This window comes from Methanonatronarchaeum thermophilum (assembly GCF_002153915.1).
Lineage (GTDB): Archaea > Halobacteriota > Methanonatronarchaeia > Methanonatronarchaeales > Methanonatronarchaeaceae > Methanonatronarchaeum > Methanonatronarchaeum thermophilum.
Window position 1 is genome coordinate 171,136 of sequence record NZ_MRZU01000003.1, and the last position, 57,671, is coordinate 228,806.

The following is a 57,671-nucleotide window of genomic DNA, read 5'->3' on the forward strand; positions in this document are numbered from 1 at the left end:
GAACATATCTCTAATACCTTTCTATGAATCAATCTTTTTATTACATCAACATAGTAAATCATTTCGTGATGTTAAAAAAAACCGTTTGAAAAAACCAACTAATAATATATACACTCCACAGACATTTGTTATCTGTAGTATAAAACCCATATAAAAAAAGTTTAATAAAAAAGTTTAATCTACCATCTATCTAAAACAAGCAATACTTTATATATCTCTTTGCATATAGGGTTATCTAAACTACGTATAATGTTATTGGAGGGATTGGAAATTAGTCTTGAAGTTGTGGATAAAATATTGATCTACCTTAATGATCACCTTAATGATCAAGAATGGCATGAATACAAAGACCTAGCAAACAATCTAGATCTTGGTAACGAAAACATCGATAAAGTTATTGAAAAAATGGTGGAGATGGGTCTAGTTGAACTCGACGAAGAAACTCAAAAAATAAAAGCAACCGACCTAGGATCCACATCAGTAAAAACAAACAAAACAAAAAAATAAATATCAACTAACAACGATGAAGAAAAAACCAGATAGTTCACACTAAACCCAGAAAAAACATTCTCCATCCCCTCCAACCAAAAAATAAAATGTCTTTAATTCCTACGGCCTATATACCTACGCAAACCTATAAAATAAGATTTAAACCCTATTTTATTTAATTTCTTTAAATTCTAGTATTCATTGTTTTCAAGTGTTTTTTTGATTTGTCTAAGGTTTTTTAATGTTTCTTTACCTTTATCTGTTACGTTATATCCGTAATCGGATTCGGTGATAAATCCATTTTCATTTAGGAAACCAAAATGGTTGTTGAAAGGTTTCCAGCTCATGTGTACATCATGCATAATGCTTGTTTTCTTCATAGACCCATTTTCACTCAATGAATCTAGTATATCTAGGTATATCTCCCATTCACTTCTTTTTTTCATTTTAAATCCAACCTATTAAATTCATTTTCTATCTATCAGTCAAACAACACCACCATAGCCACAACAAACTCAAAACTTATTATCAACCTCCAAACAAACATAATATTTTATTTTTTTCATTAAATCAAAAATCTACATAACACTGTTCATATTGTTATTCACATTGTAACTATTTAGACATTACTATCAAAAACAAAAAAACCTAAAAAAAGATAAGCAGACCAGAAACACAAACAAAACACAACCAACAGGTAAACAAACATAACACACTCCAAAAAGATTTATTTAGATAACAGTAAAAATCAAACAACAGCGCCCTGGTGGCTTAGCCTGGCAAAGCGCGTCCTTGGTATCAAAGACAAAAAGGACGAGATCCCGGGTTCGAATCTCGGCCAGGGCTTATTCAAACTGGTTCTAAGCCCCAAACCTATAGGCGATAGATTTATATACAACCTCGAAACACCGGAAACCAAGAGATTGCAACCAAAAACACCAGAAAACACCCGAAACAAAACAGTTTCACACCACCCCCTACACCAACAATAAATACAAACCTCCGATAAAAACAGACAGCCTTAAAAACATCCCTCTTTTTCTAACAAAAAAAGCACCGAGGTTTGAAATGCCAACCAAGAATTTTAAAAGAGAAATAAAAAGAGAACTCCACAACATAGAGACACACAAAAACCTAACACCACACAACAAAGAACTAATACTCGAATTCTACAGAGACCTCCGAATACTCGACTACTCCGACGCCCGAATCATGAAACTACTCAACACCACCAAAATAATCGGAGAAATAATGGATACGAATTTCGATGAAGCAACCAAAGACGACATCAAAGACCTCGTAGCAGAAATAAACTCCAGAAACTACACAGAATCAACCAAAAGAACATACAAAGTAATAATCAGACGGTTCTACAAATGGCTCAACAACGAAGAAGAATACCCAGACACAGTCAACTGGATCCAACTAAAATACAACAAAACCAAAAAACTACCAGAAAAAATACTCACAGAACAAGACATACACAAACTACTACAAAAAGCAACACACCCCAGAACAAAAGCCCTAATAAGCATACTATGGGAAACAGGAGCAAGAATAGGCGAACTAATCGACCTAACCATCGGACACATAGAAGAACACCCATACGGCAAAAAAATAACAATAGACGGAAAAACAGGCCAAAGAAGACTCCCCCTAATACAAACAGTACCACACCTAAGAAACTGGATAAACATACACCCAAACCCACAAAAAAACCAACCACTATGGGCAAAACTAGGTCAAAAACAACATGGCCAAAAATGCAGCTACAGAGCCCTAACAAAAACCCTACAACAAACCAAAGAAAAAACAGACATAGACAAACCAGTAAACCCACACCACTTCCGACACAGCCGAGCCACATACCTAGCAAACAAATTCACAGACGCCCAGATGTGCGAGTGGTTCGGATGGGTACAAGGCTCAGACATGCCAGCCAGATACATACACCTATCTGGAAGAGACATCGACGGAGCATACGCACGAATACACGGAATAAAACACACAGAAAACACAGAAACATCCAAACTATCACCACAAAAATGCCCCACCTGCACAAACACAAACCCACACAACACCAAACTCTGCAACTACTGCGGAAAAGCACTAAACCACGAAGCACTAAAAAAACTCGAAACAGCAGAAAAACAACAAAACCAAAACCCAACAAACAAAAACGAACTATACCAAATGATACAAAACTACGAACAAAACGGAGAAATCCACCCACAACTAATACAACAACTAACAAAAAAATAGAGAGGACAACTAGTCCTCTCCTCCATCTCCAGGAAGATAAATAACACCATCCTTCTCAAAACCACCCTCACCATAAACCCACTCACGAAAAGACAGAACTACATCACGACCAAACTCCATCGAACCAAAATACATCTCCAACACCTCCTTCTCAATCTCACCCCCAAACTTTCTCATACTCTTTTTGCACACCTTCAGCCACTACATCTAAATATATCTGTGTGGTTGAAAGTGATCTTTGTGTTTTTTAGGTTGTTTTTTATTGGTTTTCAATCAAAAGTGTTTTTAAATCTATCACATATATGGGGTCTACCATCCCAGATAAGGTCATTAAATGAGTAGTTCCAGGCATTTGCTCCATTTCATTTCCTAAAACCGATTCATTAATTTTATTTAAAGATAATCCTTCTCCTTCAATTTTGGATTCGTCTTTTTCTGTTATTTCCCAGCATACTAAACAATCGATATGATTAAAAAGTTTCTTTTTACTTGCGAAATCATCGACTATATTTCTTAAATTAGATTTAAATTCAATGACGATTGGCCTACCTTTCCATTTAGCATATAAATCGTATGTACTATTATATCCAGCAGAAAGAGGTTCTATGCCTTCTATTGTTCCATTACCAATTATTTCAAAAAATATTCCAGCAACACTTGCTTCTTGGTTTCTAGGTGATTTTTTCCAGCTAACGTTTTTAAATTCTATATCCACTTTACTTTCAATCTCTGAGAATATATCTTCTCTAATAAAATCTGGTCCTGTAGGAATTGGTCCAGAACTATATTTGGGTACAAAGTCAATAAATTCGTTAAAAACATCTTTAGCATGTTTTTTAATCATATGTACTTGACCTCCAAATAATGATTTTCGGCCTATATCAAAAGATAAGTTTGAATCCTCGAAAATCATAAATACGTTACTCCAATATCCAGCCCAACCTGTATCTGGTTGATTAGTTCTTATGCCTGTTGGCATACCTCTTACCGAAGAGAAAATTCCATTATTAAATAATACATAATTGAATTGATTTCTCCAATCCTCGTTATCTAGTTTTTTTTCAGTAGCAAGGCCATAGTTTATATTTAATTTATTCCAAGTTTTTCTTTCAGGAACGAAAACAGCTTTGTATCTAATTTTTCTATTATCGCTCTTTTCAAATTCACCACTGTGTTCTATAATTTTTTGAGATATTTTTTGCCTTTTCTCGGAATCAGTCCTATCTTCTGTGTCTCTCCATCTATGAAATTCTTCTATACTAATTGTATCATCTTTTAAACCTTCATTAGGCATCCAATATTTGAAAGGAATTTCTTCTTCATGTGTTTGATTATCTTTATCTTTAAAAATTACTTTAATATCAATAGCTTGGTCTTCTATATCAAAAAGAGATTTTGTGCTCCCTAAAGCTGTTTTAGTACGTAAAACATGTTTTAATTGTTTAAAATTAAGGTTAAATAGTGGAAATTTTTCATCCTCAATTTCTCTTATTACAACTTCTGTACCTTTAAAATCATCATCGATTTTTTTGTAATCTAGTGGTAAAGGTAATTCGTCGGTCCGATTTTTCCAAATAGCAGCGTCTTTTACAATCCCTTTACTAGCCCCCTTTTCTGTTCCAGATTTTATTTCGAAATAATTTCCAGAAAACATAACAAATGTTAAACCAACACCCTTCTCTCCCACGGTTAGTGAGCTAGAATCCTTATCAGTTGCAAATGGTTTAAGCAGATCGGGGAGCCTATCAGGATCTATACCAATTCCATTATCCTCTATTTTTATTTCCTTTTCAATAGAATCAATTTCTAAAATTATTTTTCCTTTTTCGTTATCGGCTTCTCTTATCGCATCTACAGAATTTTGGCAGAGTTCCGCTAGGACATCCCAATCATGGTTGTAACTATCATCTATATCCCGGATACTTTTACGTATTTGATTGACACTGGGCTTTAAGAAACTTTCTTGAGTTTCCGACATGAAAGTGAATTTCTATCTATTAAACTTAAATTTAACGGCTGAATAAAAAGTTGGGTTTTGTTAAGATTTATTAGAAATCCTCTTTTTGGTTATTTAAGTGGCAAGGTTTTTTCTATAAATTCAATTATAATCTAAAGAAAGAATCTAAATTATTTTTAATTTGAGGCAAGCGGGAATCTATAATTCAAAATGTAGCGCTATAAAATATAGGAGAAAATATTATTAAATAATATTTAAATATTAAAAAAGAATTATTGAGTTAGTGAATTGAATTAAAATAAAATAAGATAGATAGTTATTTAATATAGAGAAATGTTTAAATTATATTAATCTAATTCAGTTTTTGAATTTAGGCTTTTGATATATATGTTTAAGTCTAGTGATAAGTTAAAATGGCGTTTTCCCGAAATTGGTTCTCTTGATATATCTGAATATCCTCGAGAATCTGAGTTTTTTAAGAATACAGAGAAAACTGAAGCGCTTGTACGTGAATCAATACAGAACTCGATTGATGCAAAGAGAAAAGATACCGATACGGTTGAAGTAACATTTACATTAGCAACTACAGATAAAAATAAAGTTTCTCCTTATATTGATGAGTTAGATAGGCATTTAAAGAGCTGTAAAGATATAAATGTAGATTTAAAAGTTTTTAAGGAATCTAAATTTAGATTTCTTAATATTGAGGACTTTGGAACAACTGGACTTTCTGGTGAGTTTTCACTGGATAGACCTCACTCCGGTTCCAGCGAATTCTATAATTTCTGGAGACGAAAGGGATATTCTGAAAAGAAGGGCCAAAAAGGTGGTAGATGGGGATTAGGAAAAACAACATTTTACATGGCATCTGACATTAGGACCTTCTGGGGATTGACAAAAAGAAAAGAAGATAATCTTTCTATTCTAATGGGGAGTTCTGTACTCCAGCCTCATCAGGTAGATGGGACTAGATATCAGTATAATGGTTCTTTTCTAAATAAAAAAGACCAACCTATAACAGACCCAAAAGCCCTTTCTCGATTTAATGAAACATTTAATCTTATCAGGGACTCTGAACCAGGACTTTCTCTTGTAATCCCACTATTTGACGATGAAATTGACGTAGATAGTATAATAAAGTCGGTGATCATACACTACTTCTTCCCTATACTCAGAACAGATTTAAAAGTAAAAGTGTTTGATGAGAGGTATAGTATTGAAGAAGAGATTAATTCTAAAACTATACATAAAAATGTTAAAAATGTAGATTGGTCTAGCTCTACTTGGGATGGGAAAGATATCGACAAAATAATAGATTTTGCAGAAAAAGCAGCCAGAGCCTATGAAGAAAATCCTGATGAAAAGGAGTTTAAACCACAGTGGGGAAATTCTCTAAATAATGAGGAGGACCAGGATTTCCAGTATATTAAAAATACCTCAAATAGTAGTATAAGTGAAGAAGACTTCGTTGATGATATTGAAGATCTAAGGGATTCATTTAAAGAATCAAAGTTACTTTCATTTAGAGTTCCTGTGGAAATACCACTACCAGATTATAACAAAAAATCATATTTTGATGTTTTCTTAAAAAAATATCCTAAAAAAGTTAATGTTGGGGAGTTCTATATCAGATCTGGAATTATTTTACCTGAAGAGAAAAAAAGACTTGGAAAAAGACCTGTAGCAGGAATGCTCGTTGCAGATGACGAATTGATTTCAACTTTCCTTGGAGATGCAGAAGAGCCTGCCCATACTAAATGGAACGAGAGAACAGAAGGATTCCGAGAGAGATACAATAAACCAATAGGCACAATTAGATTTATTAGAAATTCTATGAGAGATATTGCTGAAGTATTAAGAAAGTCTTCATCAGAAACATTTGAAAGCCTATTAAATGATGTTTTCTACCTTACTGCAAGAGAAAACGAAGAAGAAAAATCAGAAGAAAAAGTTGATACAGTTCCTGAAATAGAACCTGATATTGATAAACAGTCAGAAATAGTTTCTAAAGAAAAACATACAAAACCAATGACCACAAACCCAACTAAAATACCATCTATACCTCCTTCAGAAAAACTATTCAATATTTCTCAAATAGAAAATGGTTTTTACATTACTTACACAGGAGATAATGAATATCTACCAGTTGAAGCGGAAATCAAGGCTGCATATGATGTTGATCGTGGTAATCCATTTAACAGATACAGTAAATTTGATTTTAAATTCTCTAACGATGAAATAGAAATTAAAATTTCTGATGGTGAAAAGGTAAACTTTGAAAATAACTCGATACACTTTAAAGCTATTAAGAAGGGTTTTAAATTGGAAATAACTGGTTTTGATCCAAATAGAGACCTCATAATTGATCTACAGGAGGTCTAATCTTGAAGCGAAGACTGAATTTTACAGGAAGAAGAAAAATTGATAAAAAAAATGTTTCAATCTCTGTCGAACCAGTTGACAATGACTCCCCAAAATTCAATGCTAACCTAGATTTTAGTGAAATGAATTTTCCTGAGGGTTCAAAAGTATATATAGATGCTAAACACAAGACTGAGTGGAAGAGATTTGATTTTGGTGAAACAGGAGATTTAGGGGCGAGGGAAAAAACAATTTTGGATGATATAGCCCTTCTAGAAGGACTTAAATTCCGGGTATTGGTAGTTGACAATGAAAAAAGAATAATAGGTTTAGCAAGAGCTATATCTCCAAAAATCAAAGATGAGAATAGAAATAATTTATTACCAGTAAAAATTAGTGAAATGGATTTGTTATGGGATCTAGATTATCCCGGCAGTAGGCCTGAACTGCATATTAATGAGGATATCAAGGGCTCCGTTGAGATGGTAGAATCTGATTCAGCCTTTAGACTATCAGTTTTCCCTGAAGTATTGAGGAGAATTCTATACCGTATAGTTTTTTGGGAAGATGAGGTTGATGATCCTAAAGAAACCAGTGAATGGCATAAAGAATGGCTTGAATTCGCAGCTCAATTTAATGATGATATGGAACTTCCTAATACTTTTAATCCTGAAAACGTTTCTTTTGATTCCGAAAAGATAGATAGATGGATCGATATAGTGGTTGATGAATTTGCAATTAATATGAGACGTGAGTGGAATGATATTGAAGAAAAAGACTTTGGAAGCGGATCAAAGATACAGAGGGAGTTAACCCAGTATGATTGAAGTTAAGGAATTTACAAACAAAGGTATAAAGGAGTTTGAAAGCTTTATATCCAGTTTAAGAGAAAAAAATCCCAGAGAGCGTAAAAAAATTATTGAGAATGCACAAAAGCCCACATATTTAAAACAAGAACCATACTCAAAAAAATCGAAATTAAATATAGAGATCGATGAATATAAAGAATTTGAGTCTAAACTAGACATCGCTATCTACTTATCAAATAAGTTTGAAGAAGCTGGATTTAAACGACATAAAATAATTCCCGGTCGAGAACTCTTTACTTGGATTGCCTATCTATGGCTAGATCAACTTTGCAAACCAAAAAATGGCGATTACAAAATTTATTCAACAGAAAAATACATATGTCGAAAAACATCCAGAAAATATTACAGACATTTCATAGCCGGACCCTACTATATATACAGTCTACACGGCAAAGAAAAATCAAAGCTCCTCTTAGATTCAAAGCCATATATCCATAAAGAAAACTTTGAGCAGCTGGCCGGTAGACAAGACATAATATCAAACCCCGAAATAATTTCAGTAGCTCACAAACTATATAGAGACACAGAAAACGATAAAGATAAAAAAGGAGTTGCAAGCAAAGACATACCAGGCAACATAAGAAGATTCGGTATGGTGCTTGACCAGTTAAACCTCACATACGATATAAGATCCATGGATACAGAAGAAATCATAGAAATATTACCCAAAGAATTCAATAGATGGATCCCTGAATCTAAAGGAAAAAATAAGGATAGATAGATACTAATTTCAATCTACAATTAAACCCTCTTATCCCTTGAACATAAGAAGAAACCATATAATCTAATCATAGTTCAAACCGAAATAAAAAAAATTATTAATTACAGATATTAATTAAACCCAATAAATTCATTCATTATATAAATTTTTTAAAAAGAGAAATATTTTTTTATTTTTTAGAATTTCATATGGATGGTAACCAGCTTTTTTTAAGCTTATCTTGATTTTTTGAACTCTTATCTTGATTAATATTGAAGCGTTTTAGTTTATTGTGCTTTTATTTTTGTTGTGTGTGCATGTTTCTTTAAGTGGGCATTTTTTACATTCAGGGTTAATGGGTTTACATATCTTAGCTGCTAGATCTATGTTTGCAAGGTTGGTAGCCCGTGATAGACCTGGTTTCTGGGGTGTTAATGCGTCGGTTAGCTGGTATAGTTTTTTGTTTTTGTGTGGTTGTTCTGGTAATGGATAATTAAGTGTTCTTTTTGTTATTCTTGCTGTGTTGGTATCTATTAATGATTTTGGTTTTTGGTGTGCAAATATCTGGACTGCTCTTGCTGTGTATTCTCCTATCCTCCAAGGTTTTTTTAGGTCTTTGATGTTTTCTGGTACTTTGCCATTATGTTTTTCTGTTATTATTTTTGCAGTGCTTTTCAGGGTTCTGGTTCTGTGATTTTTTAGGCCGAGTCTCTCGATTTGTTTTTTTATTTCATCTGGTTTGGCTTTGTGTAATGTATGTGGTTCTGGATATTTTTTTATGAAATCTGGATATATTTTTTTGACCTGATCGGCTTTTGTTCTCTGGAGAAGAATTTCTGCGATGTATACTTTCCATGGATTTGTTGTGTTTCTCCATGGATATTTTCTCCCGTTTTTCTGTAGCCATTGAAGGAGGTCTGGTAGTTTGTTCAGGAGGCCGTATATCTTTTGTTTTGAATTTGGTATTTTTTGGTTTTCTAGTATTTTTATGGCTTTTTTTGGTTTTGTATTTTTTATTATTTCTTTCTGGGTTGTTTTTGTTTGTCCAAAGGGTAAATTTGGTTTTTTTGTCATTTTTTAAGGAAATCTACTATTTTTTCGCCTTCTTTTGTGGTTGTGTATAATTTGCCTTTTCTTTTGTCTGGTGTGAGGCATTTTGTTAGGTTTTTTTCTTTTAGGTCTGTTATTGTGTTGCTTACGTGGCTGAGGTAATAGTCTGTTTCTTCAGCTATGTCTTTTGGTGTTTTGGGTTTCTTTGACATTGCTTTTAGTATGTTTTGTCTGTATTTGCTTGCTTTTATCCAGGATAGTTTGTCATAGTCCATTTGTTGAAGTAATTATGTATTTTTGTGTATTTAATTACATTACAATTTAAGTACATGATAGCAACATATATTAGTGATCAATAGATTATTAAAAGTATCCCAATTAATAAAAGGCGAGATCATGGAATCAGAAAAACCAACAGCAATCGACCTTTTCTGTGGAGCCGGCGGGTTGTCAGAAGGATTAGTAGACGCAGGATTCGAAATAAAATGGGCTATAGATAACGAGGAAAAAGTCAAACCAACCTTCGAAGCAAATCATAAAACCAATATGGTAGTTGGAGATATAAGAAAAATAGATCCTCCAGACCTCGATTTACCAGAGCATGGTCTCGAATTAGTTGCTGGAGGCCCTCCATGCCCAACATTTTCCCTAGTCGGGAGAAGCAAAATAAACTCACTTGAGGGGCAGAATAACATAGATGACGAGCGTCATCACCTGTATCAAGATTTTCTGAGATATGTAAGCCATTTTGAGCCAAAGGCTTTTATTATGGAGAATGTCGAAGGAATGATGTCTGCTGAAAACAAAGATGGAGATCCAGTTGTCGAGATAATTAAGAGCCAGATGGAGGAACTTGGATACAAAGTAAATGTTCAGGTACTTGATGCAGCAAACTTTGGGGTACCACAGCACAGAAACCGTATATTCTTTATCGGAAACCGACTTGGCCGTGAAAACCCAGATATGAAAAAATGGAGAACCCATCGACCTCCAAAAAACGAAAAAGAGAAGAAAATCAAATTTAAAAGAAACTACAAAGAGAAAACGAACGAAAACCAGATGACTCTGAATGAATCCGCAGGAATTAGAACTGAAGAACAATTACCAGTATTCAAGAAAAATAAAACCCCAAAAAAACCCTGGACCACAGTTGCTGACGCAATATTTGATCTACCCCCAGTATCACCAGACGGAGAGATCCCACCAACAAAAGCAGAAAAATATGAAATCGGACCCGTATCAGAATACCAATATTGGGTCAGAAACATTCCTGAAGACACGGATTGGAGCGATATGCCTTTATGGAACCATGAATGCCGTGGACACAACATGAGAGACCTAACCCTCTATAAATTACTTGGAGAAGGTGTTTCATGGATAATTGGAGATATACCCGAAGAACATCAGCCATACAGAACAGACATATTCCCCGATAAACTAAAAAAACAGAATCCCCGTAAACCCTCTTCAACTATAGTTGCACATCTCTACAAAGACGGCCATATGTTTATACATCCGAGAGAAGCCCGATCAATAACCGTTAGAGAAGCTGCACGACTACAGTCATTCAAAGACACATTTAAATTCCCAGTGGCACGGACACATGCTTTCAAACAGGTTGGAAACGCAGTGCCACCTCTACTAGCACAGGCAATAGGAACCGCAATAAAAAAAGAGGTGCTAAAAAAATAAAAACCGAATTTTTATTTATATTTAATTAATCAGGAGGCTCTCTATCTAGCTTCATCCCAGTATAACTTGCGATATCTTCAAGAAATCTATCAGCTGGATACAAAACCTCTTCTAATTCAACTTGATCGCCATATAACTCCCATACATAAGAATCTCTTGGTACATAGATTCTTCCACCATCATCACCTATCTGTTTAATTTTCTCTTTTGATAAATCTGCCATCATCAATGCAACAAACCATATTTGATCCACTCCAATCTCAGATTGGCGGGAAAGACTCTGCCTAAACCTTTCTCTAAGAGACCTTTTGCATGAAAAACCAATACTACCCTCAGGACCCTCAATTTTATTATCTATCTCAAGATCCCCCATATGCTCAGTCTTCCCAGTTGATTCAAGCCCAAACCTTTCTAAAAGGTGCTGTAAACCTGTTTCCAAAACGTTACCAGCAGTTGAAGAACGACTTTGACCAGCACGACGCTCATACTCTTGAGAAATAGCTGTTACAATTCTAATAACCTCATCTTCTTCAAAATCATATTTTTTTCCCAATTTTCCTCTTAAATTAATTATATATTTAACAAGAGCTTCTCGCTGCTCAGAAAGTTGAGTCTCTTCCCCACCAACATCTACATTATAGAGCGCATCATAAGCAAGGGAAGGATCTAGACTTTCACAGGAACCTACATCCAGAGTTTCATCTATTATACTAACAACTTCATCACTGCAAAACTTCTTAACATCATTTTGCAAAGCAGTTGTATTTATAACTGCATTAATTGCTAAAATAAAATCTCGGACATCACTTTTATTATTGATTCTTCTAAGCAGCCTTTCAACAAGATCTTCGGTCTGACGATATCTTTTAGATATATCTCCGCCATAACGACTGGGAACTGGATCCATTAATCCATCTTCAATCACAGAGCACATATCTTCTATCTTTGCTTCATCTCGCAATAGACCTTTAAGGCCATCAGAAATGCGTCTTAATTGAGCTTCTTCATGTCTAGCGTAATTTCCATATCTAGATGCTACCAAGTGCCGGAGAAACCAGTAAACATTATCTTGAGAACCAGCAACAAACTTAAAATCTGAATTGCCTTTCATAATTTATTCTATAAAAAATCCAAGATAAAGAATAAACATTACATTATACCTACATCTTAAACACACCAAAAAAATTAAGATCCGAGCTTAAAAATAAAATACCATAGACAAGGTTAATTTCAATCATTCGGCTTTAAATACTTAATATTTGATTGAAGCCTTCATGGCAACATTAAATTATCTATTAAATTGTTTATAAAAGATTGTATTTATCTTCTCTGGCTTCACATCCCCATCGAAGTGAGCAGCTTCCGCATATATCTTCAGGCGGTGCTTCATCAGGATTTATTTTAAGCCATTGTCGCTCCTCCCGTTCGGATTCAATTTCCTCAACAGTTGATTCAAATTTATCTATAAATCCACTCACATCTTCAGGATCTATATCTATTATGTATTTTGAATTCTCACTGTCTTCTTCTCCCAAGAAGCAGATTACACCTCTGTCTGGGTATTCTCCGTTCTTTTTTCTGTAAAGTTCTGCATATGTTTTAATTTGTGCATCGTAATCAGAATATCTAGACGCATCATCTTCAGGTCTTTTGCTCGCTTTATAATCCCAAATTTCAACACTATCTCCATCTATTAGGACATCGACTACACCTTTCATTATAAAGTTATCTTTTGTAGCCTGAAGACGGTGCTCAGTGTCTTTAACCTTAGGATATAAATCTTCTCCTTCTCTCCTGTTAAACCGCTTTATATTTTCAAGCGCTCGCTCAGCAGCTTCCCCTCCTAACTGATAAATATTTTGAGCTCTCATGGCGCTAATAACATCATTGAAATAGTTTTCTATGTCCTTATCTGAAGGGATTTCACCACCTTCAACACCCTCTATATCTCCTTGATAATGTCTATGCGCTCGATCAAGGGTGTCGTGAACCAACCTACCATAAGACCACAGAGCTTCGTAGGAAGGAATGAAGCCGATTTCATTGAAAAACCCATATTGCTTTTTACAAAGCCTGTAGCTCAAAACATCCCCTGTAATACTATATCTGTTTCTAAGTTTTATGTTTGAGTAATCACAAATAACTCCCTGTTTTTCCTTAATAAACTTAGAGGGATCAGATATTCTTCTACAGTCATCAAAAAAATCTATATCAAGTTCTTTTCCCTCACTATCGTATCCAAGAGAATGAAAAGAAGGATCTTCCTCTTTACCAATCAAAATTAAATCTTTTTCAGCCCTTGAAAATGCCACATAAAATTGACGAGTTAGGTCTCTGACTGCCCTATCATGATTAGATCCAACTGGGTTAATATTAGAATAATCTCTAAATAAATCCTCTATCCAGTAAGTGCTACTTTCCTCTTTAGGCTCCCAATCGAGATTATCTACAAATACAACGGGAAATTCTAGGCCCTTTGCTTGGTGCACAGTCATAATCTGAACACTACCCTCAGGAATTTGATCATGTAAATCCTCAGGATCATCTAAATCATTCTCATGCATATACCCACAGAAACCCCAGTAAAAGTCATCGAGAAATTTTTTGGAAACTGAGTCTAACCAGCTTGATTTTTTAAGAAGTCTCTGGCCGCTCACCCTAGAAAAATTTTCCAAAAGAGATGTGAACTTTGCAAGGCGATCAGCCCTATCAGGATATTCAGATGTTTCAATCCATCGTGAAAACGGCTCAAAAGACATAATCTGATATACAAGTTCAAGAATAGAAACATCTAGCTTTTCACCCTTATCAAGACTCAATATCTTATCCTGCTTTATTTCAACGAATTCTCTAAGTCTTTCAGCTTCATACTCTTGAGATATATCATCAAATCCATCATACCAATTAGAAATACTATCTTTTAGATTACCCTTAAGTTTATAAACTCGCTTAGGATCGATACAACGAATAATTGTCCCAAGCAAAAAACTGATCTCTTCACGTTCAAGATATATTTTATTCCTAGGATTATGAACACTGATACCTCTTGCCCTAAGCTGCCTCACATATGGACCTGCATTAATATTTTGTGATTCTTTGGTAGTGTTGAAAAGAAGAGCAATCTGGCTGTAATCCTCTATATACCCAGTTTCCTTCATTAATTTGACTAATTCAGCAACAATCTCTCCGGTTTGATGATGATTTTCTTCAAGAATAGCTCTAACTCCTGTAGGATCCCCTGTTTCTGTAACATTTGCTTTCATTGGTTCTTTACCCTCTGCCCTTGCTCCTTCTTCATCCATAGCAGGAAACTCAATTATATATCGGTTAAACCAAGAAACTATATCTTCAATAGAACGATAATTTTCCTTTAGTTGTATCTTCTCAACTGATTCCTCAAAACGTTTCTTAGCTCTTTCTGGAAAATTAATCAAACATTCTACAGTCCCTCCACGGAATCTGTAAAGAGACTGATCATCATCTCCAACAATTGTTATATTAGGTTTCCTCATCTGTTCACACATTTTGAAATACAGTTCCTCTTGAAGGGGGTTGGTGTCCTGATATTCATCAACAAGAACATATTCTAGCCCATTTTCCCCCGCATTACCTTTCAAAAACTTCTTTCCAGTGTTATGGTCAAGAAACTCTATAAAGTCTTCCAGAACTCTTGCAAAGTCACACCGACTATTTTCTCTGAGTGTTTTTCGATATTTTTCCAATCCCTCCGCAATTATTTTTTCATACAGATTATCAGAAGCTTTCATTTTTCCTGTGTCCACTCTGTATTGTGAAGCTCGATTCAGGATCGTTGAAGCGATATAAGTTGACTCCCATCTGTTTGGAGGGTATTTCCCCCTGTATAAACTCTCAAAAAAACTCCACATGTTATCGATTTCATTTCCACTTTCGATGGTCTCCCACTCTTCCGGATCAATATCAGATCTAGTATGGATTAAATCTACTAAATCGGAGTTATTATACATAAAAAGTTCCTGACCAAATTCATCAAGAAGCTCCCTATCAACATAAGCCGGATATCTGAAGTCATTCATGACTTCATCGCAGATAGAGTGAAGAGTGCCAACATATATATCGTTTACGTCCAACTCACTATCATCTACATTAAAAGCAGAAAACCTGTCAACTATTCTCTCCTCGAGGCTTTGGGCGGCCTTCTCTGTAAAGGTCGTAATTAAGATTGATTCAGGATGAACTCCATCTACAAGAATCAGCTTCAGGACTCTAGAAACCAGAACCTCTGTCTTACCGCTGCCTGGGCCGGCAGTTATCCATAAAGGACCAGTACCATGTTTTATTGCTTTCCTCTGCTCTTCATTAAAATTCCAACTTTCATCTTCTAGTCTTTCTCGGTTAATAGTTGTAAGCTTATTAATGAACTTATTAATTGATAAAATACCTTTTTTTTCCATATTAAACATCTCATTTAGTTTAATTAAAACAGAGAAAGTATTAAGGTTAATCAAATAGTTTTTAACTATTTTTTTTAAATTCCAATCAATATTATTTTTTCTGATTTAGTTAGTTTACTTTTTATTTTTTTAGATATACAATATTTAGATATACAATACAGTTATACTGTCTATGAAAAAATTCAAAACAAGTGGATACTGAAAAACCTAAATCCTTCAACAGATTAATATTAAAATTTTACCTAAAGTTTCTAACTAACATTTTTAATTTTTTAATTTAAATATACCGCAAAATATATAAAAAAAATTTTTTAAACTCTTATATAGGGTTTTCTATGGACTTTGGTATTTCAATTCCAATAAGAGAGATAATTAAGTCGGTTATTAGATTGTCAACTAGTTTGGAGCAATTTAGACAGAAAGATTTGGATGAAGTAATTGATAAATCTATTAAGAAATTTAATTATGAAGATGTTTTTGAAGATCTTGAAACTCAATTTATAGGTAAAACAGGGGAAACAACAGATGCAGATGAAATAATTAGATACTTGTACATAGAGACAGAGGCTTCAGACCTTGAAGTTGAAGAAGATTGTAAATCATTTTTTAAAGATAAAGGTAAAAACCCAGATGATGTCGACAAGAAATTCTACGAAATGGAAGAAAGAATAAAACCATTAATAGATATTTTAGAAAAAATCCCTAACTCTACAATTACAAGCCAGGAAATGAAAGACCAATTAGAAGAAACAGACATAGAAAGCAACTATAAAAGAACATTATTCCAGATAACCTGGTCACTAGAAAAAGAGAAAACAGATATAATAGACCTAATAGAATACATACTCGATGTAAAAATAACAAATGAAGAAGGTAACTTAAAAAAGAATACATCACAAATCATTGGAAACCTAGATGAACAGATTTACAAAAACATAAGAGGTAAATTCCCACTAATAAAAAGTTTGATTATATACATGAAACCATCCTCCAGGGAACAAGAACTAGCCAAAGAAAAAGCAAAAATTAAAGAAAAATATCACTCAAAAAGTAAAGAAATAATAAAACAACTTGAAGACTTAAGAGCCTCCATATACAAAATAAACTACCTAATGATAGTGATATTACTAATAAGAACTAAAAAAACCAAAATAATAGAAAAAGAAACAGAAAAAGAAATATTAAACGATATACAACAAAAATTAAATAAAACACAAAAAACTCAATAAAATCTTTACAGTAGCTTGATTACCACTTAGAGGATAATATGCTATTTTTGAAATAAATCTATTTATATTCTTATTTTTAGATGTAATTATAGGTTTTATGTATTCTTGAAAAGAGATTAATTATTTTTATAGGTATACAGAAGCCTAAACAACCCTGTTTTTGATTCTCAGATTCCTTATCCTTAGTAGAAGTCCTCAAATAAACAACAACCGTCATCAAACTCTCTCCTCAACTAACTCCAATTCAACCTTCCTCTTATTACGATCAACATAAATCGCCAACTGATAATCATCAACCAAAGAATCAGGGTCAAGCCCTAACATCAAAGCAACATATCTGGGCAACGGCACCCGTGGATATGTCCTTCCATTAACTTCGACCCGATAAATCTTATACGGATTATTCGGCAACGGAACACGATCCTCACCAACCTTAACCAAAAAAACCAACCCCATCAACAATACATATCATAAAAATTATCATCCAAACCACTCTCCTCTCCATCTCTCTCTTTCTTAGAAAAACAGTTTTCACCATTCAATTCAGTTAAAGAATTATACATATTCTTTAAAGATTCAACTAACTCTCTTTGAGTTTCCTTCAACTCAACAACCTCCCTACGAATATCATTATCCTCTAAACCAAAAACACGTAACTCATTAACAAGTTCTTCAAAATGTTGATCCAAAGAATCCTCAGTCACAGTATCTTGAGAACGCAAAGCCCTCACCAAACCAAGATCCTGAGCTAGGGTACGTAGGCCTTCGGCTTCTGCCTTCCTTCCAGGTAGTGGTGAGTGGTCAAGCCAACCATCCGGTAGGTCTTGAAGTGCTAACCTAACACCATTCTGGGTCTTCGAAAGACGGACCTTATCTTCTCCGTAGTTGAATGCATACTCCCGTTTCTGCGTCCAACCCTCAAAACCAATACCATCTAACCTACCAATCTTTAGCTGGCCATTAGACTCCAAGCGGATTCTCTTCAAAAAAGAAACAAACATACCCTTACACCGCTCCAAAACCTTATTCTCCATTTCCTCGAAAGGGAATATTAGGCCTTCACCAAATTCAACTGTGTTCTGGAGGTCAATTGAAGCCTTATACCTATTATCAGGCAACCTCTTAACCAACGCAGACCTCGTAGTAACCCGAATCTGGTTTTGGCCATATCTGAATAGGTAGTCAGTGCGGTTGTGTGGACTGTCATCGATTTTATGGAAAAACTTCAACCTTGATAGTTTACCTCTATTCTCTTCAAGTTGATTGTGAAGCTGATTCAAGTTAGAGAACTTGATTAGGGGTCCATGTATCTCTAAAAAAGGATTCTCCGCTGTCGGCTGCACCCCCGGTGCAAAACCACCAGTATGAAAGATATGGTGTCTAACAATATTTTGTATTTTACAGGTTTTGTTAGTTTATTGTGGGAAAATAATTTAAAATCTCTGCATATGAGGCATAATTTGGTGTTTTGGTTTTTTATGGATATCTATAAATACTTTTGATTGTTAAATTGGAAGTGGGATGTTTGTGTTTGAGTCTGTTGAATCTATATTTGCTATTGGATTGATTTTAGGTTTGGTTATTATTATCACTCTCCATTTTCGTTTGTATTATAAATGGTTGGTGGTTGAGGAAAAGGTTAAGAAGTTGTCTAGGGATATCCAGGATGGAGATGTAGATAATGAAGAGATTATTCGACGATTAAGAGAGATTGAGGATAAATCAATCCTGTGATAATGTTTCGTGAAAACACTTAGCTTTTTAGTTGAATGATAATTAGTTGTTTCATAACTTTTTTTACGTTTTAATTTTGAAAATCATCGATTGATTATGATTTTTTTCATTGATGTTTTTATAGGCCAGGGTTGGTAAATATTTTATTTTTAAAAGGTAGTTGGTTTGGTGGTTTTATTTTGTTTTGTATATCTTTTTGTTGGTGTTTTTTTGGTTGTTTTTTTGGTTGTTTTTTGGGGTTTTGTGGTTTAGGTGTGGGTTAGAGTCCTAGTTTTTTGTCTATTTTTTGTAGTGCTTTTAGTGAGGTTTCTATGAATTCTTTTTTTTCTAGTCCTATTTTTTTGCAGTTTAGGATTCTGTTTCGGTCTATGTTTTTTGCGAATGATGTGTCGTCAAATTTTTTGAGTATTGATTCGGTTCTTGCTTCTTTTAGTTTTTGGTTGGGCATTACGAGGGCTGTTGCTACTATTAGGCCTGAAACTGCGTCAGCTGCAATTAAGGCGTGGTCAAGATTGTTTTTGGGTTTGGTATCGAGGTGTTGGTGGTTATGTGCTTTTATGGCTTTCAATCCCTTTTGTGGTAGTTTGTCTTCTAGAATTTCTGCTGATCTTTTGGCGTGTTCTTTAGGGTTGTCTTTTGTTTCTTCATAATCTATGTCGTGTAGTAAACCAACGCGCCTCCATAGTTCAATGTCAGCATCTAGTTCTTTGGCTAGTTCTTCCATGATGGCGGAAACCGCATACATATGGTTTCTTAAATTCTCTGTATCAACCCTATCTATCACCATGTTTTCCGCTTCATTTTTCCCAATCATACTACTTATATAATTATTTATAGATGACTATATCTGCTACCCAAAACTCTTTAAGATATATTTTATTTTGATGCAAATATTAGAAATATAGTGGGGCAAATTTTTTTAAAGATATTTAAGCTTTTTAATTTTGATTAAAGCTAATTTAATTAATTTTTATTTGTATTGTATAGTATAATTGAATTTTTATTTTTTATTGCTTCTTATCTTGGTTTTGATATTTTTTAGGACTAAGGCTGTCTTAGATTTTTTGTCTTTGAACAATAGTTCATGGAGAATTTAAGTTATAGGTGTTTAGATATCTATATTTTTATAATCACCATTCTCCTTACTCCATTCTAGAAAATGAGGGATCTCCAACTAATGTATATCCTGTAAATATCTGTGATGAAAAAATGTCCATTATGTATACAGACTTCAAAAAATATTGGCGAATTGAAACGAGTTAGATCCAGTGAATGCCTACTATGCAAATGTGTAGATTTTTGTATAAGACAAATAAAGGAAATCACAGACTACATCAATAGAGAAGATCAAAAGAGAAAAGAATGAATACCTGTATTTTATAAAAAATTGAACTAACTATTCTTAAAAAATATAGATAAAAATGCTTGAATTAACTATAAATTCAATTTAATATTTGATTTATTTATTATAGTAAGGTTTATATCTAAATACTGTTTCTAGTATGTTAATGAATTCGGAAAAGTTAAATAGTGAATTCATAGTAATCCATGTGAGTGATTTTTTAATTGGCTGTTTTTTTGTGAACAACTTTTTTTGTGTTGGAGACTGAGGTGTTAGTTATTTCTAAACCTATTGAGGTTTTCAACACTCTTGATGAAAATCTTGGGAATGGTGCTAGGATTGTTTTACAGCGTGATGCTCTTGGGCAATCGGTGTACGTTGAGTTTGGAAGTAGTTTATCGATGAATAAGTTTGAAGTGGTGAGTTCGATTGTTGAAGATGAAGGTCTTTGTTACAGTCTCTATCCCAGCGATGACCGTATTTTGATGAAAATAGGGGGGATGAAGTGATGGGGGACAATCCTAACGAAAGCTTTGTTTTCATGGGCTATGGATCTATCTGCATTGAGTGTGGAACTGTTTGGAATAACGAAGAGGCCTTTGATTTCTGTCCTTTCTGTGATGCCGTTTTTTCTGATGACAAAATAAATTTCGGTGCTAACCTCAAGTAATTTATAATACTATACTGTATTTAGGGGATTTTTTTTAAATCCCCATCCACTATTTTATGTTTAATATATAGTTATATTCTATTTTTTGGTTTCAGGTTTTTTGAATAGTTTTATTGTTGAGAGGGAATAATGTGAGTGTTAGAAGTTCTTGTTTGTCTTGGGTTTTTATGTATTGAATTGTAATTGAGGTGTCTAAAGATTTCGTCAATGGAGCTTTCGAGGGATATTGGGTTTATTGGGGCGTATACCATTGGTTTGGGTACGATGATTGGTGCGGGTGTGTTTATATTACCTAGTATTGCGGCTGGTGATGCAGGTCCTGCGAGTATTATTTCTTTTTTGGTTGGTGGGTTTGTTTCTTTGTTGGCGGCGTTGTCGCTTTCTGAGATGTCTACTGGGTTGCCTCAGACTGGCGGTAGTTATCATTATATTAATACTGCTCTTGGGAATCTTTTTGGTAGTATTGCTGGCTGGAGTTTGTGGGCTGGTCTTACTTTTGCTTCCGCTTTCTATATGCTTGGTTTTGGCCAGTATTTAGCGTTTTTTTATGGTGATTTGTCGGTTTCTCTGGCTGCTTTATTGATGGCTGGGTTTCTTGTAGTTGTTAATGTCTATGGTGTTCGTGAGGCTGGTTGGCTTCAGAATTTTATTGTTACTATTCTTGTTGGCCTTATTTTAGTTTTCATTGTTTTTGGTTTTCCTCAGATTGATTTAGGTAGGTTGACTCCTTTTAATCCGGAGAGTTGGTCCAATGTTGTTATGACTGTTGGTACGATATATGTGAGTTTTATTGGTTTTGAGGTTATTGCTGATATTGCGGAGGAGGTTAAGAATCCTCAGAGGAATATTCCACTTGCTATGATTGCTGCTGTGATCACTCCAACAATTTTCTATGCTTTGGTTATGTTTATCAGTCTTGGTGTACTGCCGATTGAGGAGCTTGCTGTTTCCGAGATTCCTGTAGCTGATGTTGCAGCTGTCTATATGGGTGGTGTTGGAACTATTGCTATGGTTGTTGGAGCAATTTTTGCTACCGTTTCAAGTGCTAACTCTTCGATACTTGCAGCCAGCCGTATCAATTATGCTATGGGGAGGGACAGGGTTTTAAGTAATTGGTTTAACGAAATCCACAGTAGGTTTAGAACTCCATACCGCTCGATATTGGCTACTGGAGCGATAATCTTCGTTTTGATTTCAATTGGAGCGGGAATAGATACCTTGGCGAAGGTTGCTGGTTTTGCATACTTAGTAACCTACTCCTTGGTGCATATCTCCCTTATCGTCATGCGTAACGTTGAATCCGACCTCTACAACCCATCATTCAAAGCACCCGGATATCCCTACGTCCAGATAGTTGGTTTAGTTGCCGGTTTATTCATACTAGTTCAGATGGGAACTATCGTTTTAACTGTTGGTGTTTTAATAGCTGTTTTCGGTATAGCTTGGTATTTCTTCTATGTTAAAGGACGGACAGATACTGGTGGAGCACTTGGAGATGCAGTCAGGTCTGGAGAAGCTCTTAAAGATGAAGAAAAACACTATAAAGTTCTTGTACCATTAAGCAACCCAGAAACAGAAAAAGAGCTAATGAAGATAGCAGCTCAAAACGCATCAATGCATGAAAAATCAGAAATAATCGCATTAAACGTCATAGTTGTACCACCACAAGCCTCACTCTCCCATTCAGCAGAATTCGAAGAGAAAAAACTCGATAAACAAAGAGAATTACTAGAAGCAGCTAAAAAATCAGCCGAAACAGCAGATGTAAACTTAAGCACAAAAGCAGTGTTAGGTCGAAGCGTAAGCAAAGCCATCACCAACATAATAGAAGAAGAAAACATAGACCACCTCGTACTCGGATGGGAAGGAGACCTAGGAACCAAAGAATACATACTAGGAACCAAAATAGACCCAATAATAGAACAAGCCGAATGCGAAGTCAGCGTCATAAAAACAGGAACAGATAAAAAAACCATAGGAGAAATAGCAGCATTCGTAGGAGAAGGACCCAACACCCCACTCGCAATAAAAAGAGCACACGAACTATCAAAACACAAAGAAGCAGGCCAACTAACACTACTCAACGTACAAATAGAAAACGAAGAAACAACAAAATCAAACAAAACCACCGCTGGAAACAACCTAATACAAAAAATGGCTAAAAAAGCAGGTATAAACAAAAAAGACTACACACCCAAAGTAATTATAACCAACAATAGACACAAAACACTACTAAAACAAGCAGAAAACTACGACACAATCTGCATCGGAGCAGTCAGAAAACAAAGACTAAAAGGAGCACTATTCGGATCACTACAAGAAGAAATCGGAGAAAAAGCAAACTCAACAGTAATAATGGTCAGAGACGCACGAATAACACCAAAAACACTCATAAGAAAACTAAAAAGCCTAATATGGAGATAAAAAAACAACCAAAAAGATCTCTATTAACAAAACCGACATAAAAAATAAATAAAAAACTATAAAATCAAGAATTTAAACAACAAAATCAAACAGATAAAAATATAAGCAATGGTCTAGACCAATTTGACAAACAAAAACACCCTAACTAACTGTATTTACCATTCACATGATAAAAAATCTTTTTTTTATGAATTATTAACTTATTTTTATTATTTATTTTTTAAGAAAGGTTTATAGTAGTTTGTTTAGTTAGTCTTTTTATAGAGGTTTTATAGATGAGTAGTTTGTCTCCTAAGGAACGTATTTTCGGGTTGATTAAAGGTAAAGAAGTTGATAGGCCTGCTATAGGTTCGTTTGCGATGGGTTTTATAGCTCGTCAGGTTTATGATCTCTCGCTTAGGGATTGTTATACCGATTGGCCAAAGTTTCTTAAGTCATATATTAAGGTTCAAGAGATGTATGGTTTTGACTCGCCGCCTTTAGTTGGGCATGCCTCTATGGGTGCTGGTGAGTTTGGCGGTAGGTATAGGTATCCTAGTGAAGGAAGTAATCTCCAGTCTCCAGCTGTGGTTGACCATCCTGTCAAATCTGTAGAAGATGTTTATAGTTTGGAGTTACCGAATCCACGGGAGGCTGGTGAGATCCCAGGTATTTTAGATGGAGTTCGTTATGTCCGTGACAACTATCCACCTGGTTACGATGCAGTTTCAGTAGTTGTTGGCAGTCCATTCACTTGGGCAGGAAACATAGCAGATGTCAATAACTTGATGATGTGGATAATCGACGAGCCTGAAGCTGTTCATGAACTGCAGGAAAAGGTGGTAGATTTCCTGATAGAGTATCTAAAGGTTGTGTTAGAGGTTGGTGGAGAAGTTGTAATGCCTTTTGATGGAGGTCCAACTGAATCCAACGACCTAGTAAGTCCAAGCCAGTTCAAAGAGTTTGTTTTACCACATTGGATCGATTTCAGGGAAAGAGCTCTAGAACTCGGCATACCCGGATTTCTATGCCATCCATGTGGAAACCAAACAAAAAACCTCAAGCACTACAGTGAACTACCCGGCACTCTCGCAATCAACTTCGATTACAGAACACCACTACAAGACGTTGTAGATACCCTGGGAAAACAATCAATGATCGTTGGCAGCATAGAACCAACTAGATTCATAAGTGAAACAGAAGAATGGATTTACAAAAAAAGTCTAGAGCAACTAGAGATAGCCGCACACTCACCCCATGGATACATGATCGGACCAGGATGCGAACTACCCGTAGACACACCACCCCTAAACTTCCATATGATGGGAAAAGCAGTCCACGACTACGCAAAACAAAAATATTAGACAACAAAAAAAACCCCTATCAACAAAACCGACCTAAAAAAACGATAGAGATTACCTAAAAAACCAAACCCACACACACTCTACTTCTATTTTTATTTTATTTTATTTTATTTTATTTTATTTTATTGTTTTTTTGTGGTTTGGGGTTTGTTGTTTTAAGTGGTTGTGTGTATATTATTTGTTTGTATGTTTGGTGGGTTGTTTTTTAGTTTGGAGTTTGTTGAGGGTGTTGTTGGGTTGGTTCCTTTTTGGTTAGGGTTGGTGTTTCTTGTTTTTTCTTATTTGGGTAGTTCTTATGTTGTTTTTTCTGTCAGTTTGGTTAGGTATTTTCGGGGTTTTGGTTTTGGTTTTTGGATTCCTATTTTGTTGGTTGGGTATGGTTTGTTTGGGTCTTTGAAGTTTTTGTTTTTTATTGATCGTCCTGGTGTTTCTGGGGCTGTATGTTTTAGTGATTTGCCTTCGTTTTTAGTTCCTGTTCTTGAGGGGGCTGTTGGTTTTAGTTCAGGGTCGTTTCCTAGTGGTCACGCGGTTGCTGTAGCAATTTTTACTGTTTTAATTGTTTTGGATTCGGGTGTTTTGAATCGGGGTTTGCGGTTGGGGTTGGGTGTTTTGTATATTGTTGGTGTTGGTTTTTCTAGAATTGTTCTTGGGGTTCATTATTTAGGTGACGTTATTGGGGGAGTGGTTATTGGTTTGGTTGTTGGTTTATCGCTTTATTATATTCGTGAGAACTCTCGATATGCGGTTGAATTGATTTCTTTAATTGGTGTTTTAGTGACAGCTCCAACATTGTATTTTGATTTTTATCAGGGTTTATGGCTTTTTTTTGGATTCTTTGCATTCTATACCATACACTCAGTGCGTACTTTGGTTAACGACAGCTATAAAAATACTTTTATTGTGAACCTATTAGAAGGATGACACCCCATCTATACATTTAAAGAGATAGTTCCCAATCTCTATCTGAATATAATTAGTTTTATTGAACATAGGTGTTGAATACTCCTTATCACTATGAAATCAATACCTAAGAAGCCCAGTTGTTATTTTAGGCTATAGATTTTACTGACTCTAACTTTAAAATAAAAAAATTGTATGTAGGGTTTGGTTTTGTAGGGTTGGTTGTTATAGGTTTTTTTGACATCGTTTATGAATAGTTGGATCTGGTTCTATTATTTTGTTTTAAAAACATTTTTGGTGTGGTTATTGAAACCTTCTTGGGAGAATTGAGTTGTTAGAAGGTTTCGCAATACCTATAAACTGGTTTTTTTAGTGATGTTGGTTTATGGTTATGAATTTATGTAATGTATCGTTGATAGTGGCTTTATGTGTAGATTGGATTTATTTTATCTTGTTTTGTCTTCTTTTATCAGGTTTTGAAATTTGGTGATGGCTTTAACTCTGTATATTTATCTCTCTATAACGATGTAAAAGATTGAGGTTCACTTTATTATTAGTGATTATGGGGTTTTTGGTTAGTGTTTGCAGGGTTTTTAGAGTTTTTTTCCGGCTTCGGGTCCTACTGAGTGGTTTATTATTTCTTTGATTGTTATTATTCCAGCGTATTGTGGTGTTGGTAGGTCTATTGGTAGTTGTTTTATTGTTTCTACGATTTGTTCGTATATTTTTCCTTTGTTTTTGAGTTCGGTTTTTCCTTTTATCATGTAGGATTTTTGGTTAGGGTAGTCTACAATTGAAATGGCTGTTTTTCCGTTGTTTTTTATGTTTTTTGCTGTCTGTCCATTGGGGTACATCTCTGCGTAGGCGATTGTTTCTTTATCTATTGTGATTAGAGAGCCTTTTGGAGCGATATGTGGATTTCCATCTTCATCTATTGTTGCGATTTCTGCAGGATTGTTCTCCATAAATTCAATTAGTTTTTCATTTAGTTCGGCCATATTTGGGCACCTAGATTTTTCTTTATATTCATCTACTATTTGTGTGTTCTGTATTTACCGTTGGTTTTGTAGGATAAGCCACGGGCTAAAGTTGTGGGTTTTCAGCGTGGATTCCTGTTCTGGCCGACTGGTAGGTAGGAGAAATGTCTCCGTTCACGTTCAACATCGCGTTGTTTAAGCGCACTTCTATGGGTGCGCCTCCATCGTCTCAAGTTTGGTTCCGAAGGAGATACCGTAATCCATTGTTCTTCCCGGCATTATAGTCAGCATGATATAATTTTTTAGAGTCCTACTTTTTTAGTTTTATTTTTTTAGTTTATTGATTAATTATATGTATTGGTTAGTGACTAATATATTAAGTAAAGGGGGAATAACTGAAAATGAATTTTAATGGTAAACGAGCGTTGGCGTTTGGTATCGTTGTATTGTTGGTTTTCGCTGCTTTTGGAGCTATCGGTGGTTCTGTTTTAGCTGAAAACAATGAAGAAGAGCTTGAGTTAAATCTAGATGTCTTGACAGATAAGATGGATCGGGTTGTTGATGAGCCTATTAATTTCCATGTAACCGCTGATAACGAAACTGTTGATGATGTAACCATTTGGTATAATGATGTAGAGGCGACAACAGATGAACATGGTAATGCGACACTAACGTTTGATGACGCAGGTACTTTCACTGTAACAGCTGAGAAGGAAGGGTATTTGAATGATACAGTTGAGTTGGATGTTTTCACCAACACTACATTGCTTGAACTCGAGATAGAGATAATTACTGATGAAGAAGATTGGGTTGAAGGTGAAGATCTAAAGTTCCATGTAACAGTTGATGACGAAGCCGTTGAAAACGCCACAGTCTGGTTTAACGGTGTAGAGGCAACAACAGATGAACATGGTAATGCGACACTAACGTTTGATGACGCAGGTACTTTCACTGTAACAGCTGAGAAAGGCGATGAAGTAATCGATAACGAGTTGTTTGTGTATGAAGACGCTACAGTTGAGATAGAGATCGAGGAAACACCAGGATTTACAGTATTACTAGCATTGATCGCATTAGTTGGAGCATTAGCAGCAGTACTGTTAATTAAAAACAGAAAACAAAAGGACATAAAGTAAAGTTAAATACTGGCTGGGCGTTATAGCCCAACCATTTAATTTACTTTATACATATATTTTTTAATCTACTTCACTCTGGTTTACTTCTTTTTAGTTTATTTCTTGTTTTTTTATTGTTTTTCATAGTAGTTTATCTGTTTGTTTGGTTTTATTCTGTTCTTAGTGCGATTATTGGGTCTACTTTTATCTGTTTGTTTGGTTTTATTCTGTTCTTAGTGCGATTATTGGGTCTACTTTTGCGGCTCTCCAGGCTGGGTATAGTCCGGAGGCTATTCCGACGGCTATGCCTGTTACTACTGCTATTGTTATCCAGTCGAGTGGGTATACCATTGGCCAGTTCATGAGGTTTGTTCCGAGCCATCCTACTGCTAGGCCTAGGATTACGCCTACTGTGGCTCCGATTATTCCTAGTATTGTTGATTCGATTAGGAATAGTTGTATTATGTCTCTGTTTTTTGCTCCTACTGCTTTCATTATTCCGATTTCTCTTGTTCTTTCTACTACGCTTACTATCATTATGTTTGCGATTCCTATTGCTCCTACTACTAGTGCTATTGCTGCTATTCCTACGACGAATATGGTTATTTGGTCTATTATTTCTACTATTTGTGTTATTAGGTCGTCGAGTGTTTGTACGACTATTTTTTCGTCTTGTCCTTTTAGTTGGTTTGCGTCGGATTGGGTTGTTAGGTATTGTGTTACTGTGTCTTTTACTGTTGGTAGTTCTTCGAGTGAGGTTGCTCCGATCCAGATGAATGGGTATGCTAGGTCGTTTGTTCCTCTTGGGGTGTCAACTGTGATTGTGTAGTGGGGGTCTATTGGGACGTATATTGCTGGTGGGACTCCCATGAAGTCTTCTTCTATTATTCCTGTTATGTTGAGTGTTGTTGTTCCTTTTTCTGTTGTGTATGATATTGTGTCTCCTACTTTGATTTCGCCGAAGTAGTTGAATAGTTGGTTGTTTATTACTGCTTGGTTTGTTTTTTGTTCGAATGGTTGGCCGTCGATGAATTTTTCGTATGTGAACATCTCGGGTGTTGTGGCTTGTACTTGTATGGTTCCTGTCATTTTTTTGTCGCCGTGTGTGGTTTGGTGTGTGGGTATTATTCCCCAGGGTGCTGCGAAGTCGACTCCGGGTATTTCTTTTATCTGGTTTATGTCGTGTTCTGTGTATATTGGGGATGTTCCGTACATTATTCCGAATCCTCCTGGGATTGGAATTTCTGTTTGAACTAGTAGTGTTGGTGCGTCGCTGTATAGTTCGTCGAACTCTCCTGTTACGCTTTGGGAGAATCCTCCTCCTAGAACCATGAATGTGATTACGGCTGCGATTCCTATTATGACTCCTAGTGATGTTAGGGTTGAACGTAGTTTGTGGGAGCCGATTGTTCTGATGCTTATTTTGAGTGATTCGATTGGTCTCATTGGGGTTCACCGTTTTTTGTTTTGATTGACTCGATTTTTCCGTCTATCATGTGTATTGTTTTTTCGGCGTGTTCTGCGATGTCTGGTTCGTGTGTTACGAGTAGAATTGTTCTATTTTCTCTGTGCAGTTGGTTGAATAGGTTCATTATTGATTCGCCTGTTGTTGTGTCTAGGTTTCCTGTTGGTTCGTCGGCTAGTATTAGGGTTGGGTCGTTTACTAGGGCTCGGGCTATTGCTACTCTCTGTCTCTGTCCGCCTGACAGTTGGTTTGGCCTGTGGTCTGCTCTTTCTTGTAGTCCAACTAGTTTTAGTAGTTTTTTTATTTTTTTATCGCTGGGTTTTAGGGGGTTTTTGGTGAATTGTGTGGGTAGTGTGATGTTTTCTGCTGCGGTTAGTCGGGGCATTAGGTTGAATGTTTGAAATACGAATCCTATTTCTTTTCCTCGTATTTTTGACCGGTCTTTCTGTGTGGTTTTGCTTATGTCTCTGTTGTTGATTTTTAGTTTTCCACTGTCTATGGTGTCTAGACATCCAAGGATGTTTAGTAAGGTGGATTTTCCACTTCCACTGGGCCCCATCACTGCTGTGTATGATCCTTTTTGTAGGTCTAGTGATACTCCATCTAATGCGTGCACCGGTTCACCTAAATAGTATGTTTTACGTAGGTCTTTGGCTGTGACTGCTTGCTTTGTCATCTAAATACTCCGGGCTGATTGTTTGGTGGTTTTACTTCGCGTATTTTGTTTTTACTGCCGTCTGTTTGGTGTGTTTTGTTTTTAGAAGCCTCTAACTTATTATATATTGGTTTTAAAAATAGATTGGTTTTCATTTAACAGTTATTGAAGTAAGTCGGTTTTAGATATATAGTTATCTGTTTTAAGGTGTTTACTGGGGTTTTGGATTTACCTCCATATTGTTTCGGTGTTTTTTTGTGAGTTTGGTTTTAGTTTATTTTTTTATGGAGTTTTTGGCCTGATAGTGTTACCATTGGCATTCCTGCGCCTGGGTTTACGCTGCCGCCTACGAAGTATAGGTTTTGGTATTTGGTGCTTTTTTTGGGTGATTTGAATCCTTTGTTTTTCTTTTTGTCTGATACGACTCCGTAGATTGATCCTCTGTTTGATTTGTATAGTTTTTTTATGTTTCTTGGTGTCCAGTGTTCTTCGTATACTATGTGTTTTTGTAGGTCTTTTAGGCCCATTCGTTCTAGTTTGTTGAGTACTTTTTGTTTTAGTTGTTGGTATTGTTGTGGTGTTGGTGGTTTGTCTGTTAGGTGTGGTATGTGTGGTAGTATTTTTAGGTTGTCGTGGCCTTCTGGTGCTACGTTTGGGTCTGTTCTTTTTGGTGCTACTAGGTATATTGTTGGGTCGTCTGGTATTTTGTGTTCTTTGAATACTTTTTGGAAGTGTTCTTTTTGGTTTTTGGAGAAGAAGAAGTTGTGGTGTTGTAGCATTGGGTATTCTTTGTCGACTCCGAGGTGTATTACCAATCCACTGCATGATGCTTCGTATTTGTTGTCGTATTCTGTGGCGAGTTCTTTGTCTTTTGTTAGGTCTCTGTATGTTGGAACTGTCTCCATGTTTGATATGAATAGGTCCGCGGGTATTTCTTCTGAGTTGTCGAGTATGGCGTGTGTTATTTTGTTATTTGTTGTTTTGAGTTTGGTTATCTCTACGTTTTTGTGTACGGGTATGTTGTGTTTGTCTAGTATTTTTTGTATTGCTATGGCTAGGTTGTACATGCCTCCATCGATGTAGTGTAATCCGTATTCGTATTGTATGTGTGGTAGCATGTTTAGAACTGCTGGTGCGTGTAGTGATGATGAGCCTACGTATTTTATGAAGAAGCCCATTATGTTTTGGAGGTATGGGTTGGTGACTCTTTTGTTGATTCCTTCTTGCATTGTGTTTAGGTAGTCGAATTTTCTTAGTGCGTTTATCTTTCCGTAGTGGTCTGTTACTTCTTTCATTGTGTCGAGGCCTTCTTTGAAGTATCCTTTTTCTGCTGTTTCGTATAGTTTTCTGGAGTAATCCATGTATTCTTTGAGTTGTTTTACGTCTTTTGTTGTTATTTCGGGGTTGCTATCCATTTTGTCTATGTTGTCGTGTAGGTCGATTTGTGTTCCGTCTTCGAAAAAACATCTCCATTGTGGGTCGAGTCTTGTTGTCGAGATGTGGTCGTATAGGTTTTCACCTGCTTTTTCGAATAGTTGTTCGAATATGTGGGGCATTGTTAGTATGCTGGGTCCTAAATCGAATTTGTATCCTTCAATGGTTTTTTGATTTAGTTTACCACCTATATGGCTGTTTTTTTCGTATATCTCTACTTCATATCCTTCTGTTGCTAGTGTTATAGCAGCTGACAAGCCTCCAAGGCCTGCGCCTATTACAAGGGCTTTTTCTTTCATTTTTATTTCTCCTTAATATATGGGGGGGATGAGTCTGTATCTCTTTTTTTTCCATTCTCGGTATCTATTGCCTAACGCTTTTTCCATTGTTTTTTCTTCGTAGTCCATACGCCATTTTAATGTTGTTGTTATCAAGAGTGTTGAGATTATAAGGCCTGTTATCTGTCCAAGTATCAGTGGAATGCTTATGACGATTAGGATTAATCCAAGGTATGAAGGATGTCTGGTTTTTTTGTAGGGTCCTGTAGTTACGAGTTTTTGTTTTTTCTTCACTTTCACCGTTCGGTTGAAGTTTTTGCCAAGTGTGTTGAGAGCCCAATATCTGATGGTGAGGCCTACAATGAATATCAAGATCCCTGTGTTTCTTATCAATGGTAATGTTCGACCTGTATTCGTTGTTGTTTGGGTAAGTGTTAGTAATATGGATGTTGTTATCGATACTAGGATTGCTGTTAATATCGAGTTGTATGAGGCTTTGAACTGGAGTGGTTTTTTGTCTTTTTTTGATGGATAAAAAACGAATTCGAGTAGCCAGATTATTGTTAGTAATGTTGCTATGACTGGTTGTGGTGTAGGGGTTAACAATCCATTTAATGTAGGGTCTATCATTTTTCATGTTTTTTTGATTAGGGTTATTAGGTTTCTTATTTTCTTAAGTGGGTTTATGTCTCCATGGAATGTAGTTATCGCGGTTTTCAATGTTTCTTGTTTCTCTTTTGTGTAAGGGAACCAATTTAGTTCTGGTTTTTTGTTTTTGTTTATCATGATCGATTTTGTATTGCTGAATGTTTTGAGGCCTTCTGGCCCGTGATAACATCCATTACCGCTTTGTTTAACTCCACCGAAAGGTAGTTCTGGGTTACCTATGTTCTTTACAGCGTCGTTTATGTATATGTTTCCAGTTTCTATTTTGCTGCATATTTTATTAGCTAGTTTGGTGTTCTGGGTCCACACGCTGGCGTTTAAACCAAATTTGGTGTCGTTTGCATATTCTATCGCTTTCTTAATTCTATTGTAGTCCATTACTGGCATTGTTGGTCCGAATGTTTCTTCCTGCATGATCTTCATGCTGTGGTTTGTATCTGTGAGTATGGTGGGGGTTATATATTGTTTTTCTCTTTCCCCTCCAAACAATATGGTGGCTCCTTTTTCCACGGCTTCTTCTATGTGATTCATGATTATGTCTGCTTGTTCAGGTTTTGTTATTGCGCCTAAATCAGCGTCGGGGCCATGACCTACTTTTAGTTCACTTGTTTTTTCAACAACTTTTTCTAAAAAAACATCCTTCACATCTTTATGTACGTACACTCTTTCTATCGAAACGCAAGTCTGACCGGAATTAGAAAACGCTCCATAAACAGCTGCTGTTGAAGCTCTCTCGATATCAGCATCACTATGAATTATCATTGGGTCTTTGCCACCCAACTCAAGCGTTAATGGTGTAAGGTTCTCACTAGCGTTCTTCATAACCGTCTTACCAACTTCAACACTACCGGTAAAAAAAATCTTATCCGGATTGATCTCAACTAGTTTCTCACCAACCTCTTTACCACCCTGTAACACATGGACAAGGTTTTGATCAATATCTGATTTATCGATAATCTCTTTAATTTTCTCTCCCACAAGCGGAGTTACCTCAGAGGGTTTCAATAAAACAGTATTACCGGCCGTTAAGGCAGTTATCACTGGAATCATCGACAATTGGAACGGATAGTTCCATGGAGATATTACTGAAACAACTCCCATAGGTGTATATTCAACAAACGACTTGGTTTTCCGATAATATATCGGAGAACCTCTTTTCTCTCTAGAAAGAATATCAGGAGCCTCTTCAATATAATATTTAGCTAGGTCTAGAGTGGGAAGTATATCGGCCATCAAAGCCTCACTCTCAACCTTACCGTTGTCTATAGATATAACTCTAGTTATATCATCAACATCATCTAAAATCGTCTTATAAATCTCTCTAATAGACTTAACCCGATCTTCAACCGACGTTTCCCCCCAACTTTGGCAAGCAGTTCTGGCACTGTGGAACGCACGCTCAATCTCTTCAAAACTAGCCTCCTCAACCTCCTTAACCACTTCACCTGTTATAGGTGAACGAACCTTCAACATATATCTCCCTCAAAATAACGATCCAAAAACACACAACAAATCTACGGCACAACACGAAATACATTATATTTTATTTATATAGTATATTGCGTTATTATAGTACATTAAGTTGTTTTAGATCGGGTTTTGTTTTTTTATCTTTGGCCGTATTTGTTTTTTATTAGGTTTGCGGTTATTCTTCCTGATTCGTAGATTGTTGGTAGGCCGCTTCCTGGGTTTGTTCCTCCACCAACCAACCACATTGATTTGTATTCTTCGAATTTGTTTCTTGGTCTTAGTGATAACATTTGTTTGAGGTTGTGTGCTAGATTGAATGTTGCTCCGTATCCTACGTTGTGTTCTTGTTTCCAGTCTTTTGGGGTGATTATTTTTTCGTATTGGATGTGTTCTTCGATATCTTTTAGTTCAGCTCTTTCTTTGAGCAGTTTTATCGTTAGGTCTCGGTATGGTTGTTTTTGTTTATCCCAGTCTATATCTGCTTTTAGATTTGGGATTGGTACAAGTACGTATATTGCTGAATGTCCTTCTGGAGCCATTGATGGGTCTGTTTTAATGGGGTTTGCTAGGTAGAAAGATGGGTCTTTGGGGAGTGTTTTCTGGCTTTCGATTTCCCGGAAGTTTTCTTTGTAGTCCTCGGTGATGAATATGTTGTGGTGTTCGAGGTTTTCGTATTTTTTGTCGATCCCTAGGTAGAGCATGAATGTTGAACAGGAGTATCTTTTTTTGTCGAGTTTTTCGTCTGTGTATTTCTTTCTTTTCTCGTTGGGAAGTAGGTTTTTCATTGACCATGCGAAATCTGAGTTTATTATTACTTCATCGTGCTCAATTTCAGTTCCGTCTTTGAGTTTTATTCCTTTTGCTTGACGTTTATCGGTTAGAATTTGTTCTACTTCAGTTTCTAAGTGTATTTTACCGCCGAGTTCTTCGAAAGCTGTGGCCATTGCTTTTGAGAGGTTGCATAATCCACCTGTTACGTGGTGTATACCCCAGTTGTACTCGATGTAGGGTAGTATGGTGAACATGGATGGGCAGTTAAATGGTGACATACCTAGGTATTTTGATTGAAATGTGAATGCTACTTTAACTCTATCATCGGAGAAATGTTTTTTCAGGTCGTCCCACAAACTGGTGGTGGGTCTAAGGACTGAAATTAGTGAGAGAACTTCTTTTGATAGTAGGGATAGGTGGCTTCCATAGTCCCGTTGAAGCACAGGTAGTACTTTATCCATCTTTTTTTGGTTGTCAGCCATGTATGTGTCGAATCCATCTCGGTCTTCTGAACATAATCCAGCTATCGAATCTTTGAAGTCTGTGAAGTCTTTTTGAGGTTTTAATTTCTGTCCATCTGCAAAAACAAGTTGGTAGTATGGGTCGAGCTCTGTCATCTCGACATAGTCATGTAGGTTTTTATCGCATTCTGAAAAGATTTCTTCTAGTATGAAAGGCATCATGAAGAAGGTTGGTCCTACGTCGAATCTATATCCGTCTTCTTCGATGCAAGAGTTTCTTGAACCGATCTTGTCCATTCTTTCGTAGATATCTACATCAAAACCTTGGTTTGCTAATAACATTCCAGCGGAGAGGCCTCCCGGACCGGCTCCTATAATCCCAATACTCATTTTACAACTCCATTAACAAATTTCATTTATCAAACACTACCTAAATAATTATAGTTTCTTAAACACTACCTAAATAACTATAGTTACCTCTAGAATATTGACCTACTATCAAATAAAAAACAACGTTATTTAACTAACCATATCTCTATTTTTTGTACAACATAATAACCGTTTGTTTGTTCTTTATAGGTTATGTTAGGAAGGATAAGTAGAAAGCTGGTATTACAATCAACAGGAACAATGTTTTACTTTCCCTATAGACTGTTTCGCCATCTAAACCACTAAATGGAATCATGTTGAATAATGCAAGCCATGCATTTATGTACTGTCCGTAAGAACCAACCAACCCTGGTATGAATAAAAAAATTGTTGCTAAACCTAGATTGGTTATAGGTCCTGCTGAACTGATCAACAGTTGTTGTTTAGGTGTACGTGTTCCCCGGGTGTAGACTGCTCCGGGAGCTGCAAAAATAAATCCAAAAAACGAGAGTAGAAATGCGAAAACTAGAAACCTAAAATCTGCTTTGAAAAAGGCATCCAAACCAAATTTCAATGCAAATAGTTTATGTGCAAGTTCATGAACCACGAAACCTAACCCAGCTGTGAATAAAGCGATTAAAACCGAGTTTATGTTTAAGCCGCCAAGTAGGTTGGCGAAAGCTAAACTTAAAACTACCCATGCAGCTATTAAATCCCAAAACTCCCCATAAAATGGAACTCCAAGTCTACTCCCAAGTCCAAGTAGGTTGTTTCCCGACAAACTGAATCAACAAATGAAAACTGTCTAAAGAAATTGTATTTTTTATCAGTTAGGTGTTTCTTATATTGGGTGAAACGTTTTTTTGTCTTAAATTGAAATTAAGGTAAACATATTTTTAGGTTATTTCGGCTATTTCAGTTGTTTGGATTCTTGTTCGTTTCTTGATTTTTTGTTTGTCGATGTTTGGTTTTGTTATTGCTATTACTGCTGAAGATGGGCCTGCTGATCGGTTTAGGTCTATATTTGTTTTTTTCCATTTTATTCGGTGTTTTTTGTCTTTGAGTTGGTTTGTGAGTTCTTTTTTTATTCCTTGATGGCCTATTGGGTATATTTTTTTTATCGATTTGTTTCTTTGTAGTAGTTTGATGTCTTCAAGTTGTGGTAGGTCTGTGTTTAGTATGTTTTCTCCAACAACTGGATTTCCTATGCAGTATATTTTGTCTCCCGCCTTAATCTGGGTTTTTCGGGTTTTTTGTTTTTCTTTGTCTATGACTCCGATTGCTGTTATTGATACTCCTGTCTGGCATGTTTTTATGTTTTCTTCGCTGTGTCCGATGACTATGTTTTTGATTCCAATTTTTTTGCATTCGGTTCTCACGCCCTTGATTATTTGGTTTCCTGTTTCTTCCATTTCGTTGGAGAAGTTTAGCATTATTGTTGTTGGTTCGCCGTGTATTGACAGCATTTTGATTAATGCGGTTCTGGCTATTATGCTGCCAACTACATCTCCATTAACTGAAACATTGTCATGTTCTTTAGGGCCGATTCCTCCCGATGATGAGTTTGCGATCACTATGCTTATGTTGAATGAATCTAGGTTTATAAAGTGGACGTCTCGGGTGTTTTCGTGGCTTACTTGGATCTCTTCTTTTGAGAGATCTCTGATGTTTGTGAGTTTATCGATGTCACCAATTATGTTGAAGTAGATGGTTAGTGCTTGTCTTATAACTTCAGATCTAGATAGACCGAACTCACTTGATACGCTATCTATCTGTTTGTCCATCTCACTTGGTATCCTGAAATTGATTTGTTTGATATCTATCACCAGTTAATGGTCAGGTGTTTTTTTCCCTACCAACACACCTATCTCGTTGTGTATTTTAACCAGGTTGGTAACTGAATAACCTGCTTGTGTGAATGCGAGCACAAGCTCTCCAACATATGCTGGGTCGTCTACTTCGGGTTTATGGAATGGATTTTCCATATCAGGTTTTTTAAAGAACATTAGGTCTCCTAAAACTATTTTTTGAGCTCCAAGTTCACTAAACCCATTTATAGTATTTTTTTTCTCTTCATCTGTTAGGTGGTGTAAAGCAAAGTTTGAAACAATTATGTCCACCGAATCAACATCTGGCTTATTGAAACTTCCAACACCGAACTCAACGTTATCAACACCTTGTTCACTTGCTTTTTCTTTAGCTTTCTCCAACATCCCTTCACTGATGTCTCGACCGTAAACATACTTGGCTTTTTTAGCTAGCTTTAGAGCTACCGCTCCAGTTCCAGTTCCTATATCTAAAACCATGTCACTACTATCTGGGTCGGCACAACCTACAACTACATTAAGACATTCAAGATACTCAGGTCTCGGGTCTTCATCATATTCATCGGCGATTTCGTTGAACCTTACTGCATGCTCCTTTGTTTTATCATCCATAAAAAAAACCTCAATAACTACCTTAAAATAATGTTTTTATAGACTAAAAGATGGTTCGATTTTTTAAGGGAAGATACAAAATGGATGCTATGTATATATTGATTTATGAGTTTGTTAGCAACCTATTACGTTGAAAGTGAGATGTCTTTAGTAGAGGCAGGTAGGGAGATTGCCTTAGAAGAATCGGTTGGAACTTGGACCCAAGTACATACATCAACCGACTGGATAGAAAAAGAACTTAAAGCCACCGTAGACTCCGTCGATAAAGACAACAACATCGTTGTCGTTGATTATCCCGACAAATTATTTGAATATGATAATATTCCCCAGATACTTAGTATCGTAGCCGGTAACCTATTCGGATTATCTGAACTAAAAAACGTAAGACTCGAAAACCTAAAGTTTCCAGAAAAAGCAGTCAAAATGTATTCTGGCCCAAAACATAACATAAAAGACCTTAAAGAATTCGTTGACGCGGAAAACCGGCCTTTAGTTGGAACAATCGTAAAACCTAAAGTCGGTCTCTCACCCAAAGAAACCTCCAAAGTTGCATATGAAGCAGCAATCGGCGGTGTAGACCTAATTAAAGATGACGAAACCCTCACAAACCAAGATTTCTGTGGCTATATCGATCGAGTCGTCAATGTAATGGAGATGCTGGATAAAGCAAAAGAAGAAGGGCATGGAAACACATTCTACGCAGTAAACATAACCTCCAGCTGCAATGAAATAGTTGACAGAGCAGTTAATGCAGTTGAACACGGCGCCAACATGGTTATGGTTGACGTTATAACAACCGGATACTCAGCATTAAAAATGATATCTAACGCAGTCGACGTACCCGTCCACGTACACAGAACAATGCATGCAGCAATGACAAGAAACCCCAAACACGGAATATCTATGTTACCCATCTCAAAATTAGTACGACTCTGCGGAGGAACACAACTACACACAGGTAGTTACCATGGAAAAATGCATGGAAACACCAAAGAAATCGATGCATGTAAACAAGCATTAACAACCGAATGGCATGGACTAAAAAACGTATTACCCGTAGCATCCGGAGGAATACACCCCGGATTAGTCGCCAACAACCTAGATGGATATGGAGAAAACTGCATAGTACAAGCAGGCGGTGGAATACACGGACATCCAGACGGAACACAAGCAGGAGCCAAAGCAATGAAACAAGCAATAGACGCCTGGACAAAAAAAATACCCACAAAACAATACGCAGAAACACACAAAGAACTGAAAACAGCACTAAACCACTGGGAAAAGTCAACTACCCCTCCCTAACTCACTTCGTTCGGGAGGAAAGGGTCTTCTTAACTAAAAAGATAACAAAACAAAACAAGACAACAAAAAACTTAACACTATAAACTTCCTGTGTATCTCTATATCTCTAAGGCGTAGACCTATCTCTAGTTAGAAAAGGATGTCACAGGTATAGATCCATGCCATAAAAAACAAGTATTGATTATTTTTTTTATTTAGGGAATCTGGTTTTGGGTTTTTTGGTTTTATTCTATTTTTGTTTGTAGTGTTTTTGTGTTTTGTTTTGGTACTGGGTATTTTTCGTTGAGACATCCTAGGCAGAGTTTGTTTTTGTTTATGTTCATTGCGTCGAGCATTTCGTTTATTTTGATGTATTTTAGGCTGTCTGCTCCTATTTTTTGTTTTATTTCTTTGGTTGTTGCGTTGTGTGCTATTAGTTTGTTTTTGTCTGCCATGTCGATTCCAAGGTGGCATGTTGATATTATTTTTGGTGCTCCGACTCTTAGGTGTACCTTTTTTGCTCCGGCTTTTTTGAGTATTTTTATTATCCTTTTTGATGTTGTGCCTCTTACTATGCTGTCGTCGACTAGTACTATTTCTTTGTTTTTGACGTTTGATTTTACTGCGTTTAGTTTTAGTCTTACTGCGTCTTCTCTCATTCCTTGGTTTGGCATTATGAATGTTCGGCCGACGTATCTGTTTTTCATTAGGCTTTCGGCGTATTCGAGGTTTGAGGTTTCTGCGTAGCCTATGGCGAATGTTATTCCTGAGTCTGGTACTGGTGATACTAGGTCTGCGTTTGGTACGGGGTATTTTTCTCCTAGTTTTCGGCCTATTTGTAGTCTGCATTCGTAGTTTGATTTGCCGTCCATTATGGAGTCTGGTCTGGCGAAATATACGTGTTCGAAGAAGCAGTGGGCGTTTTGTTTTTTGGTTAGTTGGTGTGATTTGAGTTTTTTGTTTTGGATTGTTATGATTTCTCCTGGGTTTACGTCTCTTGTTAGTTCGGCGCCTATTGTGTCTATTGCAGCGCTTTCGGATGCTATGATGTATCCGTTTTTGTGTTTTCCTATGCAGAGTGGTTTTATTCCGTGTGGGTCTCTGACGGCTATTATTTTGTCTTTGATTAGTATTGTTAGGGCGTATGATCCTTTTAGTTTTTTCATTGATCGTTTTAGTGCGTTGGTTATGTCATCGGTTTTTATTAGGTGTTTGGAGATTAGGTGTGCTATTATTTCTGTGTCGTTTCCTGTTGAGAATACGTGTCCGTCTTCTTCTAGTTGTCGTCTTATTTCCATTGAGTTTGTTATGTGTCCGTTGTGGGCTATTGCGAGTCTTCCTTTTTGGTGTGTTACCATTAGGGGTTGGCTGCTTTCAAGGTTGGTGTCTCCGGATGTTGTGTATCTTACGTGGCCTATTCCTTGTTTTCCGTTTAGTTGGTTTATGTCTTCTTCGGTGAATACTTCTGGGACTAGTCCCATTCCTCTCCGTAGTTTCATTCCGTTGTTGTATGTTGCTATTCCTGCTGATTCCTGTCCTCTGTGTTGTAGGGAGTAGAGTGCGTAGTATATTTTTAGTGGTAGGTTTTCTGTGGATGTTATTCCGACGACGCCGCATTCATCGTGCATTTTTAGACCATCTTGTTATTTATATTCTCCATTTTTTTTGTTTTGCCAGTTGTAGCTTCGTATTTTTTTGGATTTTCCGAAGCCACATGAGGCACATACTTTCTGTCTTACGTGGTAGGATTTGCTTCCGCATCTTCTGCATTTTACGTGAAGTTTTTTTTGTCTACCACCGAATGATGGTGTTCCTTTTCCCATTTTCAACCTCCTTTAGGGTGATATATACACAACATTATCTCCACGTACTATTAGTGTATCGTGTTGTTGTGATTCTTCGTTACTTAATTCCTCGGCATCTTTTAAAACAACGTTCATGTGAACATCGTATCCTTGAAGCGTACCACGGAACTCTCTGTTTCTTTTCAAGCGGATTATTACTGGTGATCCAATCGATTCGTTTAAAATATCAAGTGGTCTGTTGTCACTCAAAACATTATCCTCCATGTTTAATTAGAATTCGAAAGTGTTTTTAGAATATTTCGAATATGTTAGTTTCTAATCTCCAGTCCACTTATAAATTTCCCAATAAAACTCATTCAACACATAAAATACATCATTAATAATTATAGATTGGTGTTTAGAAAAAACAACCAAAAACCCAGAAAAAACAAAACAAAATCACTATCCAACCCAAAACCACAGCATCATTCCCACCCTATAATAGATTTTAATAACATCTGGGTCTTAGTTTTGTTAGGTATTTTTCATGGAGATCAGGTTTCTAGGAACCGGTGGCGGCCGTTTTACAACAATGTTTCAAAAGAGGTTCACCGGTGGATTTAGAATAGATGGTTTTGACAACTACATACATCTGGATCCAGGGCCTGGAGCGCTTCTCCTTTCAAACCAATTAGGTTTATCTCCAATAGTTCTAAATGCCATCGTTTTATCACACGCACATCCAGATCACTACACAGATGTTGAACCCTTAATAGAAGCCATGACAAAAGCTGGAACTCGTGACAGAGGTGTGTTATTGAGCAGTAAGAGTGGTGTTGAAACAATCGATGGCTACGGTCCTGTAATCTCTAAATACCACCGAGATATGGCTGGAGATGTTAAGGTATTGGATAATGACCTGGTTTTTGAACTAAAAAACAAAGTAAAAATCAAATCCTTCAAGGTCCATCATTCCGACCCATCTAGCTGTGGAGTCAGGGTTGAAACACCAAACGGCGATATCGGCTACACCGGCGATACAACCTACTTCGATAAACTACCAAATAAACTAAAAGGAGTGCGGGTTTTAATCATGAACGTAACCCGACCCCTAAACTCAGATATAAACTACCACCTTTCAACAAATGAAGCAATAAAACTAATCTCCAAGGTACAGCCAGAGATAGCTATAATGACTCATTTCGGATACAACATGCTAGAATCAGGTGTTGAAGAACAAGCATGTATTGTTCAAGGCGAAACCGATGTAGATACAATTGCAGCCGAAGACTTCATGAAGGTAGTTGTTGAAAAAGAAATAAAAACAACCAAAAGACAAAGTAAGTTAATCGATTTTAAAGCCATCTAATAAAAACGACCTAAAAACTGTTAAAAACTAAATTATTCATATCAATATTAATGAGGCATCCATATGATTCCAAAGCAATATGACCCAGAGACTGCGGAAAGTAAATACGATTACTGGATGGAGAGTGGTGTATACGAATTCAAAGACAGTGGAGCAAAGAAATACATAATAGATACACCACCCCCCTACCCAACAGGTAATTTCCATGTAGGTAACGCCTTAAACTGGTGTTACATAGATTTTGTAGCTAGATATAAACGGATGGCCGGGTATGACGTTATGTTCCCACAAGGCTGGGACTGCCATGGCCTACCAACCGAAGTAAAGGTTGAAGAAACCAGAGACATCACCAAATCGATGGTTTCCAGAAAAAAATTCCGCGAATACTGCATGGAGCTAACCCGAGAAAACATCGGTAAAATGAAACAGACAATGAAAGACCTCGGGTTCAGCATAGACTGGAACCAAGAATACATAACGATGGACCCCGAGTACTGGGGTAACACACAACGGTCATTCTTAGAGATGGCTGAAAACGATTATGTATACAAAAGTGAACACCCAGTAAACTGGTGTCCTCGATGTGAAACCGCAATTGCCTACGCTGAAGTAGAACACGTCGATCGTGAAACACAACTAAACTACCTGAAGTTCCCCCTAAAACAAAAAGAAAAACCACTTGAGATAGCAACAACCCGCCCCGAACTACTACCATCATGTGTAGCCGTAGCAGTACACCCCAAAGACGAAAGATACAGCGAACTAATCGGCCTAACCACAACAGTACCAATATTCAGAAACGAAGTCGAAATAATAGCAGATGAAAACGTAGACAAAGAGTTCGGTTCAGGAGCAGTAATGATCTGCACATTCGGAGACAAACAAGACGTAAGGTGGTGGATGAAACACGACCTACCATTAATCAAAGGAATAGATCAAAAAGGACGTCTAACCGAAGCAGCAGACGAATTCAAAGGAATGGACGTAAAAAAAGGTAGGAAAGCAATAACCAAAAAACTCGACCAAGAAAACATCCTAATCAAAAAAGAAAAACTAAAACAAAGCGTAGGAGTATGCTGGAGATGCGACACACCAATAGAGATACTATCCGAAAACCAATGGTTCGTTAAAGTAAAACAAGAAAAAATAAAAGAAAAAGCCAGAGAAATCAACTGGATACCACAACACATGTACCTAAGGCTAGAAGACTGGGTAGAGAAAATGGAGTGGGATTGGTGTGTATCAAGACAACGCATATTCGGCACACCAATACCAGCATGGTACTGCCAAAACTGCAACGAAACAATACTAGCAGACAAAGACGAAGTCCCGATAAACCCCATAGAAACAAAACCTAAACAAACATGCGACTGCGAAAACCCAGACCTAAAACCAGAAGAAGACGTCCTGGACACATGGATGGACTCCTCCATATCAAACCTACAGATAATCGGCTGGCCAAACCAAAAACACAAAAACTACCACCCAACCCAACTAAGACCCCAAGGACACGACATAATACGCACATGGGCATTCTACACCATACTAAGATCAGAAGCACTAACAAATCAAAAACCATGGGACGACATACTAATCAACGGAATGGTATTCGGTGAAGACGGAAACAAAATGTCCAAAAGCCTAGGAAACATCGTAGCCCCAGAAGAAGTAATCGAAAAAGAAAGCGCCGACGCCTTCAGACTATGGGCCGCCATAGGAGGAGCACCCGGAAACGACATACAATTCAGATGGAAAGACGTTAAAGCATCCTCAAGATTCCTAAGAAAAACATGGAACGTCCTAAGATTCACACTACTAAACCTAAACGCAGACAACCACGACACAAAACCAACAAACCTCCGACTAACAGACAAATGGATAATACACAAACTCAACAACACAATAGAAACCGTAACCGAACACATGAACAACTACCAATTCAACAAAGCCGTAGAAAAAACCAGAGAATTCCTATGGAACGACCTCGCCGACCAATACCTAGAGATGGTTAAATGGCGTCTATACAGCGAAAAAGACTACGCCGCCGAATACACCATGTACCACTCAATAAACACCGTAATAAAAATGCTAGCACCATTCGCCCCATTCTTCACAGAAGAAGCATACCAACAATACCAACAAACAACAATACACAACACCCAATACCCAACACCACTAGAAATCGAACTCGACAGTAAAATAGAAAAACAAGGCGAAACACTCAAAGAGATAATCAGCACAATAAGAAGATACAAATCAGAAAACGGAATACCACTAAACGAAGAAATAGATAGAATAGAAATATACAACTCACCAAAATACATAGAAAACAACAAAAAAGACATATCCAACACAGTATGGGCAAAAGAACTCTACATAACCCAAAAACAACCCCAATTCAACAAAAAACTAGTGGAAATCAAACCAGACATGTCAATAATCGGCCCAAAATTCAAAGACAAAGCACCAGAAATAACCCAAACAATAAAACAAAAACCCCCTCAAAAAATCAACAACAAAATAGAAAACGGATACCTCAAACTAGACATAAACGGAGAAACCATCGAAATAAAAGAAGAAGCACTAGAATTCATAAAAACACCAACCTCAGAAGGTAAAGAAATCGACATACTAGAGATAGACAACATGACAATAGCACTAACAAAAAACACAAAAACAAACTAAAAAACAACCGGAACCAAAAATGGTTCCGGAACCCACAAACCCCTTAATACTTATATTACCTAAAAAATATAGACACCATATTTATTTAAAGATTTTATTTAGTTTTTTAGAGGTCTAGTTGGTTTTTTATTAGTTGAAATGCTTTTTCTGTGATTTGATCGATTTCTTGGTTTGCGTTTATTCTAATGAACCTATTGGTATCTTTATTAGCTATACTGTTGTATTTTTCAGTTACTTTTTTTAGAAATTTTTTGTTTTCAAATTTTATTTGATCGTGTTTGATACGTTTAACAGAGGTCTCCGGATCGATATCTAGTAGTACGGTTATGTCAGGAATTATAGTGAAGTCTTTTCGTAGATCGGTTAGGTAATTGATTGGGTTTTCAAGTTCTCCCTGGAGAGTTGTTCCTTGGTATGCATAGAAACTATCACTGTATCTATCAGAGATAATGATATTACCTTCCTTTAACGCGGGCTCTATCGTTTCCCGTACGTGATGTATGTGGTCCGCAGTGAATAGGAAGGCCTCTGAAAGAGGGTCAACTTCTCTCTTCAATCCCTCTCTAACTGAGTCTCCTAACCAAGAGTCTGTAGGTTCTTTCGTTAATAAAACCTGTTTATCTGTCTCCTCTTTGAAACGTTCCCCAAGTTTCTGGACCAATGAACTTTTACCAGAACCATCAATTCCTTCAACAGTAATCAATTTACCTTTCATCGAAAACCTCAATGTGTTTTTAAGCATTAATATAAAATAATTAACCTATCTTTAGATTTAAGAAGTTAAGGGGTGGTCAAGAGGGTTTATTGTTGTTTTATATTGTTTATTATTTCTATTACTGTTTTTGCTGTTGTTTTAACCGGTTTTGATATTTCTTTCCCTAAGATGATCTGTTTTGGCTGTATTCCGATTAGATATATATCTAGATTGTTGATGCGTTCATGCAGTATTTCATTAAATACGGGTATAGGCATTCTATGAGATGATATTGTTTTCTTCTCGATCTCACTTGCTTGTGTTATAATTAAATCACCAGGCTTTCCATTGAATTTGGTGGAATCTATCAATATTAATAGGTCTGGATTTATTTCAACAATATTTTTTATGTAAGCTTCGGGGTTTTTACCACAATCAAGTGTTTTAATCCACCCGGTTTCTTTAACTTGGCTTATGATGTAGGGGCCTACAGCGTCATCGCCTTTGATGTCATTTCCAATTCCACAGACTAAAATACAGTTCCTACCTTCCACAATTTCCATTATTTTTTCTTTAGGATTCATTTTTATTTAAGGTATTTTTAGTTATCTGTTTAGTTAGTTTTGTTTCAGTATTCAGCGTTTATTTTGATGTATTCTGGTGTTAGGTCGCAGCCCCATCCTTTTATTTCTGCGTTTCCGTTATTCAGGTTGATCTGGATTTTTATTGTTTTTTCCTTGAGTTCTTCGGTGATTTCTTTATCGATGTTAATGGTTCCTTGTTTTACAACGGTTTTTCCATTTATTTTTATTTCGATTTGTTCGGGATGGAAATTAGTTTTTGAACGTCCCAATGCAGCTACTATTCGTCCGAAGTTTGGGTCTTCACCATATATTGCTGTTTTTACAAGAGGTGAGTTCAATACGGTTTTAGCTGCTTTTCGGGCTTCTTGTTCGGTTTTTGCGTTGGTTATAGATAGTTCTATGAGTTTTGTTGATCCTTCTCCGTCTTCAGCTATTTTTTTGGCCAGTTCTTTACATACGTTCTCTATGTCTTTCCATACCTGTTTTTTGTTTTTTGTGTACTCGGCCTCTGCTTTTCCAGTAGATATTAGTAGGGCTGTATCGTTGGTGCTTGTATCGCCGTCAACAACCACCATGTTGAATGTGTTGTCAACTGCCTTTGTGAAATTGTTTTCCATTTCTTTTTGCGGTATTTCTATGTCTGTGAATATGAATGCGAGCATTGTTGCCATATCTGGCTCTATCATTCCAGCTCCTTTCGCTATCCCAGCTACTGTGTAGTTGTCTCTCTCTATTTTTATCGATTTAACTTCGGTGTCTGTGGTCATTATTGCCTTAGCAGCTTCAATTCCACCATTTTCTGTATCAATGTTTCTAACTGCCTTTTCCACCGCAGTTTGAATCCAGTCACGGTTTAAATAACTCCCTATCTTACCTGTTGAGCAAACAAGGTTTCGGCCTTCCATCTGTTTCGACATCCATCTAGCATCTTTTAATCCTCGTTCCCCTGTGAAAGCGTTTGCACAACCACTATTAACGATTATGTTATCGATTCCTGGGTCTTCATTCAATAGGTTTTGAGAATATACAACTGGAGCCGCCTGAACCTTGTTTTTGGTGAAGGTGCCAACACACCTACCAGGTGTAGAGATAACTGCTATACCGTTTTTACCATCTTTAAATCCATATGCCTTTACGCCTTTAACACTACAGATACCTTTTTCACTCATCCTTTAACTCCTTCTCACGTTTATTCACTATAGAATCGATTAGGTCTTCTCTTGCAACGATACCAACCAGTTTTCCGTCTTCAACAACTGGGAGTCTATTGATTTTATGTTTAGACATCAGGTTAGCAGCTCGATATATCTCGTCTTCTGGAGACACCGTGTATACCTTCGAGGTCATAACCTCTTCAACTAAAATCTCCTTCTTATCTTCCAATATTTTTTTATATTTTTTCCAGTCAAGAGCAGTTCGAATAGGAATCTCAATCAACTCAAATGGATTCGGAAGCCATAGGTCTCTAGGAAACTCAACATCTTCTTCAAGAGTGCTTAAAATATCGGCTTCACTTATTATTCCAACAAGCCGGTCTTCAGAATCCACTACAGGCAAGCCACTGATCTCCTTGGATTTAAGTTTCAAAGCAGCTTCCCTAATCGTATCGTCATTATTAACTGTAAATACATCCGGATTCATAACTTCTTCAATATTCATCTAAATTCACCAACTACAATAATATCTATCAACACCTACAAAACGGTTTTTATGGGGAGAGAGGTATAGCTTTAAGCCCTAAATCCTCGGGTAAACCCATCATTACATTCGCATTCTGGATGGCTTGGCCAGCAGCTCCTTTAACAAGGTTATCTATAGCTGAAACAATGACAACACGACCTTCCTCCTGACTGAAACAACCAATATCGACGTAGTTCGACCCCCTAACAGAACTTAATTTAGGAACATCATCATAAACACGGATAAACCTACAGCCACTATAGAACTCTTCATACCTACCTTTAACATCATCTACATCACAACCGAAAACGTGTGTTGTAGTCATTATACCCCGAACCACAGGTATAACATGCGGAGTGAAATGCACTTCACCTCCAAGAACCATCTTCATCTCTGCTTGATGCCTATGTGTAGTAACCTTATATGGATTCAAGTTTCCATCAAGATTTGGAAAATGAGATGCAGAACTTGGTTTCGCTCCAGCTCCGGAAATCCCCGATTTAGAATCGAACAATATTCTATCAACATCATCCTTAATTGGATATGCAGAAAAAATAGCTCCAGTAGGATAACACCCTGGATTAGCAACCAAATCTGCTTTCTTGATCTCCCTTCGATGCAATTCAGTTAAACCATACACAGCTTTCCTACCAACATCACAATGCTCAACTTCATAAACCTCCTCATAAACACCGAACGGCAATCGATAATCAGCACTCAAATCAACTACCTTAATACCTCTTTCCAAAAAAGAAGGAACATAGTTCATCGCTTTCGTATGAGGAACAGCAGTAAACACAAGATCCGCATCTAAAGAAGAGTCCGGTGAAACAAACTCATCATCAACCAATCCACGTAAACTAGGAATATACTCCCCAATCTCAACACCCTCCTCACTCCTAGATGTCGCAAACTCAACATCAAACTTCGGATGATTCACTAAAAACCTAAGCAACTCAGACCCAGTATATCCAGTACCACCAATTATACCAACACTAACCATTAAAACTCCTCCATCAAAATAAATCAAAGTTTCAAATAAATATTACGCCAAACAAATAACAATGGTGACTAAAAACGAAAAAAGTTTGCACAACACCTACAAAAAAACAAAAACACATACATTAAAACTTCAAACCATACTTAAAAACTAGATATAAAAAAAATAAAAAAAGTATGTAATGAGGAAAAAACCTCAATTACACGTTCTGTTAGATTATTTCGTCTAGTGCTTTTACGGCTGCTGCTGCGTTTGGTGCGTATGCGTTTCCGCCTACGTCTTCGTCTACCCATTCTTGGGTGACGGGTGCTCCGCCGTAGATGGTTTTTACGCCGAGTGGTTCTACTGCTTGTTGGATTCTTTTTTGTTCTGGCATTGTTGTTGACATTAGTGCTGATGCGCCTACGATGTCTGCGTCGCTGTCTTTTACTGCTTGTACGAAGTCGTCTACTGGTATGTCTCTTCCTAGGTCGACTACTTCGTATCCGTTTCCTCTTAGCATGCTGGCCACTACTTTCTTTCCGATTTCGTGTATGTCGCCTTCAACTGTTGCGATCACTACTGTTGCTTTCTGACCGCTCTCTTCACCTGTTTCTTCCAGCACAGGCCTTAAAAGCTCCATACATTCTTCCATTGCATCTGCAGCCATCATAACTTCAGGCAGATAAATCTCAGCCTTCTCAAACTGATCACCCACCTTCTCCATACCACTGGCAAGCCCTTCCTGAATAATATCCTTAACAGGCATGCCCTCATCAATACCTTTCTGCGTCCACTCCTTCGCCATCTCAATATCCTGTGTCTCAATAGCTTCCTTCAACTTCGCCAAAATCTCATCAGACATAAATAAATACCTCTTTTTTACTTACATTTAGTGTTTTTATCTGCTTTTATAGCATTTCTTTTATTTCTGTTTTAACTGAGTTGTAGACATCCCAGTATTCGTCAGTTGGTGTTAGGTCGTCTATGTTGTAACATTGTGATAGTGATTTTCCTGTTCCGAGTTTTGTGTTGTTGGGGTCTTTTGTTGCGTCGGCTTCTGCTAGGTTTTCTGTGTATTCGTCTACAAGTTCGTTTAGCACTTCGTTTACTTTTGATGTTTTCATTCCTGCTGCAGCGTTTGCTGCTTCGGCCATACATCTTGTTTCCATTGCGGTTGTGTGGTCTTCAAGTACACCTTTTGCTGATGCTGATCCTGAGAGTATGGACCTTCCGCTTGCTGTGTCTGCCATTGCTTGTGCTGCTACTTCTTTTAGACACATTTCTGTGCATGGTCCTGAGATTGGGTAGTATTGGTTTCCGATAAGTAGGTCTGTGTTTTCGGATATTGCGGCTGCTGTGTGTGCTGCGACGGCTAGTGTTTCTCTTGATGTTGTTATTCCCCATCTTACGTGTATGGGTCCATCTAGATGCCATGAACCGTTTAGTGTTGTGAAGCTTGCAAGGTGTGATACTGTGTCTACGAGGACGGTTTCCTCTAGTCCTCCTGCGTATCCTCCGAATAACGGCATTTGTTCAACCATTATTGTGTTGTTGTTTTCGATCCAGGATGCGATCATGTTGAGTGCTGCGTCGTCTATTTTAACTTCGTTTAGTTGTGAGACTTCGTGGCTGTCACATTGTCTCATTCCGTTGAAGGTGTCTGCTGCTGCTCGTCCTGCCGCTGAAAGCGGTGTCTCTGGACCCTATATGCCCATTTCGGGTCTTCCTGCTCGTATGCAGGCTTCTCGGATGCTTCTTAGTTCAAATAGTGTTCCTTTTATCTCCCATGGACTTCCTGCTGGGGTTTCTTCTCCTCGCACGCTGTTTGGAACTCCGTCAACTATTGTGTCTATTCTTGGTTCTTGAGCGTATGTTTGATGCATTTTTACAAAGAGGTCTTCGGATACAGGTGCTCCTGTTGGCCCTCCTTGTATGAGTGGTGGTCTGCTTGGGTTGCCACCTCTGTTGTACATCCAAACTGCGTCATTTCCAGCTCCTATTGTTAGTTCGGTTGGAGCTTTTTTTAGCCCTTCATGGATTTCGTCTTCATTAACTTCCATTACTTTCTCTCGATCCATGTTGAAGTATCCCATGTCTGTGAACATGGCGATAGCTGCTTCAAAAATATCTTTTTTAAGCTGTTTGTCCTCTGGTATTATTTTCCTTTGATCAATCTCTATGTCGTATTCCTCAACGTATTCTTTTGCCTTCATTGGTAGGATTTTTCTATCCCACTCGTTTTCTGATACTTTCTCGCCTTGGCGGAATCTTAGGTCCGCTTCGTAGACATCTAGTCCACGACATTTTAGGTTTTTGGACATGTTATCTCCACCCTATCGATATGTAGACAACTTCTATTTAAAACTTACTTTATTTTAGGTCTCTTTCTTTTCGTAGGTTAATTATATTGCTTTAATTTAGCTATTGTGGACTAAAAACAGCTATAAATAAAATTTGTTTGTATAACTTCAAATAGATTTTATTTGTTTTATTTCTATAATCAATCACCTGAAAAAGCCATATACGCCAAACTACATGCACCCAAGGCCAAAGGATCAAAAAAACCCCTACCTTCAGGATACGGTCCAACTGGAACACCCGGTAAAACAAAATAACTATCCCCATCAACAAAAACGTCACTATAACAAACATTCGACACAGATGGGGTTGCATCAATCACAACATCAACCTCCCCAACCCCATCAATATACCTCTCAACCGGATAAGCCCCTAAACAACGATCAACCTTACCAACATCAATGTCATGAACAAAAAAAGAATCTACAAACCCATCTAGAGCCAACTCCGAACCAAACAAGTAGTCAAGCATCCCCCCACCAATATCTCCAAGACCAACAAGCAGACAAGATGAACAACTAAATTTCTCCACCAACAACCTAGTTAAAATAGAGTAAGCACGAGAAGTAGAACTATCATTATCACTTACGTTACGAGAAACAAGATCAATACCGACAAAAGCCTGATCATCAGCCATCAAAACACCGTCAAAATCCCCTTCAAAAGACCTACTAATACCAAACACATCACGTTCAACAACAGAGGCATCAAAACCAACATACCTCAAAACCTCACAGACAGCATCAGAAAAAAAAGGAATCTCACCATCCCCACAACTCAAAGGAACAACAGAAACAGATTTCTCAGACTCAACCAAAACATTATCAAAAAAACCACCACCCCTACAAACCTCCCTAAAAGACAAACCCGTAAAACGCCTTAAATCCCTATCAATATCATTTAAATTCTCAACAACAGAACAAACCAACCGTTCATCAAGTCTGGTCATCACATATAATAAAAACCTAATAAATAATGAAAATTACCAACAAAAACACCAAAAAGAGATAAAAAACAAAGATTCAAAAGAATTTATTTAAATGACAAATCAATAAAAACCTGTTATGAGAACAAAAGTAGAAGAACTAATCGAAGAAAACATAAGACCAAAACTACAGATGGATGGTGGAGATATAGAACTCGTAGATATAGAGGACAAAATAGTTAAAGTAAGATTAACAGGTGCATGCGCTGGCTGTCCAATGTCCCAAATAACACTCAAAAACACAGTAGAACAATACCTAAAATCCGAAATACCCGAAATAGAATCCGTAGAATCCGTCTAAAACAAACAAAAAAATCTAAAAAAAACTACATACTCTAATTATATAGCTATATTATTTTATGACTGATTTTTCACACTTAAAAAACGGAAAGGCCAGTATGGTCGATATAAGCAACAAAACCAACGTCAAACGAACGGCGACCGCCGAAGGTGAGATCAAACTAAAAAAAACTACCATAGAAGCAATCAAAAACAAAGAAATAGAGAAAGGAAACGTACTGAACACAGCAAGGATAGCCGGAATCCAAGCAATCAAAAAAACACCAGAAAACATCCCCCTATGCCATCCAATACCGATAACAGGAATCGACATAGATTTCAAAACAAAAAAAGACAAAATCAAAACAATAGTAACCGTAAAAACCATCGGTAAAACCGGAGTTGAGATGGAAGCAGTAAACGGAGCAACAACAACCCTCCTAACAATACTAGACATGGTGAAATCCGCAGAAAAAAATAAACACGGAGAATACCCCACCACCAAAATCGAAAACATTAAAATCACCAAAAAAACAAAGGTCGATTTAAATGACTAAAAAACACGACAAATCAGGTACATTCAAAATAAAAGTAATAACAGTAAGCGACAGCAGAACACTAGAAAACGACATTTCAGGCAAAACAATACAAAAACAACTTGAAAAAAAAGGCCACAAAGTAAACAGAGAGATCATCAAAGACGAAGAAAAACAAATAATCAACAGCCTAAAAAACTACAACCATGATGCATATATCTACTGTGGAGGGACAGGTATCTCAAAAAGAGATGTCACCGTAGAAACACTCACACCCCTATTCGACAAAAAACTACCAGGTTTCGGAGAATATTTCCGAAACAAAAGTTTCAAAGAAGTCGGAAGCCGAGCTATGCTAAGCAGAGCAACCGCAGGAATAAAAAACCAAAAACCCATATTTGCAGTACCTGGATCAAAAAACGCATCCAAACTAGCATCCAAAATAATCACAAAAGAAATAGGCCACATAATCAACCACGCAAAAAGACCTTAAACCCTTATTTTTAAAGAAACAAAAACATCCTAACCTAAAATAACCACCAAAACTAAATTCAACAATTTTATTTAAATCAAATACTTAAAATCTAACAATGGTAACTGAAGGCGTAGAAGATTATCTAGAAGCGATTTCAAAAGCCCTAGAAAAAAATGAAAAAGCCAGGACAAACGAAATCGCCCTACAACTTGATGTAAGTGCATCAAGCGTTACAGAAATGCTTCAAAAACTAGATAAACAAGGATATATCGATTACGAAAAATACCAAGGAGTAACTCTCACAAATAAGGGAAAAGAAATAGCTGATGACGTCATCGAAACACATGAAGCAATACGCCGCCTATTTCTAATGCTTGGTGTCTCAAAAGAGAACGCTGAAAAAGACGCCTGTAAAGTTGAACACCACTTAAGTGACGAAACAATAACGCAACTCAAAAAATTTGTCAAATACATCGAAGAAACTTTCGAAGGAGACCTATCAACAGTTAGAGAAATAAAAACAGAGCTAGACAAACTTAAAAAACAAAAAAAATAGTTTTTATCCACCAGCTATCGGTGGAAAGATAGCTACCCTATCCCCTTCATCAAGTTCTGTGTCAAGTTTATCAAGAAACTCGATATTCTTTCCATTTTTAAGAACCATCACATTATCCCTAAGTTCATTATCACTAAGTTCATCATCTACAAACAACCTATCTCCCAACATAGGATATCTATTATCCAACTCACCTAGTAACTCCATTATGTTGTCAGCCTCAATCTCCAATTCACTTGAATCCACTATCTTTTGGAAGGTAGCAAAAAGTTTTACTTCAACCATAGTTATGAAAGTGTATTTAAGGTGGTTTATCTTAAAACCACCCCAAAAAATTAGTTGTGAACACTGTCAAGTTGTTCATCGGATACGTCGAAGACCTCATTGTGTGGTGGTAGTTTTTCTTCCCTCATAAACTCTGGAATTCTATCGTTTTGTTTTGTCATACCAGCTGCTTTATTAAACTCTCTCTCCGTTTTTAAGACATCCATTCCATATTCCGGTATATCTTCAACAGTCATATCGGTTCCTAAAACACCGTTTACTTCTTCTATAACTCCTTCCAAAGCTTCATCGATATCCAGTAATGCGAATGCCGTGAACAAACAGTGTCCAACCGAGTCTATAGCTGCTGTTGTTGCTTGCATTTCCCTTGAAAGATCCGTTTTATTTTCGATTTCAAGTGGGTCTCTTTTACCACCAACACCTAACACTTCCTGGCAAATTGAGTATCCAGCTGTGTGATCTGCTCCCATTGTTGATGTTGCGTATGTTATTCCAATTCCTTTAACAGCTCTAGGGTCATATGCAGGCATTGCTTGGCCTTTAACTACTGGAATCCTTGTAACACCTAAAGCATCTCCAGTAAACTTGGCTCCATTAACTATAAGTTTACCTAGAGCTGTGTTTTCTTTAACCTCTTCTAGTAACTCTAAAGCTGCTTCTCCATCACCGAAATCTATTAAACCTCCATCCATGGCTACTGCTAATGTTGCTCCTGTTTCTATCGTATCCATTCCGAGGTCATTGCATTTACGGTTTAACTCACCTATAATATCTAAGTCATATATACCGCAGTTTGGTCCTAAAGCCCAGACAGATTCATACTCTAGTACTCCAACAGGATCTGACCCGTCTTCCTTTGTCCAAACTTCAGAACATCGGATTATACAGCCTGGACTACATGTATGAGGGTTTACCCCACCTCTTTTTTCAATCTCTTCAGCTTTTTTTTCACCACTAACCTTCTCAGCCTTCTCACTCTGTCCTTCAGAGAAGTTGTTTATAGGTAAAGCACCAACTTCATTTACAATATTTATTAGAACACTTGTTCCATAGTTTGGTAAAGCACCATCAGGCTTGGTAACATCATGTTCCTGTAAACCGTCTACAACTTTTTTACGGCCCTTTTTGAACAACTCCCTATCTTCTATCTCAACACCAGGCGCATCAGCGTCATCGACCACTATGTATTTCAAACCTCGAGATGCCATAACAGCTCCTAATCCACCACGACCTGCATATCTTGTTGACATTCCCTCAGGATCATTGAAAGCGATTCCAGAGTTAAATCCAGATATTTCTGCAGCAATGCCAACACCACAGACACTAACATCACCAAACTCACTATTTAAGTCCTCAAAAGCTTGATATAATCCAACTCCAGACCATTCCTCAGCAGAAACTAAATCAACACCATCTTTATCAATCTTCAACAACTTATATTCGTCAGACTGGCCTTCAACAACAATACCACGTATCTGAAGTTTCTTCAACGCCTGACTGAAATCAGTCCCTACATTTGATTCTTTAATACCACCCGTCAAAGGAGATTTAGCCCCAACAGAAAGCCTTCCAGTCGAAGGAGCGCTAGTTCCCGTTATCAACCCAGAAGAAAAAACTAACTTGTTGTTCGGCCCTAACGGATGACACTGAGGATCAACTTCATCAGCAATCACATTTGAGGTTAAAGCCCTACCAGCATATGCATCGTACTCATCAGGAACATCTTCAAAACTGACATCACCACTATCCATATCAACACGAAGAATTTTTTCCGTCATCACAACACTAGTTAAACCAAACATATAACATAAATCTTAGCCAAAAAATAAAAAACCAAAAATAAAAAAACACCCCATCTACCAATAACGCTCCCTAAATCAAAATAACCAACAACAAAAATAAAAATAAAATAAATATAGTTTAGTGGGAAGTATTTTAAATTAACTATAAAGTAGTGTATTATTGAAGAAAAGGATTTAATCTAATTTAATTAAGTTATTTTTGTTTGGTTTTGTGGGTTATTTTTGTTTTGTTGGGGACGTTTGTCCCCGTTGTTTTGGTTTGTTTTGGGTTTGGGTTGTTGTTTATTGGTTTAGTGTTTCTTTGAATCCTTGTAGTTTTTTTGTGAGTATTTCTGTTGCTTTTGTTGTTATTTCGGTTGGTGTTAGTGATTCGTCGGTTTCAAAGTTGAATATGAATTTGTTTTTGTCGTCTGTTACGGTTATTGCGTCGGTGTGGCATTCTTGGACGCATAGGCTGCATAGGCTGCAGGCTTCTGGGTTTTGTATTTGGAGTTTGTTGTTTTCTAGTTTGTATACGTTTCGTGGGCATATTTCGACGCAGTCGCCGCAGTTGTCGCATTCGTCTGTTATTTTTTGTATTGGATATCCTTTGTATCCGCATGCGACTGCTGGCTGCCATTTTGTGTGGTCTTTTCCTTTTCCGAGTTTTGCTTCGGCTTCTAGTATGACTTCTTGGCCTTCGTATAGTTTGACGAGTGGTATTTTTTTGTCTGGTATTTCTACTCCGTCTTCGGTTTTTAGGTCTCCTGAGTATAGTGTGGTTGGGCCTTCGCCTCCTAGTATTAGGGTTGTTTTGCATGCGGAGCATCCTTCTCCTCCGCATTCGCAGTTTTCTGGTAGTTCGAATTCGTCTATTTGTGTTTTTAGGGGTGTTAGGCCTATTCTTAGTGCTAGCATTTCGTCTGTCATTATTGATGAGTTTTCGTATATTTTGATGTCTTCTGCTGCGAGTGTTGGTACTTCGGATATTAATGTTCTTCGTAGGCTGTTGGCTTTGGCTGGTGTTGTGTTTTCTAGTATGAATTCGATTTTTTGTGGGGTAAATTCTCTTACATCGATGTTCATGTTTTTATACTCTCCTACCCCTTTTGCCGCCTGGGGAGCGGGTTCCGTCGTGTGGTACTGGTGTTACGTCTTCTATTCTTCCGATTTGGAGTCCTGCTCTGGCAAAGGCTCTTATTGATGCTCCTGAACCTGGTCCTGGGTTTTTTTGTAGGTTTCCACCTGGGGCTCGTATTTTGACGTGTACTCCTGTTATTCCTTTGTTTTTGGCTTTTTGTGCGGCTTCTTCTGCTGCTTGCATTGCGGCGTATGGTGAGCTTTCGTTTCTATCTGATTTTACTACCATTCCACCGCTGGATTTTGCTATTGTTTCGCTTCCGCTTATGTCTGTGATTGTGACTAATGTGTTGTTGAAGCTTGCGTATACGTGGGCGACTGCCCATCTTTTATCACTCATTTATAGTTCCTCCTCTACTTTTTCTATTCTTTCTGGGTGTGCTTCGTTTTTCATTGGGGAGGTATGGCTGTATGATATTTGGTTTTCTTCTGTGGTTTTTACTAGGTAGCTTGGTATTGTTACTCTCTGGCCGTTTAAAGCTATGTGGCCGTGTACTATGAATTGGCGTGCTTGTTTTGGTGTTCGGGCGTATCCTTTTTTGTTTACTATGCTTTGGAGTCTTCTGTCGAGTATGTCTCTTACTTTTAGTCCTAGTACGTCGTCGAGTGTTCCGTCTTGGCTTACTAGTCCATATCTTTTTAGTTTGTCTAGGAATTCTTGTT

Annotated in this window: 55 protein-coding genes, 1 tRNA gene and 2 pseudogenes (1 of these 58 running past the window's edge); 21 read left to right on the forward strand and 37 right to left on the reverse strand. The window is 37.0% G+C overall.

The features are described 5' to 3' along the window. The first annotated feature begins 264 nt into the window (after window positions 1-264). Window positions 265-507 carry a hypothetical protein gene (locus AMET1_RS02060; protein ID WP_143406804.1) on the forward strand — a complete coding sequence of 81 codons (243 nt, stop codon included), beginning with the start codon at window positions 265-267 and terminating at the stop codon, window positions 505-507. A gap of 173 nt (window positions 508-680) precedes the next feature. Here the strand turns inward: AMET1_RS02060 and AMET1_RS02065 are convergent, their stop codons facing one another. Continuing rightward, window positions 681-935, reverse strand: a complete 255-nt coding sequence (locus AMET1_RS02065; RefSeq protein ID WP_086636825.1) for a winged helix-turn-helix domain-containing protein — start codon at window positions 933-935, stop codon at window positions 681-683. A 314-nt stretch (window positions 936-1,249) separates the two neighbouring features. Here AMET1_RS02065 and AMET1_RS02070 point away from each other — a divergent pair. Both AMET1_RS02070 and AMET1_RS02075 read left to right on the forward strand, forming a co-directional pair. Next, window positions 1,250-1,335 (forward strand) — tRNA-Thr (locus tag AMET1_RS02070). Between the two features lie 222 nt (window positions 1,336-1,557). Then, on the forward strand, window positions 1,558-2,751 hold the full coding sequence (locus AMET1_RS02075) for a tyrosine-type recombinase/integrase (RefSeq protein WP_086636826.1): 1,194 nt from the start codon (window positions 1,558-1,560) through the stop codon (window positions 2,749-2,751). Between the two features lie 9 nt (window positions 2,752-2,760). On the opposite strand, the gene AMET1_RS07855 is transcribed toward AMET1_RS02075, so the two are convergent. Both AMET1_RS07855 and AMET1_RS02080 read right to left on the reverse strand, forming a co-directional pair. Beyond that, entirely contained in the window at window positions 2,761-2,928 is a 168-nt protein-coding gene (locus tag AMET1_RS07855; protein ID WP_161490720.1) for a hypothetical protein, read from the reverse strand. Between the two features lie 82 nt (window positions 2,929-3,010). Then, the gene (locus AMET1_RS02080; protein ID WP_086636827.1) at window positions 3,011-4,729 is read right to left on the reverse strand and encodes an ATP-binding protein; all 1,719 of its coding nucleotides are present in this window, start codon (window positions 4,727-4,729) and stop codon (window positions 3,011-3,013) included. A 366-nt stretch (window positions 4,730-5,095) separates the two neighbouring features. Here AMET1_RS02080 and AMET1_RS02085 point away from each other — a divergent pair, with 366 nt between their 5' ends. The 3 genes from AMET1_RS02085 to AMET1_RS02095 are packed head-to-tail and all read left to right on the forward strand — an operon-like array spanning window position 5,096 to window position 8,659. Next, on the forward strand, window positions 5,096-7,090 hold the full coding sequence (locus AMET1_RS02085) for a hypothetical protein (protein WP_086636828.1): 1,995 nt from the start codon (window positions 5,096-5,098) through the stop codon (window positions 7,088-7,090). A 2-nt stretch (window positions 7,091-7,092) separates the two neighbouring features. Beyond that, window positions 7,093-7,896, forward strand: a complete 804-nt coding sequence (locus AMET1_RS02090; protein ID WP_086636829.1) for a hypothetical protein — start codon at window positions 7,093-7,095, stop codon at window positions 7,894-7,896. Beyond that, complete coding sequence (locus AMET1_RS02095) at window positions 7,889-8,659, forward strand: hypothetical protein (protein WP_086636830.1); 771 nt, start codon at window positions 7,889-7,891, stop codon at window positions 8,657-8,659. The genes AMET1_RS02090 and AMET1_RS02095 overlap by 8 nt, the downstream gene beginning before the upstream one ends. Before the next feature lie 261 nt (window positions 8,660-8,920). Here the strand turns inward: AMET1_RS02095 and AMET1_RS02100 are convergent, their stop codons facing one another. After that, window positions 8,921-9,712 carry a hypothetical protein gene (locus AMET1_RS02100; protein ID WP_086636831.1) on the reverse strand — a complete coding sequence of 264 codons (792 nt, stop codon included), beginning with the start codon at window positions 9,710-9,712 and terminating at the stop codon, window positions 8,921-8,923. Beyond that, window positions 9,709-9,963: a transcriptional regulator gene (locus AMET1_RS02105; RefSeq protein WP_086636832.1), complete on the reverse strand. Its 255-nt coding sequence runs from the start codon at window positions 9,961-9,963 to the stop codon at window positions 9,709-9,711. The genes AMET1_RS02100 and AMET1_RS02105 overlap by 4 nt, the downstream gene beginning before the upstream one ends. A 121-nt stretch (window positions 9,964-10,084) precedes the next feature. Here AMET1_RS02105 and AMET1_RS02110 point away from each other — a divergent pair, with 121 nt between their 5' ends. Beyond that, window positions 10,085-11,380, forward strand: coding sequence for a DNA cytosine methyltransferase (locus tag AMET1_RS02110; RefSeq protein ID WP_086636833.1), 1,296 nt, complete (start codon window positions 10,085-10,087; stop codon window positions 11,378-11,380). Between the two features lie 25 nt (window positions 11,381-11,405). On the opposite strand, the gene AMET1_RS02115 is transcribed toward AMET1_RS02110, so the two are convergent. Both AMET1_RS02115 and AMET1_RS02120 read right to left on the reverse strand, forming a co-directional pair. Then, on the reverse strand, window positions 11,406-12,491 hold the full coding sequence (locus tag AMET1_RS02115) for a hypothetical protein (RefSeq protein ID WP_086636834.1): 1,086 nt from the start codon (window positions 12,489-12,491) through the stop codon (window positions 11,406-11,408). Window positions 12,492-12,684: 193 nt separating this feature from the next. Continuing rightward, window positions 12,685-15,813 carry an ATP-dependent DNA helicase gene (locus tag AMET1_RS02120; protein ID WP_161490721.1) on the reverse strand — a complete coding sequence of 1,043 codons (3,129 nt, stop codon included), beginning with the start codon at window positions 15,811-15,813 and terminating at the stop codon, window positions 12,685-12,687. A 335-nt stretch (window positions 15,814-16,148) separates the two neighbouring features. Here AMET1_RS02120 and AMET1_RS02125 point away from each other — a divergent pair, with 335 nt between their 5' ends. Then, the gene (locus AMET1_RS02125) at window positions 16,149-17,042 is read left to right on the forward strand and encodes a hypothetical protein (RefSeq protein WP_143406805.1); all 894 of its coding nucleotides are present in this window, start codon (window positions 16,149-16,151) and stop codon (window positions 17,040-17,042) included. Window positions 17,043-17,258: 216 nt separating this feature from the next. On the opposite strand, the gene AMET1_RS02130 is transcribed toward AMET1_RS02125, so the two are convergent. The 3 genes from AMET1_RS02130 to AMET1_RS02145 all read right to left on the reverse strand — a co-directional run bounded on the left by AMET1_RS02130 (window position 17,259) and on the right by AMET1_RS02145 (window position 19,590). Next, window positions 17,259-17,483: a hypothetical protein gene (locus AMET1_RS02130; RefSeq protein WP_143406806.1), complete on the reverse strand. Its 225-nt coding sequence runs from the start codon at window positions 17,481-17,483 to the stop codon at window positions 17,259-17,261. 14 nt (window positions 17,484-17,497) lie between these two features. Beyond that, window positions 17,498-18,385 (reverse strand): hypothetical protein, encoded by an 888-nt coding sequence (locus AMET1_RS02135; protein ID WP_086636838.1) that lies wholly within the window; start codon window positions 18,383-18,385, stop codon window positions 17,498-17,500. 650 nt (window positions 18,386-19,035) lie between these two features. After that, window positions 19,036-19,590: an HDIG domain-containing metalloprotein gene (locus AMET1_RS02145; protein WP_086636840.1), complete on the reverse strand. Its 555-nt coding sequence runs from the start codon at window positions 19,588-19,590 to the stop codon at window positions 19,036-19,038. A gap of 785 nt (window positions 19,591-20,375) precedes the next feature. Between AMET1_RS02145 and AMET1_RS02150 the strand changes: the two genes are divergently transcribed. From AMET1_RS02150 to AMET1_RS02165, 5 genes are all read left to right on the forward strand, one after another. Then, entirely contained in the window at window positions 20,376-20,627 is a 252-nt protein-coding gene (locus AMET1_RS02150; RefSeq protein WP_143406808.1) for a hypothetical protein, read from the forward strand. Beyond that, window positions 20,624-20,788 carry a hypothetical protein gene (locus AMET1_RS07860; RefSeq protein WP_161490722.1) on the forward strand — a complete coding sequence of 55 codons (165 nt, stop codon included), beginning with the start codon at window positions 20,624-20,626 and terminating at the stop codon, window positions 20,786-20,788. Before AMET1_RS02150 ends, AMET1_RS07860 begins: the two co-directional genes overlap by 4 nt. A gap of 207 nt (window positions 20,789-20,995) precedes the next feature. After that, a complete protein-coding gene (locus tag AMET1_RS02155; RefSeq protein WP_086636842.1) occupies window positions 20,996-23,212 on the forward strand; it encodes an amino acid permease in 2,217 nt (738 codons plus the stop codon). A gap of 275 nt (window positions 23,213-23,487) precedes the next feature. Next, window positions 23,488-24,555 carry a uroporphyrinogen decarboxylase family protein gene (locus AMET1_RS02160; RefSeq protein WP_086636843.1) on the forward strand — a complete coding sequence of 356 codons (1,068 nt, stop codon included), beginning with the start codon at window positions 23,488-23,490 and terminating at the stop codon, window positions 24,553-24,555. 210 nt (window positions 24,556-24,765) lie between these two features. Further along, window positions 24,766-25,476 carry a phosphatase PAP2 family protein gene (locus tag AMET1_RS02165; protein WP_161490723.1) on the forward strand — a complete coding sequence of 237 codons (711 nt, stop codon included), beginning with the start codon at window positions 24,766-24,768 and terminating at the stop codon, window positions 25,474-25,476. Window positions 25,477-26,048: 572 nt separating this feature from the next. On the opposite strand, the gene AMET1_RS02170 is transcribed toward AMET1_RS02165, so the two are convergent. Together AMET1_RS02170 and AMET1_RS08120 are read right to left on the reverse strand one after the other, a co-directional pair. Next, window positions 26,049-26,453, reverse strand: coding sequence for a pyridoxamine 5'-phosphate oxidase family protein (locus AMET1_RS02170; RefSeq protein ID WP_086636845.1), 405 nt, complete (start codon window positions 26,451-26,453; stop codon window positions 26,049-26,051). An 85-nt stretch (window positions 26,454-26,538) separates the two neighbouring features. After that, window positions 26,539-26,724, reverse strand: a pseudogene (locus AMET1_RS08120) (RNA-guided endonuclease TnpB family protein); the annotation flags it as partial. Between the two features lie 109 nt (window positions 26,725-26,833). On the opposite strand from AMET1_RS08120, the gene AMET1_RS02180 reads away from it, so the two are divergent. Further along, the gene (locus AMET1_RS02180) at window positions 26,834-27,568 is read left to right on the forward strand and encodes a hypothetical protein (RefSeq protein WP_086636846.1); all 735 of its coding nucleotides are present in this window, start codon (window positions 26,834-26,836) and stop codon (window positions 27,566-27,568) included. A gap of 201 nt (window positions 27,569-27,769) precedes the next feature. Here the strand turns inward: AMET1_RS02180 and AMET1_RS02185 are convergent, their stop codons facing one another. The 9 genes from AMET1_RS02185 to AMET1_RS02225 all read right to left on the reverse strand — a co-directional run bounded on the left by AMET1_RS02185 (window position 27,770) and on the right by AMET1_RS02225 (window position 37,554). Beyond that, window positions 27,770-28,993, reverse strand: a complete 1,224-nt coding sequence (locus AMET1_RS02185) for an ABC transporter permease (RefSeq protein ID WP_086636847.1) — start codon at window positions 28,991-28,993, stop codon at window positions 27,770-27,772. Further along, a complete protein-coding gene (locus AMET1_RS02190; RefSeq protein ID WP_086636848.1) occupies window positions 28,990-29,688 on the reverse strand; it encodes an ABC transporter ATP-binding protein in 699 nt (232 codons plus the stop codon). Before AMET1_RS02190 ends, AMET1_RS02185 begins: the two co-directional genes overlap by 4 nt. A 248-nt stretch (window positions 29,689-29,936) precedes the next feature. Beyond that, window positions 29,937-31,400 (reverse strand): phytoene desaturase family protein, encoded by a 1,464-nt coding sequence (locus tag AMET1_RS02195; protein WP_086636849.1) that lies wholly within the window; start codon window positions 31,398-31,400, stop codon window positions 29,937-29,939. Between the two features lie 12 nt (window positions 31,401-31,412). Continuing rightward, the gene (locus AMET1_RS02200) at window positions 31,413-32,009 is read right to left on the reverse strand and encodes a methyltransferase family protein (protein ID WP_086636850.1); all 597 of its coding nucleotides are present in this window, start codon (window positions 32,007-32,009) and stop codon (window positions 31,413-31,415) included. Between the two features lie 3 nt (window positions 32,010-32,012). Next, window positions 32,013-33,515 (reverse strand): aldehyde dehydrogenase family protein, encoded by a 1,503-nt coding sequence (locus tag AMET1_RS02205; protein ID WP_161490724.1) that lies wholly within the window; start codon window positions 33,513-33,515, stop codon window positions 32,013-32,015. A gap of 137 nt (window positions 33,516-33,652) precedes the next feature. Beyond that, window positions 33,653-35,137 carry a phytoene desaturase family protein gene (locus AMET1_RS02210; protein ID WP_086636852.1) on the reverse strand — a complete coding sequence of 495 codons (1,485 nt, stop codon included), beginning with the start codon at window positions 35,135-35,137 and terminating at the stop codon, window positions 33,653-33,655. A gap of 190 nt (window positions 35,138-35,327) precedes the next feature. Further along, window positions 35,328-35,897 carry a hypothetical protein gene (locus tag AMET1_RS02215; RefSeq protein WP_201721241.1) on the reverse strand — a complete coding sequence of 190 codons (570 nt, stop codon included), beginning with the start codon at window positions 35,895-35,897 and terminating at the stop codon, window positions 35,328-35,330. Between the two features lie 115 nt (window positions 35,898-36,012). Further along, entirely contained in the window at window positions 36,013-36,942 is a 930-nt protein-coding gene (locus AMET1_RS02220) for a ribbon-helix-helix protein, CopG family (RefSeq protein WP_086636853.1), read from the reverse strand. Window positions 36,943-36,945: 3 nt separating this feature from the next. Further along, window positions 36,946-37,554 (reverse strand): class I SAM-dependent methyltransferase, encoded by a 609-nt coding sequence (locus tag AMET1_RS02225; RefSeq protein WP_086636854.1) that lies wholly within the window; start codon window positions 37,552-37,554, stop codon window positions 36,946-36,948. Between the two features lie 105 nt (window positions 37,555-37,659). Between AMET1_RS02225 and AMET1_RS02230 the strand changes: the two genes are divergently transcribed. Next, window positions 37,660-38,856 carry a RuBisCO large subunit C-terminal-like domain-containing protein gene (locus AMET1_RS02230; RefSeq protein ID WP_086636855.1) on the forward strand — a complete coding sequence of 399 codons (1,197 nt, stop codon included), beginning with the start codon at window positions 37,660-37,662 and terminating at the stop codon, window positions 38,854-38,856. A 224-nt stretch (window positions 38,857-39,080) separates the two neighbouring features. On the opposite strand, the gene purF is transcribed toward AMET1_RS02230, so the two are convergent. From purF to AMET1_RS02245, 3 genes are read right to left on the reverse strand one after another with little or no spacing between them, the layout of a single operon-like run. Continuing rightward, window positions 39,081-40,463, reverse strand: a complete 1,383-nt coding sequence (gene purF / locus AMET1_RS02235; RefSeq protein ID WP_086636856.1) for an amidophosphoribosyltransferase — start codon at window positions 40,461-40,463, stop codon at window positions 39,081-39,083. A gap of 15 nt (window positions 40,464-40,478) precedes the next feature. After that, a complete protein-coding gene (locus AMET1_RS02240; RefSeq protein WP_086636857.1) occupies window positions 40,479-40,658 on the reverse strand; it encodes a 50S ribosomal protein L37e in 180 nt (59 codons plus the stop codon). A 12-nt stretch (window positions 40,659-40,670) separates the two neighbouring features. Next, on the reverse strand, window positions 40,671-40,904 hold the full coding sequence (locus tag AMET1_RS02245) for an LSM domain-containing protein (RefSeq protein ID WP_086636858.1): 234 nt from the start codon (window positions 40,902-40,904) through the stop codon (window positions 40,671-40,673). A 262-nt stretch (window positions 40,905-41,166) separates the two neighbouring features. Here AMET1_RS02245 and AMET1_RS02250 point away from each other — a divergent pair, with 262 nt between their 5' ends. Both AMET1_RS02250 and AMET1_RS02255 read left to right on the forward strand, forming a co-directional pair. Next, window positions 41,167-41,988, forward strand: coding sequence for an MBL fold metallo-hydrolase (locus AMET1_RS02250; protein ID WP_086636859.1), 822 nt, complete (start codon window positions 41,167-41,169; stop codon window positions 41,986-41,988). A gap of 63 nt (window positions 41,989-42,051) precedes the next feature. Next, window positions 42,052-44,673 (forward strand): valine--tRNA ligase, encoded by a 2,622-nt coding sequence (locus AMET1_RS02255; RefSeq protein WP_086636860.1) that lies wholly within the window; start codon window positions 42,052-42,054, stop codon window positions 44,671-44,673. 106 nt (window positions 44,674-44,779) lie between these two features. Here AMET1_RS02255 and tmk read toward each other — a convergent pair whose 3' ends face one another. The 8 genes and pseudogenes from tmk to AMET1_RS02295 all read right to left on the reverse strand — a co-directional run bounded on the left by tmk (window position 44,780) and on the right by AMET1_RS02295 (window position 51,920). After that, window positions 44,780-45,388 (reverse strand): dTMP kinase, encoded by a 609-nt coding sequence (gene tmk, locus AMET1_RS02260; protein ID WP_161490725.1) that lies wholly within the window; start codon window positions 45,386-45,388, stop codon window positions 44,780-44,782. A gap of 86 nt (window positions 45,389-45,474) precedes the next feature. Continuing rightward, a complete protein-coding gene (locus tag AMET1_RS02265; protein WP_086636862.1) occupies window positions 45,475-45,951 on the reverse strand; it encodes a hydrogenase maturation protease in 477 nt (158 codons plus the stop codon). A 44-nt stretch (window positions 45,952-45,995) separates the two neighbouring features. Next, the gene (gene argJ / locus AMET1_RS02270) at window positions 45,996-47,120 is read right to left on the reverse strand and encodes a bifunctional glutamate N-acetyltransferase/amino-acid acetyltransferase ArgJ (RefSeq protein ID WP_086636863.1); all 1,125 of its coding nucleotides are present in this window, start codon (window positions 47,118-47,120) and stop codon (window positions 45,996-45,998) included. Then, window positions 47,113-47,592, reverse strand: a complete 480-nt coding sequence (locus AMET1_RS02275; RefSeq protein ID WP_201721243.1) for a CBS domain-containing protein — start codon at window positions 47,590-47,592, stop codon at window positions 47,113-47,115. The genes argJ and AMET1_RS02275 overlap by 8 nt, the downstream gene beginning before the upstream one ends. 67 nt (window positions 47,593-47,659) lie before the next feature. Further along, window positions 47,660-48,634 carry an N-acetyl-gamma-glutamyl-phosphate reductase gene (argC, locus tag AMET1_RS02280; RefSeq protein ID WP_086636865.1) on the reverse strand — a complete coding sequence of 325 codons (975 nt, stop codon included), beginning with the start codon at window positions 48,632-48,634 and terminating at the stop codon, window positions 47,660-47,662. A gap of 208 nt (window positions 48,635-48,842) precedes the next feature. After that, entirely contained in the window at window positions 48,843-49,475 is a 633-nt protein-coding gene (locus AMET1_RS02285; RefSeq protein ID WP_086636534.1) for a cobalamin-dependent protein, read from the reverse strand. 46 nt (window positions 49,476-49,521) lie between these two features. Then, window positions 49,522-50,934, reverse strand: a pseudogene (locus tag AMET1_RS08035) (monomethylamine:corrinoid methyltransferase). 179 nt (window positions 50,935-51,113) lie between these two features. Further along, window positions 51,114-51,920: a hypothetical protein gene (locus tag AMET1_RS02295; protein ID WP_143406810.1), complete on the reverse strand. Its 807-nt coding sequence runs from the start codon at window positions 51,918-51,920 to the stop codon at window positions 51,114-51,116. Window positions 51,921-52,035: 115 nt separating this feature from the next. On the opposite strand from AMET1_RS02295, the gene AMET1_RS02300 reads away from it, so the two are divergent. The 4 genes from AMET1_RS02300 (at window position 52,036) to AMET1_RS02315 (ending at window position 53,802) form a co-directional block, all read left to right on the forward strand. After that, window positions 52,036-52,257 (forward strand): NifU family protein, encoded by a 222-nt coding sequence (locus AMET1_RS02300; protein ID WP_086636867.1) that lies wholly within the window; start codon window positions 52,036-52,038, stop codon window positions 52,255-52,257. 58 nt (window positions 52,258-52,315) lie between these two features. Beyond that, entirely contained in the window at window positions 52,316-52,792 is a 477-nt protein-coding gene (gene moaC / locus AMET1_RS02305) for a cyclic pyranopterin monophosphate synthase MoaC (RefSeq protein WP_086636868.1), read from the forward strand. Then, on the forward strand, window positions 52,785-53,264 hold the full coding sequence (locus AMET1_RS02310) for a MogA/MoaB family molybdenum cofactor biosynthesis protein (protein ID WP_086636869.1): 480 nt from the start codon (window positions 52,785-52,787) through the stop codon (window positions 53,262-53,264). The genes moaC and AMET1_RS02310 overlap by 8 nt, the downstream gene beginning before the upstream one ends. A gap of 97 nt (window positions 53,265-53,361) precedes the next feature. Further along, entirely contained in the window at window positions 53,362-53,802 is a 441-nt protein-coding gene (locus AMET1_RS02315; RefSeq protein ID WP_086636870.1) for a metal-dependent transcriptional regulator, read from the forward strand. 3 nt (window positions 53,803-53,805) lie between these two features. Here AMET1_RS02315 and AMET1_RS02320 read toward each other — a convergent pair whose 3' ends face one another. The 5 genes from AMET1_RS02320 to AMET1_RS02340 form a co-directional block, all read right to left on the reverse strand. After that, on the reverse strand, window positions 53,806-54,087 hold the full coding sequence (locus tag AMET1_RS02320; protein WP_086636871.1) for a ubiquitin-like small modifier protein 1: 282 nt from the start codon (window positions 54,085-54,087) through the stop codon (window positions 53,806-53,808). 50 nt (window positions 54,088-54,137) lie between these two features. Then, on the reverse strand, window positions 54,138-55,865 hold the full coding sequence (locus tag AMET1_RS02325; RefSeq protein WP_086636872.1) for an aldehyde ferredoxin oxidoreductase family protein: 1,728 nt from the start codon (window positions 55,863-55,865) through the stop codon (window positions 54,138-54,140). 306 nt (window positions 55,866-56,171) lie between these two features. Continuing rightward, window positions 56,172-56,954 carry a DNA-directed RNA polymerase subunit D gene (locus AMET1_RS02330; protein ID WP_086636873.1) on the reverse strand — a complete coding sequence of 261 codons (783 nt, stop codon included), beginning with the start codon at window positions 56,952-56,954 and terminating at the stop codon, window positions 56,172-56,174. Between the two features lie 4 nt (window positions 56,955-56,958). After that, window positions 56,959-57,348 (reverse strand): 30S ribosomal protein S11, encoded by a 390-nt coding sequence (locus tag AMET1_RS02335; protein WP_086636874.1) that lies wholly within the window; start codon window positions 57,346-57,348, stop codon window positions 56,959-56,961. Then, window positions 57,349-57,671: the 3' portion of a 30S ribosomal protein S4 gene (locus AMET1_RS02340; RefSeq protein WP_086636875.1), read on the reverse strand. It continues 226 nt past the right edge of the window; the window shows 323 of its 549 coding nt (coding positions 227-549); its start codon lies off the right edge, out of view; the stop codon is at window positions 57,349-57,351.

Bases quoted from the DNA above. Each gene is read 5' to 3' on its own strand.
- AMET1_RS02065 (WP_086636825.1), bottom strand. From the start codon at position 935: ATGAAAAAAAGAAGTGAATGGGAGATATACCTAGATATACTAGATTCA.
- AMET1_RS02075 (WP_086636826.1), top strand. From the start codon at position 1,558: ATGCCAACCAAGAATTTTAAAAGAGAAATAAAAAGAGAACTCCACAAC.
- AMET1_RS07855 (WP_161490720.1), bottom strand. From the start codon at position 2,928: ATGAGAAAGTTTGGGGGTGAGATTGAGAAGGAGGTGTTGGAGATGTAT.
- AMET1_RS02080 (WP_086636827.1), bottom strand. From the start codon at position 4,729: ATGTCGGAAACTCAAGAAAGTTTCTTAAAGCCCAGTGTCAATCAAATA.
- AMET1_RS02085 (WP_086636828.1), top strand. From the start codon at position 5,096: ATGTTTAAGTCTAGTGATAAGTTAAAATGGCGTTTTCCCGAAATTGGT.
- AMET1_RS02095 (WP_086636830.1), top strand. From the start codon at position 7,889: ATGATTGAAGTTAAGGAATTTACAAACAAAGGTATAAAGGAGTTTGAA.
- AMET1_RS02100 (WP_086636831.1), bottom strand. From the start codon at position 9,712: ATGACAAAAAAACCAAATTTACCCTTTGGACAAACAAAAACAACCCAG.
- AMET1_RS02105 (WP_086636832.1), bottom strand. From the start codon at position 9,963: ATGGACTATGACAAACTATCCTGGATAAAAGCAAGCAAATACAGACAA.
- AMET1_RS02110 (WP_086636833.1), top strand. From the start codon at position 10,085: ATGGAATCAGAAAAACCAACAGCAATCGACCTTTTCTGTGGAGCCGGC.
- AMET1_RS02115 (WP_086636834.1), bottom strand. From the start codon at position 12,491: ATGAAAGGCAATTCAGATTTTAAGTTTGTTGCTGGTTCTCAAGATAAT.
- AMET1_RS02120 (WP_161490721.1), bottom strand. From the start codon at position 15,813: ATGGAAAAAAAAGGTATTTTATCAATTAATAAGTTCATTAATAAGCTT.
- AMET1_RS02125 (WP_143406805.1), top strand. From the start codon at position 16,149: ATGGACTTTGGTATTTCAATTCCAATAAGAGAGATAATTAAGTCGGTT.
- AMET1_RS02145 (WP_086636840.1), bottom strand. From the start codon at position 19,590: ATGATTGGGAAAAATGAAGCGGAAAACATGGTGATAGATAGGGTTGAT.
- AMET1_RS02155 (WP_086636842.1), top strand. From the start codon at position 20,996: ATGGAGCTTTCGAGGGATATTGGGTTTATTGGGGCGTATACCATTGGT.
- AMET1_RS02160 (WP_086636843.1), top strand. From the start codon at position 23,488: ATGAGTAGTTTGTCTCCTAAGGAACGTATTTTCGGGTTGATTAAAGGT.
- AMET1_RS02170 (WP_086636845.1), bottom strand. From the start codon at position 26,453: ATGGCCGAACTAAATGAAAAACTAATTGAATTTATGGAGAACAATCCT.
- AMET1_RS02180 (WP_086636846.1), top strand. From the start codon at position 26,834: ATGAATTTTAATGGTAAACGAGCGTTGGCGTTTGGTATCGTTGTATTG.
- AMET1_RS02185 (WP_086636847.1), bottom strand. From the start codon at position 28,993: ATGAGACCAATCGAATCACTCAAAATAAGCATCAGAACAATCGGCTCC.
- AMET1_RS02190 (WP_086636848.1), bottom strand. From the start codon at position 29,688: ATGACAAAGCAAGCAGTCACAGCCAAAGACCTACGTAAAACATACTAT.
- AMET1_RS02195 (WP_086636849.1), bottom strand. From the start codon at position 31,400: ATGAAAGAAAAAGCCCTTGTAATAGGCGCAGGCCTTGGAGGCTTGTCA.
- AMET1_RS02200 (WP_086636850.1), bottom strand. From the start codon at position 32,009: ATGATAGACCCTACATTAAATGGATTGTTAACCCCTACACCACAACCA.
- AMET1_RS02210 (WP_086636852.1), bottom strand. From the start codon at position 35,137: ATGAGTATTGGGATTATAGGAGCCGGTCCGGGAGGCCTCTCCGCTGGA.
- AMET1_RS02225 (WP_086636854.1), bottom strand. From the start codon at position 37,554: ATGGATGATAAAACAAAGGAGCATGCAGTAAGGTTCAACGAAATCGCC.
- AMET1_RS02230 (WP_086636855.1), top strand. From the start codon at position 37,660: ATGAGTTTGTTAGCAACCTATTACGTTGAAAGTGAGATGTCTTTAGTA.
- purF (WP_086636856.1), bottom strand. From the start codon at position 40,463: ATGCACGATGAATGCGGCGTCGTCGGAATAACATCCACAGAAAACCTA.
- AMET1_RS02240 (WP_086636857.1), bottom strand. From the start codon at position 40,658: ATGGGAAAAGGAACACCATCATTCGGTGGTAGACAAAAAAAACTTCAC.
- AMET1_RS02245 (WP_086636858.1), bottom strand. From the start codon at position 40,904: ATGGAGGATAATGTTTTGAGTGACAACAGACCACTTGATATTTTAAAC.
- AMET1_RS02250 (WP_086636859.1), top strand. From the start codon at position 41,167: ATGGAGATCAGGTTTCTAGGAACCGGTGGCGGCCGTTTTACAACAATG.
- AMET1_RS02255 (WP_086636860.1), top strand. From the start codon at position 42,052: ATGATTCCAAAGCAATATGACCCAGAGACTGCGGAAAGTAAATACGAT.
- tmk (WP_161490725.1), bottom strand. From the start codon at position 45,388: ATGAAAGGTAAATTGATTACTGTTGAAGGAATTGATGGTTCTGGTAAA.
- AMET1_RS02265 (WP_086636862.1), bottom strand. From the start codon at position 45,951: ATGAATCCTAAAGAAAAAATAATGGAAATTGTGGAAGGTAGGAACTGT.
- argJ (WP_086636863.1), bottom strand. From the start codon at position 47,120: ATGAGTGAAAAAGGTATCTGTAGTGTTAAAGGCGTAAAGGCATATGGA.
- AMET1_RS02275 (WP_201721243.1), bottom strand. From the start codon at position 47,592: ATGAATCCGGATGTATTTACAGTTAATAATGACGATACGATTAGGGAA.
- argC (WP_086636865.1), bottom strand. From the start codon at position 48,634: ATGGTTAGTGTTGGTATAATTGGTGGTACTGGATATACTGGGTCTGAG.
- AMET1_RS02285 (WP_086636534.1), bottom strand. From the start codon at position 49,475: ATGTCTGATGAGATTTTGGCGAAGTTGAAGGAAGCTATTGAGACACAG.
- AMET1_RS02295 (WP_143406810.1), bottom strand. From the start codon at position 51,920: ATGACCAGACTTGATGAACGGTTGGTTTGTTCTGTTGTTGAGAATTTA.
- AMET1_RS02300 (WP_086636867.1), top strand. From the start codon at position 52,036: ATGAGAACAAAAGTAGAAGAACTAATCGAAGAAAACATAAGACCAAAA.
- moaC (WP_086636868.1), top strand. From the start codon at position 52,316: ATGACTGATTTTTCACACTTAAAAAACGGAAAGGCCAGTATGGTCGAT.
- AMET1_RS02310 (WP_086636869.1), top strand. From the start codon at position 52,785: ATGACTAAAAAACACGACAAATCAGGTACATTCAAAATAAAAGTAATA.
- AMET1_RS02315 (WP_086636870.1), top strand. From the start codon at position 53,362: ATGGTAACTGAAGGCGTAGAAGATTATCTAGAAGCGATTTCAAAAGCC.
- AMET1_RS02320 (WP_086636871.1), bottom strand. From the start codon at position 54,087: ATGGTTGAAGTAAAACTTTTTGCTACCTTCCAAAAGATAGTGGATTCA.
- AMET1_RS02325 (WP_086636872.1), bottom strand. From the start codon at position 55,865: ATGACGGAAAAAATTCTTCGTGTTGATATGGATAGTGGTGATGTCAGT.
- AMET1_RS02330 (WP_086636873.1), bottom strand. From the start codon at position 56,954: ATGAACATCGATGTAAGAGAATTTACCCCACAAAAAATCGAATTCATA.
- AMET1_RS02335 (WP_086636874.1), bottom strand. From the start codon at position 57,348: ATGAGTGATAAAAGATGGGCAGTCGCCCACGTATACGCAAGCTTCAAC.